Below are 57,671 nucleotides of genomic sequence, written 5' to 3' on the forward strand. Positions count from 1 at the left end.
CCGGGTTCGACCGCGGGGTCCGCCCGATCGGCGACTGGTCCACGCCGACGACCTTGTCCACGTGCTCCAGGCCGGTGACCTTGGTGTGCCGGCCGGGAACCTGGCGGGCGCCGTTGATCTGGTTCGCCATCACGGTGTGCAGGATGTCGTTGACCAGCGTCGACTTGCCCGAGCCGCTGACGCCGGTGACCGCGATGAACTGGCCCAGCGGGAACGGGACGGTCAGGTTGCGCAGGTTGTGCTCGCGGGCGCCGTGCACCACGACCTCGCGGCCCGCGGTCTGCGGACGGCGGGTGGCCGGCAACGGGATCGACTTGCGACCGGACAGGTACGCCCCGGTCGGCGACTCCTCGTTGGCGAGCAGGCCCTCGACGGTGCCGCTGTGCACGATGTGACCGCCGTGCTCACCGGCGCCCGGGCCGATGTCGACGATCCAGTCCGCGGTACGGATCGTGTCCTCGTCGTGCTCGACCACGATCAGCGTGTTGCCGAGGTTGCGCAGCCGGACCAGGGTCTCGATCAGCCGGTGGTTGTCCCGCTGGTGCAGGCCGATGGACGGTTCGTCGAGCACGTAGAGCACGCCGACCAGGCCGGAGCCGATCTGGGTGGCGAGCCGGATGCGCTGCGCCTCGCCGCCGGAGAGCGTGCCGGCGCCCCGGTCCAGCGAGAGGTAGTCCAGGCCGACGTCGACGAGGAAGCGCAGCCGGGCGTTGATCTCCTTGAGCACGCGCTCGGCGATCAGCTTCTGCCGGTCGTCGAGCTCGATCCCGGCGAGCAGCTCGGCGCACTCGCCGACGGAGAGGTTGCAGACCTCGGCGATGCTCTTGCCGGCCACCGTGACCGCCAGGACCTCGGGTTTGAGTCGCGCGCCGCCGCAGACCGAGCAGGGGACGTCGCGCATGTAGCCCTCATACTTGTCGCGCGACCAGTCGCTCTCGGTGTCGTTGTGCCGGCGCTCGATCCACTGCACCACGCCCTCGAAGCCGGTGTAGTAGGAGCGCTCCCGCCCGTACTTGTTGCGGTAGCGCACGTGCACCTGGTCCTCGGAGCCGTGCAGGATCGTCTTCTGCGCGCGGCTCGGCAGCGCCCGCCAGGGCGTGTCCAGCTTGAAGCCCTCGGCCTTGGCCAGCGCCTCCAGCAGGCGCAGGAAGTACTCCTGGGTCGTGCCGCCGGACCACGGCTGGATCGCGCCCTCGGCGAGGCTCTTCTCCTCGTCCGGGATGATCAGCTCGGGGTCGACCTCCTTCTTCGTCCCGAGGCCGGTGCACTCGGGGCAGGCGCCGTAGGGCGCGTTGAAGGAGAAGACCCGCGGCTCCAGGTCCTCGATCGCCAGCGGGTGGTCGTTCGGGCAGGCCAGGTGCTCGGAGAAGCGACGCTCGCGCTCCGGGTCGTCCTCCGGGAGGTCGACGAAGTCGAGCACGACGATGCCGTTGGCCAGGCCGAGCGTGGCCTCGACCGAGTCGGTGAGGCGCTGCTTGCTGCTCGCCTTCACGCTGAGCCGGTCGACCACCACCTCGATGGTGTGCTTCTCCTGCTTCTTCAGCTTCGGCGGCTCGGTCAGCGGATGGACCACGCCGTCGACCCGGGCGCGGGCGTAGCCCTTGGCCTGCAGCTCGGCGAAGAGCTCCAGATACTCCCCCTTGCGGCCGCGGACGACCGGGGCGAGAACCATGAACTTGGTGCCCTCGGGCATCGCCAGCACCCGGTCGACGATCTGCTGCGGGGTCTGCTTGCTGATCCGCTCGCCGCAGACCGGGCAGTGCGGGATGCCGGTGCGGGCGAAGAGCAGACGCAGGTAGTCGTAGACCTCGGTGATCGTGCCGACCGTCGAGCGGGGGTTGCGGTTCGTCGACTTCTGGTCGATCGAGACGGCCGGGGAGAGGCCCTCGATGAAGTCGACGTCCGGCTTGTCCATCTGGCCGAGGAACTGCCGCGCGTACGACGACAGGGACTCGACGTAGCGCCGCTGCCCCTCGGCGAAGATCGTGTCGAACGCGAGGCTGGACTTGCCCGAACCGGACAGACCGGTGAAGACGATCATGGCGTCACGGGGCAGGTCGAGGTTGACGTCACGCAGGTTGTGCTCGCGGGCGCCACGAATAGTCAGTCGGTCGGCCACTACTAGCCTCTCCGTACAGGTGTTTGAAAGCAGACGAGCCACTCTAGTCCGAACGTGTGTGCCAACGGCGACTAGCCACTTCCAGGGTGTGTCGCTCCCATGGCTCACGCCACGCAGACCCTAGCGAGGGGGTACGACATTTTTCGTCGGCCCAGACACAGCGCTTGTCACCTGGCGGACATTCCCGCAGAACGGACCGGGGAACCTCACTCCTGGGAGTGAGGTTCCCCGGTCCGATTCCGCGAGTGCGGTCACAGCACCCAGATGTAGACGCCACCGACCCGCTTCGGCGGCGCGTCCAGCGCGTCGGCCAGGAACGCCCGCAGCACCCGCTCGTTCTTCACGTTCGGCACCAGCACGATCACCGACGCCTTCCAGTACGCGAAGTCCTGCCGGATCCGCTGCCGATCGGCATCGGTCAGGAACGGCCGCTTCCCGCGCAGCTGAGCCTTGACGAGCAGGTCGTTGGTGTACGTGGCCGGCGCGCGCCACGACCCGGTGGTGTCCTCGGGCGGGTTGGCCGGGCCCATGAAGTAACCGCCGGGAGTGGCGTAGTCGAGGTTCGACAGGGTCGCCCAGCGCTGCCCGGTCCGCCCGTAGGTCACCTCGGGCAGCGGCACCGTCACGAGCGTCCGGCCCTCCGGCACGTACTGCTTCCAGGTCCCGGCGGAGATGAACGGCGGGATCGGCTCGTCCTGGACGACCGGCAGCGGCTTCGGGATCAGCGGGACCAGCGCGAGCGCCATGCCGATCCAGAACTTGCGGCGGCGCTCCGGCGCGTACTCCCGGATCCTGTCGGCGGCCAGCGCGAGCAGGATGCCGGCGATCGTGGCCGGGACCATCCCGAACCGGCTGACGCTCACCAGGTCGATCACCGGCAGGTGCTGGACCAGCGCGAACGGCAGCGGGATGGGGGTGCGGAAGCCGGCGAACTGCAGGGTCGGGCCGAGCGAGAAGACCAGCAGCACCAGCCCGGCGATCGAGGCGGCCCGGGCCGCCGCCGAGTGCCACAGCATCCGCATCGCCACGATGATCATGACAAGGCCGAACGGGCCGAAGAACAGGTTGTCCTCGGTCGCGCTCAGGCTCAGCCGGTTGGCGACCGGCTCGATGCCGGCCAGCGAGTCGCGGGAGAAGGTCGGCAGCGACAGCAGGTCCATGACGATGGCGTCCGGCGCGAACGGCTGGCCGTGGTAGTTGCCGCGGGCGAAGAACTGGTACCACAGCGGGTAGGCCAGCAGCGTGATCGCCAGCCCGGCGGCGACCGCCAGCCCGCCGGCGAAACGCTTGGCCACCTCGCGCGCCTCGGCCCGCCGCATGATCGCGTAGGCGATCACGAACGCCGTGAGCGTCAGCGCGATGAAGAGCAGCGTCTCCTCGTTGATGAAGATCTGCAGCACGATCAGCAGGCCGAGGATCAGGCCGCCGCGGACCGCCCGGCCCGGCTCGCGCAGCCGCAGCACCTGCCAGACGATGAACGGCACCAGGTACTGGTTGACGAAGTTCACGTGCCCGTTGGCGTGCGAGATCATCGCCGGCGCGAACCCGCACCAGGCGGCGCCGATCACCGCGGCCCACCGGTTGCGGACCAGGTGGCGGCGGAACAGCCAATACCAGGCGGCGGCGGTGCCGGCCAGGCCGAAGCTGATCAGGAAGACCACCGAGACACCGGCGCCGAAGAAGTGCGTGACGGGCGCCATCGGCAGGCTGAGCAGCAGGATCGCCGTGTTCGCCATCATGTTCACGCCGACCGGCGCGTTCAGGTGCGTCTCGTAGAACAGCGAGGCGCCGTCGAACACCACACGCTCGCCGTGCGCGAGCATGAAGAGGAAAATGCCGTGATCGTCCCGGTTACCGAACAGGACGTTGCTGTTCGGGTGAAGCCACAACCGGAGCATCACCCACCCGGCCAGGACCGCGAAGCTCAACAGCACCCAGAGGTCGAACCGCCTCCAGCCGCTGAACTCGTCTCGGACCTCGGGGACGACCGTCTCGTCCCGCTCCTGCACCTTTTCGTCCACCCCATGCACCGGGCGGATTCTGCCAGAGCGGTGCCAGCTTGTCCCAGAGCGCGGACGCCCCGCTGTCCGCATAAAACACCAGTTTCCCGTACGACGTGAGCGGGCTCACGCCGTACGCCGCATAGGTCTTGATCGTTTTGTTATTCACCAGCCCCGCGCACGCCACTCGGAAAGGTGTGGCCGCTCGGCGCCGAGGGTCGAATCCTTGCCGTGGCCCGGGTAGAAGACCGTGTCGTCGGGGAAACGGTCGAACAGCTTGCGCTCGACGTCCCCGATCAGCGACTCGAAGTTCTCCTTCACGCCGCGGGTGTTGCCGACGCCCCCGGGGAACAGGCTGTCGCCGGTGAACAGGTGCACCCGGCCCCGGCCCGGCTCCCGGTAGGCCAGGACCACCGACCCCGGGGTGTGCCCGACGACGTGGATCACCTCCAGGGTGTGCCCGGCCACCTCGATCCGGTCGCCGTCGTGCAGCTTGCGGGTCACCACCGGCAGCGGGCCGGCGTCGGCCGCGTGGACCAGCGACTCGGCGCCGGTCGCGGCCACCACCTCGGCCAGCGCGAACCAGTGGTCCTGGTGCTGGTGGGTGGTCACCACGGTCTGCAGGCCGACCTCGCCGATCAGGTCGAGCAGCACCGGGGCGTCGTTCGCGGCGTCGATCAGCAGCTGCTCGACCTCGTTGCCGAGCAGGTAGGCGTTGTTGTCCATCGGGCCGACCGACACCTTGGTCAGGGTGAGGCCGCCGCCGAGATCGCGCGTGTACTCCGGGGTTGTCACTTCCACCTCGCAGGCTGGGGGAGCTCGCCGTCGGGCGAGACGGTCAGATCGGTGCCGTCGGCGCGGCCGGCCAGCCACGCCGCGATCGACCGGGTCGGGCCGCCGATCACCGGGGCGGTCGCGCCCGGCGCACCGAGGGTGATCGAGTGATCCACCCCGGCCGGGTGCAGCACCATGGCCGGCGCCGACGCGGGCAGGTCACCGGCGATCTCGCGGAGCAGCCGCAGCGCGAACGCGTCCGACCAGTCGGCCGGGGTGTAGCCGCGACCCAGGTCGACGTGGTGCACCTCGACCTCGCGCAGCCGCGCCCACGGCACCACGGCCGCGGTCGGCACGATCGACGGATAGCGGAACGTCCAGGCGGCGGCCGGCATCGACGCGGCCGCGTCGGCGAACCGCTCGTGCGCGGCCCGCAGGTCGGCGAGCTGCTCGGCCAGTGGCCGGCCGGCGCCCGCCTCGATCGCCGCGTTGCGCGCCGCGGTGGACGCGTAGGCCGGGGTCTCCACCCCGGTCCGCGCCCAGACCAGCAGATTCGTGTACGCCTCGGCGTTGCGCGCGAGGTGGGTGAGCACATGCCCCACGGTCCACCCGGGCAGCGCGGACGGCTCGCCGATCACCGCGTCGTCCAGCGCCTGGGCGGCCCGCAGCAGATTCTCGGTGGCCTGCTCGACGTCGGTCATCAGAACCAGCGGATCGATCGTCACGGGACTGACACTAGCGCCCCGGAATTCACTTTCGCGGCGGTGAGCCGGACCGTACCGTCGGATTCCAAGACGCGCCGCCAGATCAGAACCCGCGGAGGAGGTGAGGCACGTGCTTGTCGTCGTTGTCGCGTCCCTTCACCCGGGGGCCTCCGCCCCCACTTCTCGACCGTAAAGGGTTCACCATGTCGTTCGACCTGTCCCAGCTCGGCTGGGACGAGACCTTCGCATCCTCGTTCCGTCCTTATGACCGCCCCGACACCGTCGCCGGGCGGGTCCTGCGCGCCGACCGCGGCATCAGCACGGTGCTCACCGCGGACGGCGTGACCCGCGCCGGCCTGGGCGGTAACGCGCTGCTCGAAGCCGCCCGCGACCCGTCCCGCCTACCCTGTTCCGGCGACTGGGTGGTGCTGCGCACCTGGCCCGACCGCCGGCTCACCCTCGAACTGGTGCTGCCCCGACGTACCACCCTGATCCGCCGCACCGCCGACAAGGACGCCTCCGGTCAGGTGCTCGCCGCGAACATGGACACCGTCGCGGTGGTCGAGCCGATCTTCCCCGAGCCGAACGACGCCCGCGTCGAACGGCTCCTCGCCCTCGCCTGGGAGTCCGGCGCCGATCCGGTGCTGGTGCTCACCAAGAGCGACACCACGAGAGATCCCGCGGCGGTGGCCCGGCAACTCGCCGCGCTCGCCCCGGACGTGCCGGTGATCCCGGTCAGCGTGCCGACCGGCGCCGGGCTGGACCGGCTCCGCGAACTGGTGGCGCCGGGGCGCACGCTGGCCCTGCTCGGCCGGTCCGGCGCCGGCAAGTCCACGCTCGCCAACGCCCTGGCCGGGACGGTGGTGATGCCCGTGCAGACGATCCGCGACGCGGACGGCAAAGGGCGGCACACCACGGCGTTCCGCAACCTGGTCACCGTTCCCGGCGGTGGCGGCGTGATCGACACGCCCGGCATCCGCGGGGTCGGTCTGCTCGACACCGAGTCCGGGCTGGACCGGGCGTTCGCCGACGTGACCGAACTCGCCGGGAACTGCCGCTTCGACAACTGCCGCCACGAGTCCGAGCCGGAATGCGCGGTGCAGGCCGCGCTCGCCGACGGCTCCCTCCCGCAGCGACGTCTGGTGAGCTGGCGCAAACTGCATCGCGAGGTGACGGTGGAGAGCCGGCGTCGCACGGTGCGCCTGGCCACGGCACCGCGCCGCCGCCAACGCTGAGGGTCAGAAGCCGCTTTCCCCGTACGGTGTGGGCCGCTCACGGCGGCGGGCCGCTCACGGCGTACGGGGAAATGGGGTTGATCGGAGTTGTCAAGCTTGATGCGCGCCGGATCCGGGCGATTGGCGCGCCCGGATCCGGTGTCTCCGTCGGTGTTACGAGGTCAGCCCCGGCCCTGCTTGGCGTTGGGGTTGACGTGGATGCCCGCGGCGAAGCCGGCAATGTCGGCCGGCGACCAGCCGACTCCGTCCCAGACCTGGATCTGCACGTTGATCCCGCTCGGCTGGGGCAGGTAGAGCGTGCGCCCGTCGGTGGAGCCCAGCTTCTTGACCAGGGTGCCGGTCAGGTCGCCGACCTTGAGTTTCTCGCCGGACGGCGTGCCCTGCTCGTCGACCGACTGCAGCATCACGACGACCTTGCCGACGAAGCTGTCGGGGTCGTCGTCGGCGACGTTGCCGAGCGGTTCGGCGCTGTTGCGCGGCTTGGCGCCTTTCGGGGCCAGTGTCAGTGCGGACTCGGAGATGCCCTGCACCTCCCAGCCGACCGGGACCTGGTCGATGGAGAAGCCGGCGGGCTGCTCCCCGGTGTAGGCGACCAGCGAGAAAGAGCTGGTCGTGGCCGTGCCGGCGGTCGCGGCGGGCCGGGTGCCGCCGGCCACCACGGGGGCGCTGCCGTTGCTGGGGCCGGAGGCGGTGGTGAAGGCGAAGGCCGCGGCGACGGCGGCGACCGCGAAGGCGGAGCCGGTGGCGCCCTGGAACAGCCGGCGGCGGCGCAGGGCGGAACGGCCGCGGGCCAGGTCGGCGTCGGCCTGAACAATGGTGGGTTCACCCGGCGACCCGGCGAGGTCGGCGAGATGGTCACGCAGATTTGTCATCGTCATGCTCTTTCAACGGTGGGCGAGCGAGGGGTTCTGGCCGATGACCACGCGGAGCCGGTCGAGGGCCCGGGCGGTCTGGCTCTTCACCGTTCCCTCGGAACATCCGAGGGCGTCGGCGGTGTCAGCGACGTCGAGGTCGTAGAAGTAGCGGAAGACCAGCGCCGCCCGCATCCGTGGGGGCAACTGCTTCAGGGCCGCGCGCAACCCTTCCGACGTCTCCCCGTCCCTCGCCGGTTCCGCCGCGGGCAGGTCGGGCACGTCTGCCATCGACTCCTCCCGCCGCCGCCACCAGCGCCGCCGCTCGTCGGTCAACGCGTTGACCATCACCCGGCGCAGGTAGCCATCCGGATTGTCCGCCCGCTGGAACGCCGGCCAGGCCACGTAGAGCTTGGTCAGGACCGACTGCACCAGGTCCTCCGCCAGATGGGCGTCGCCCGCCGTGAGGAGGGTGGCGGTGCGCACCAGGCCGGATCTCCGGGACACCACGAAGCGGTGGAACTGCTCGTCGCGCTCGCTTCTCACGAGTCCTCCTTCGCTGTCACACCTCCCTGACGACTCCCGTCGGCGCCGGGTTGCATGAACGCGGTGAGGATCCCGGAATAGGCCTTCACCGGCGGCGGAGCGTACTCATCCCGCTTCGACGTGCGCAATCCCAGCGTGACCAGCGACTGGACCAGCAGGGTGGCGGCGGCGACACCGTCGATGACCGGGACGCCGACGGCCGCGGACACCTCGGCGCAGAAACCGGCCATCCCGGCGCAGCCGAGCACGATCACGTCGGAGCCGTCGTGGTCCAGGGCCTGCCGGGCCAGCGCGGCGACGCGGGTCACCGCCGCCGGGTCGCTCTCCAGAGCGAGGACGGGGATGTCACACGCCCAGACACCCCGGCAGGCGCCCGCCGGGGCATGGCGAGAAGCAAGATCAAGAGCCCTTCCGCGCGTACGGGCAAGGCTCGTGACCACGCTGAACCCGCGCCCGACGAGCGTGGCCGCATGCATCGCGGCCTCGGCGATGCCCACCACCGGGCCGGCGGCGACCTCCCGGGCCGCGTCCACACCCGGGTCCCCGAAGCAGGCCACGACGTAACCGTCCACGCCGTCCCGCTCCCCCGCGGTGACCGCCGCCAGCAGCCCCGGCACCGCCAGCGCCTCGTCGTAGTGGCTCTCGATCGACGCAGGCCCCATCGTCGCGGTGACCCCTTCGACGACGACGCCCGGGCCGGCGACGGCCCGGGCGCTCGCCTCGATCAACCCGGTCATCGACGCCGTGGTGTTGGGGTTGACGACCCTGATCAGCATCAGTCCGGCTTCCGGGCCGTTCCCAGGTAGACCAGGAAGCCCAGACCGCAGCCGATGAACCAGCTGTACTGCGCGATCGTGTGCATGTGCGGCCCACCGGTCCACAGCACCGGGATCACCGCGACGACCGCACCGATCGCGGTCGCGAGGATCGCGGGCGGGTGGTAGCCCTTCCGGTAGTGGTACCGGCCCTCGGGCGACATCGTGAACATCGCGTCCACGTCGACCACCTGCCGGCGGATCAGGTAGTAGTCGGCGATCAGCACCCCGAAGAGCGGACCGATGAAGGCGCCCAGCGTCTCCAGCGTGTAGTGGATGACATCCGGGTTGTTGTAGAGGTTCCACGGCGTGATCAGCACCGAGCCGACCGCCGCGATCATGCCGCCGGCCCGCCAGGAGATGCGCTGCGGGCTGACGTTGGAGAAGTCGAACGCCGGCGAGATGAAGTTCGCGACGATGTTGATGCCGATCGTGGCGATCGTGAACGTCAGCGCGCCGAGGACGATCGCGAACGTGCTGTCGATCCGGGCCACGGTGGCCACCGGGTCGGTGATCAGCTCGCCGAAGACCGGGATGGTGAGGCTGGCCGTGACCACGGTCAGGATCGAGAACATCAGGAAGTTGACCGGGAGGCCGAGGAGGTTCCCGCGCTTCACCGCGCTGAACGACCGGCCGTACCGGGAGAAGTCCCCGAAGTTGAGCATCGGCCCGGAGAAGTAGGACACCACGAGCGCGATCGCGCCCAGCATGATCGGGATCGCGTCGAGGCCGTGATACTTCACCTCGCCCAGGTTCAGGTCGATCGCGCCCCAGCCGGCCTTCGCGATCAGGTAACCGGTGAGGGCGAACATCACCACGTAGACGGCCGGGCCGCAGAAGTCGATGAACTTGCGGATCGCCTCCATGCCGGTCCAGAACACCGCCGCCTGCAGCACCCAGAGCAGCGCGTAGGTGCACCAGCCCAGCGCCGGCAGGCCGAGGAACCCGTGCTGGTCGACGTCGGCCCACGGGGCCAGGCCCGGCCAGATCTTCAGGACGACGACGTCGAGGGCGGCCGAGGCGAGATACGTCTGGATGCCGTACCAGGCGACCGCGATCGACCCGCGGATGATCGCCGGCACGTTCGCCCCGAGCACCCCGAACGCGGCGCGGTTGATCACCGGATAGGGAACGCCGGTGACCTGGCTCGGCTTGGCCACCAGATTGCAGAAGAAGTAGACGATCGTGATGCCCACGACCAGCGAGACCAGCACCTGCCAGCTCGACAGGCCGAGCGCGAACAGGCTGCCGGCGGTCACGTACCCGCCGACGCTGTGCACGTCGGACATCCAGAACGCGAAGATGTTGTACGAACCCCACGTCTGCTTGCGCAGCGGCGCGAGGTCCTCGTTGGTCAGTCGCGGATCGTAGTCAGGTTTGATGACGCCGCTGCCGACCGGCATGCCGGCGGCTTCGACCAGGTCCTCGTGCGCCTTGCTGGAGAGCGTGTCGGCCATGCGAACACGCTAGGAACCAGGTGTTTCACGTCGATGTGCGGAACTGTATATCTTCAGTGGTCCCACTTCTGGTTGCTGTTCCCGGAAGCACTCCCAGATCTGCGCGATCACGCCGTTGGCCGCGCCGAGTCCGGGATGTCCACGCACTTGTCGGCCCAGCCGCTGGTCAGGTCGTACGAGGTGTCGTAGTCGAACTGAGACTCCGTGCTCCCACCCGTGGGCAGTGGGAAATCAGTCTCCGTCGGCGAAGAGTCCGGTGCGCTGGGGCAATGCGGAGATGAACCCTTGCAGACGGTGATGATGACCGGCGCACGCCCGCGCCAGCCCGTCCGCGTCCCGGCGCAGGAACGCGGCCAGCATCCCGGCGTGATCCGAGTGCAGCAACTCCCGCTCCGGCGCCGACAGCTGAGACATCGGGCGCAGCGGCTCGGTCATGTTCCACGCCGACTCGAGCATGTGCAGCAGGCGGCGCATCCGGCACGCGCCGATCAGCGCGAGGTGGAAACGACGGCTCTCGACGTGATAAGCCGTGCCCCCGTCGTCGGTCTCGATCGCCGCGTCCAGCGCCCGCAACGCGGCCCGGGCCAGCCGATCGTCCTCGGCGGTGGCCCGGGCGACCGCCGCACGCAGCGCCGCCGACTCCAAAGCCTCCCGGACCAGGTAGATCTCACCGAACTCACCGGCGGTCATCATCGCCACGCGGTAGCCGCCGTTCGGCCGATGATCCACGAGCCCCTCGGCGATCAGGGTCATCAGCGCCTCACGCACCGGGATCCGGCTCACCCCGAACGCCGCCGCCACCGCGTCCACCGGGATCGCGGAACCGGGCGGGACCTCGCCGTACAGGATGATCGCCCGGAGATCGTCGACGATCGCGCTCCGGACACTGCCGGCCGGGCGGTCGGCCAGACGCGCCAGCAGCACGGATCGGCGGCGAGGTCCGGGCATGTGCGGACCCTAGCCGCTCCCGGTTATCGGCAGATTTCGCGCGTACGCTGGCGGCAGAGGCTGTGATCAGCGGAGGCGCCCGTGAATCTGCGACATGACCCGTCCCGGTGGGGTTTTCCACCCCAGCAGCCACACCTGCCGTTCGACCTGCCACCGGGCGGGCCGACGTTCCCCGGCTGGCTCGAGGAGCGGCTCTTCGACCAGCGCATCGTGATGCTGCGCGGTCAGCTGACCACCGAGGCGTCGACCTCGATCTCGGCGGCGCTGCTGACCCTGGACGCGGCCGGTCAGGCACCGATCCAGCTGCACGTGGCCTGCCCCGGCGGTGACCTCAGCGCCGCCCTGGCCGTCGTCGACGTGATCGACGCGCTGGTCTCGCCGGTCCATTCCCTGGTCACCGCGGAAGCCGGCGGCGCGGCCCTGGCCGTCCTCGCCGCAGCCGACCGCCGGGCGGCGTACCGGCACGCGCGCTTCAAACTCACCGAACCTCGCGCGGCCGGCGTCACCGGCACCGCCGACGAGGTCGCGGCCGCCGCCGGTCAGCACCTGCGTGAGCTGGAAGAAGTCGTGGTCCGCCTGGCCGAGGTCACCGGCAAGCCGCGCAGCCGCGTCGAGGACGACCTCTCCGCCGGCCGTTCCCTCAGCGCCGCCGAAGCCCTCGACTACGGCCTCCTCGACGAGGTGGTAACCCCCAAGGCCCGCTGACCAGTCACCCCGGCAGCGGGCACACCGCCCCGCCGGGCCGGCCCCGGCCAACGCGCACGGTGGTGATCGGGGACGCGCCGCCGGTCGCACCACGCCCCCACCCACGCCGCCCGCAAGCATCTGCCCACACCGGCCCGTAGCGCCTCGCGCTCTTCCGGCCGGTTCTCGCCCTTGTCATTCCGCCCCTCATGACCACGGTGAGAACCAGCCGGAGGAATGGGGCGCGCTGCTGCCCGGACCACCGCGGGGCCGCGGGCTCCGAGCAGCCGGGGCTGCGCGGGTGCTCAAGTGCGTGGACGGGTTTTGTGCTCTGAGCGGGACCACCCACGGACGCCGCCCTTGCGGGCTGAGCGTTCAGGGGCGCCCCGCGCCCCTGCTCGGCCCGGAAGGGTCCCCGCGGGAGCGACGATCGGGACCACAGCGGAGACAGGCAATCGAGAATTTGATCTTGCAGAAAAAGTCGGGAGGAACGGGAACGGCCCCGAGCCGAAGCCCGGGGCCGTTCTCAGAAGCGCTGGGTCAGGACGCGACCTTGACGCCCATCGACCGCGCGGTGCCGGCCACGATCTTGATGGCGGCGTCCAGGTCGTTCGCGTTGAGGTCGGGCAGCTTGCGCTCCGCGATCTCCTTGACCTGGGTCGCGCTGAGCGTGCCCACGTTCTGGGTCAGCGGGTTCGACGCGCCGGACTGGATCCCCAGGGTCTTGCGGATGAGGAAGCTGGTCGGCGGGGTCTTGTAGGCCAGCGTGTGGCTACGGTCCTCGTAGACCGACACGATGACCGGGATGATCTCGCCCCGGTTCTTCGACGTGGCCTCGTCGTACTCCACCTTGACGGCACGCATGTTGGCACCGGTCGGGCCGAGCATCTTACCGAGGTCGACCATCGCGGCGTTACCCGCCTCAAGTGCGAGGGTTACCTCATGGGTCTTCTTCTTGGGAGGCATCGGGTAAGGCTCCTTAGGGTGAGCTGCGGGCCGAGACAAACGCAGCTCGCCAGCATCAACGACACACGACAACCCCGAGACTCTACTACTGCCGTGACTAGAGGGTCAAAACGACTGGCACGCGGGGTCTCGGGTCCGCTGACCAGTGTAGCTCGCGGCCCCGGCCGACCCGGGACCGCCCCGGATCAGTAGCTGTCGCAGAAGCAGGACGTCATCAGCGAGCGCACCGAGTCGACGTACCCGGGGTTCGGCAGTTTCTTGGTCTTCAGGTTGGCAAGCACGTCGGCCGGGCCGAACTGGTAGGCCGAGATGACCAGGTTGAGCAGGCACCACGAGCTGTGCGTCTTGCACTTGCTCGCGCTCAGGTCGAACGTCTTGTCGTTGTTGAACGCCTTCTGTGACATGTACCGCGTCAGCCAGGCCAGGTAGTTCGCGCCGGCCGTCGCGTTCTGCTGGTAGTTCGTGACGTTGTAGCTCAGCCCGAACCGGCTGTTGATCATGTCGACGGTGTCCGGCATCAGCTGCATCAGGCCCTGACCGCCGTCACAGTTGAAGACGTTGGTCTGCCAGCCGCTCTCGTGCCAGGCGATCGCCTTGACCAGCGGATAGTTCAGCTTCAGCTGCGGCGCCTCGTTGGTCCAGTAGATCTTGCCGGCCGCCGTCTTCAGCGCCGCCCTCACCTTGGACTTGGCGACCGCGGTGCCCTTGGTCGTGGAGCAGGCCGACACCTCGAAGTTGTTCGTCGGGCCGGTCGGCGTCGGCTTCGTCGTCGGCTTCTTCGACGGCGTGGTCCTCGACGGCGCCGGCGACGGGGTCGTCTCCTCCGGCTCCGGAGTCGTCTCCTCCGGCGTGGGCGACTCCTCCGCCGGGGTGGGCGCGGCCGCCACCGGCGCGGAGCCGTACGTCTTGTCGTCACCACCGCCGCCGAGCAGGCCGCAACCGGCCGTCATCATGAGCGTGGCCGCCACTGCCAGTAACCGGATCTTCATCGACGAACCTTTCCCCGTGCTCGCATCGATGACGAACGTTAACAGTGGCTGATCACTTTGCGGTGACCGGCAAATCGCCCAAACAATCCCAAGATTCCGGACTTGACCCCGTGTCACGAACGGCAACCTGAACCGGGGACAATAGAGGCATGCAGACCCGCACCGACCTCCGTAATGTCGCCATCATCGCTCACGTCGACCATGGCAAAACCACCCTGGTCGACGCCATGCTCCGACAGGGCGGTCAGTCCCACGCACGTGGAGAGATGGCCGAGCGTGCCATGGACTCCATGGACCTGGAGCGGGAAAAGGGCATCACCATTCTCGCCAAGAACACCGCGATCAGCTACCAGCCGGCCGAGGGCGACCCGGTCGTCATCAACATCATCGACACTCCCGGTCACGCCGACTTCGGCGGTGAGGTGGAGCGCGGCCTGACCATGGTCGACGGCGTGGTGCTGCTGGTCGACGCGTCCGAGGGCCCGCTGCCGCAGACCCGGTTCGTGCTGCGCAAGGCGCTGTCGGCCAAGCTCCCGATCATCCTGGTGATCAACAAGGTGGACCGGCCGGACGCGCGGATCAAGGAGGTCGTGGACGACACGTACGCGCTCTTCTTCGACCTGGACGCGGACGAGGACCAGATCGAGTTCCCGATCGTCTACGCCTGCGCCCGCGACGGCATCGCCTCGCTGAACCAGCCGGCCGACGGCGCCGTCCCGGCCGACAGCGCCGACCTGGAGCCGCTGTTCTCCACGATCCTGAACACCATCCCGGCCCCGACCTACCACGAGGACGCGCCGCTGCAGGCGCACGTCGTCAACCTGGACGCGTCGCCGTTCCTCGGCCGCCTGGCGCTCTGCCGGGTGCGCGAGGGCTGGATCCGCAAGGGCCAGACCGTCGCCTGGTGCAAGACCGACGGCACGATCGCCAACGTGCGGATCTCCGAGCTGCTGATCACCGAGGGCCTGGAGCGCAAGCCGGCCGAGAAGGCCGGCCCGGGCGACATCATGGCCGTCGCCGGCATCCCGGAGATCATGATCGGTGAGACCCTCGCCGACGCGGAGAACCCGATCCCGCTGCCGCTGATCACCGTCGACGAGCCGGCCATCTCGATGGTCATCGGCACCAACACCTCGCCGCTGGTCGGCAAGGTCAAGGGCGCCAAGGTCACCGCCCGCATGGTCAAGGACCGGCTGGACAAGGAGCTGATCGGCAACGTCTCGCTCCGCGTCCTGAACACCGACCGCCCCGACGCGTGGGAGGTCCAGGGCCGTGGTGAGCTCGCCCTCGCCATCCTGGTCGAGCAGATGCGCCGCGAGTCCTACGAGCTGACCGTCGGCAAGCCGCAGGTCGTCACCAAGGTGATCGACGGCAAGGTGCACGAGCCGGTCGAGCGCCTGACCATCGACGCCCCCGACGAGTACATGGGCGCGATCACCACGCTGCTGGCCACCCGCAAGGGCCGGATGGAGCACCTGACCAACCACGGCACCGGCTGGCTGCGGATGGAGTGGCTGGTCCCGGCCCGTGGCCTGATCGGCTTCCGGACCGAGTTCCTCACCGAGACCCGCGGCACCGGCATCATGCACCACCTCTACGAGGCGCACGAGCCGTGGTTCGGCGAGCTCCGCACCCGGCAGAACGGTTCGCTCGTGGCCGACCGCGCCGGTGCGGTCACCCCGTTCGCGATGATCAACATCCAGGAGCGCGGTCAGCTCTTCGTCGAGCCGACCACCGAGGTGTACGAGGGCATGATCGTCGGGGAGAACTCCCGCGAGGACGACATGGACGTCAACATCACCAAGGAGAAGAAGCTCACCAACATGCGCGCCGCCAGCGCGGACAACACCGAGAAGGTGATCCCGCCGCGCAAGCTGTCGCTGGAGCAGTCCCTCGAGTTCTGCCGCGAGGACGAGTGTGTCGAGGTCACGCCGACCTCGATCCGCATCCGCAAGGTCGTTCTCGACCAGAACGCTCGCGGCCGCGCCGCTGCGCGTCGCAAGCACCAGTAATCACTCGCGGTCGCTGATTCGCCCTCGCTTTCCCGGCGGGGGCGTTTCTCATTTCCCGGGTACGTCCTCGGCCGGTCCCCGGCTCGGGGCGCGTGGCCCCCGGCCCTGCTCAGGCCTCGGCCGCGCCCACTGTTCCGGCTGGTTCTGAGCGTGGTTGTTCGTGCCTCATGACCACGCTCAGAATCAGCCGGAACCTCGCGCCGCGCACACGGCCTCCCGCGCCGCGCACACGGCCTCCCGGGTCGAGAGCACAGCCTCCCGCGCCGCGCACACGGCCTTCGGCGCCGCGCGCGGTGCCGACCGGGCCGCGCGCACGGTGTTGCCCCGGATCGTGATCAACGCCGAGGAACGGGCGAGCCCGGGCGGCATGGGCCACCCGGGCTCGGTGCTGACGACGTACCGGACAAGCGGTTCTGCGGGTTTCAGCGGCCGGCGGAGACCAGTTCCCTCTTACGCTCCCGGGCGGACTTGGCCAGGCTTGCGACCGTGGCGATGCCGAGCGTGCCGAGGATCACCAGCAGCGACAACCAGATCGGGATCTCCGGCGCCCAGTGCAGGCCCTGACCTCCGTTGACGAACGGCAGGCTGTTCGTGTGCAGCGCCTCGAGGAAGAGCTTGACGCCGATGAAGGCGAGCACGACGGCGAGGCCGACGTTCAGGTAGACGAGGCGCTCCAGCAGGCCGCCGAGCAGGAAGTACAGCTGCCGCAGGCCCATCAGCGCGAAGACGTTCGCGGTGAAGACCAGGTACGGCTCCTTGGTGATCCCGAAGATGGCGGGGATCGAGTCCAGCGCGAAGATCAGGTCGGTCGTCCCGATCGCGATCATCACGATCAGCATCGGGGTGAAGAGCCGCTTGCCGGCCGCGGTGACCACCCGGAACTGCCCGTCCCCGAACGACGACGAGAGCGGCAGCGCCCGTTTCGCCCAGCGGATCAGCACGTTCTCCTTGAAGTCCTCCTCGTCGTTCTCGCCACCCTTGACCAGCGTCACAGCGGTGTACACCAGGAACGCGCCGAAGATGTAGAACACCCAGGAGAACTGCGAGATCAGCGCCGCGCCGGCAGCGATGAACGCGCCCCGCATGACCAGCGCCAGCACGATGCCGATCAGCAGCACCTTCTGCTGATAGCGCCGGGGGACCGCGAACCGGCCCATGATGATGACGAAGACGAACAGGTTGTCGACACTCAACGAGTACTCAGTGAGCCAGCCGGTGTAGAACTCACCCGCGGACCGGCCACCGGCGACGGCCCAGACCCCCACCCCGAAGAGCAGCGCAAGCCCGACGTAGAAGGCCACCCAGCCACCGGCCTCTTTCATGGTCGGCTCGTGCGGCCGCCGCCCGATGATCAACAGATCGACGGCGAGGACGGCCACCAGCGCCACCAACGTGGCGAGCCAAACCCAGGCTGAAACGTTCAACGCGAACCTCCGGCAGACACGATGCGCCGCTGCGCTCTTTGCAGAAAAAGCGCAGTGACGTGCGACTGTCGGAGGTCTCTTCCGCCGCTCACGCGACCCCCGGCCCCGGGTTCACATCGGCTGGTCAGCCAGCCGAGTGTTCCGTGTTGACGAGACCGGGGCGGGGGAATACTCCCCTCCCACACAACCATTGTTGCGCATCCACACCCCGATCGGCACACCGGGCGGCGAAGAGTGGCCCGATTCGCTGCTCAAACCACTCAGGGCGGGCATTACCGGTACGTAAGTGCGGGGCCATCCTGTCGTAACCTGTGCGCGGCCGGACAAGTGGCCCACTACCAGGGACTTCGCGATCTCGCCGACGTCGATGGAGCCGCCGTGACCGCGGCCGGGGTGCAACGACCGGAAGGCCCCGCTGCCCGTTTCACTCACGTCACCGTCGGTCGCGGGCATCCTAGTAAGCTAGCCATCTGGTGCGTATGGGACGCTTGCGGGCATGATCCTCGAAGTCACGCTAATCGACATCCTGCCCGGACGAGAGGACGACTTCGTCGCCGCTTACCAGCTCGCCCGTCCGCTGATCGCGGGCGCCGAGGGCTGCCGTGGCCTGCGGTTGAAGCGTGGCACCGACATGTCGACCCGGTTCGCGCTGCTGGTCGAGTGGGACTCCATGGAGGCGCAGGACCACAACTTCCGCCGCACCGAGCGCAACGCCCAGTGGCGGGCGTCGATCGCGGCGACGCTGGCCAAGCCGCCGCTCGCCGAATACTTCACCGACCTGCCCGCCAACGGCAGCCGGCCCGACCCCGACCACGACTTCTTCGCCGGCTGATCCACCCGGCGGCCTTCCCTCGCACGGGCGGCGGTCCCACGCCGGGCAGTCCGATCGAGCGCCCGGGCAGGACCGGGCCGGTCCCGCAGGGGCGGCGGCACCAGGCCGGCAGGTCGGATCGACGCGCCCGGGCAGGACCGGGCCGGTCCCGCAGGGGCGGCGGCACCAGGCCGGCAGGTCGGATCGACGCGCCCGAGCAGCACCGAGCCGGCCTCGCACGGACGGCGACACCACGCCGGCAGGTCGGATTCACGCGCCCGGGCAGGACCGGGCCGGCCTCGCACGGACGGCGCAACAGGGACTATCCTGGTACGTGCGGGTCCGGGAAGTGATCTGTCCGAAGTGCCGGCTCGAGGGGATCGCCGGCCGCGCTGGATATCAGAGTCGCCCCCATTTGTCCTCCCGGACCCGCACCAAACCAACCGACCCGCTCGCGGCGACGCGGCAGCCCGGCGTGAAACAGCCACCCGTCCGTGCGCAGCCCGGCCGGATCCCGCACGCAGCCGACACCGCAGCCGCCGGCCCCCGCGCACAGCCCCGCCGGACTTCCCGCGAAGTCCACGCCGCAATCCCGCCGGGCCCCGCGCACAAGTCGACGCCGCAATCCCAGCCGGGGCCCGCGCACGAGGCGACGCCGCAGCCCAGCCGGGGCCCGCGCACAAGTCGACGCCGCAATCCCAGCCGGGGCCCGCGCACGAGGCGACGGCCGCAGCCCAGCCGGCTCACCCCGCGCACGAGGCGAGCCGCCCGGCCCACGTCACCGCCGCCTCTACTTCACCCCGGCGGCGTCCATCCCCCGCAGCTCCTTCTTCAGCTCGCCGATCTCGTCCCGGATCCGGGCCGCGAGCTCGAACTGCAGCTCCCGCGCCGCCCCCAGCATCTGGTCGTTCAGATCCTGGATGAGCTGCGCCAGCTCGGCCCGGGCCATGCCTTCGCGCGCCGGCCCGGTCGCACCGCGGGCCTTGGACCGTGTCTCCGGCACGGGTGCCTTGCCCCGCGACATCTGGCGGCCGGCCCCACCCACCATGGCGTCGGTGTCCTCGGCATCGCGGTAGATGTCGTCCAGGATGTCGTGGATCTTCTTCCGGAGGGCCTGCGGCACGATTCCGTTCGCCTCGTTGTGGGCGATCTGTTTGGCGCGGCGCCGATCCGTCTCCTCGATCGCGTCCCGCATCGACGGCGTGATCTTGTCCGCATACATGTGGACCTCGCCGGACACGTTTCGCGCGGCGCGGCCGATCGTCTGGATCAGTGACCGCCCGCTGCGCAGGAAGCCTTCCTTGTCCGCGTCGAGGATCGCGACCAGTGACACCTCGGGCAGGTCGAGGCCCTCACGCAGCAGGTTGATGCCGACCAGGACGTCGTAGTCCCCCTTGCGCAGTTCCTTGAGCAGCTCGACCCGGCGCAGCGTGTCCACCTCGGAGTGCAGGTAGCGCACCCGGATCCCGTTCTCCAACAGGTAGTCGGTGAGATCCTCGGCCATCTTCTTGGTCAGCGTGGTGACCAGGACGCGCTCGTCCTTCTCGGTCCGCAGCTTGATCTCGTGCATCAGGTCGTCGATCTGGCCCTTGGTCGGTTTCACCACCACCTGCGGGTCGACCAGGCCGGTCGGGCGGATCACCTGCTCGACGAACTCGCCCTGGGTCCGCTCCATCTCCCAGTTGCCCGGGGTCGCGGAGAGGAAGACCATCTGGCCGACCCGCTCGAGGAACTCGTCCCACCGGAGCGGCCGGTTGTCGGCGGCGCTGGGCAGCCGGAAGCCGTGCTCGATCAGGATCCGTTTCCGCGAGGCGTCGCCCTCATACATCCCGCCGATCTGCGGGACCGTGACGTGCGACTCGTCGATGACCGTGACGAAATCGTCCGGGAAGTAGTCCAGCAACGTGTACGCCGGCTCGCCGGGCTGCCGGCCGTCCATGTGCATCGAGTAGTTCTCGATGCCGTTGCAGAAGCCGACCTGGCGCATCATCTCGATGTCGTAGGTCGTGCGCATCCGCAGCCGCTGTGCCTCCAGCAGCTTGCCCTGCCGCTCCAGCTCGGCGAGCCGCTCGCCCAGCTCGGCCTCGATGTCGCGGATCGCCCGCTCCATCCGCTCCGGGCCGGCCACGTAGTGCGTGGCCGGGAAGATGATCAGCTCGTCGACCTCGCGGACCACCTCGCCGGTGAGCGGGTGCAGGTAGTAGAGCTTCTCCACCTCGTCGCCGAAGAGCTCGACCCGGACGGCCAGCTCCTCGTAGGCCGGGATGATCTCCAGCGTGTCGCCGCGGACCCGGAACGTGCCGCGCTGGAAGGCGACGTCGTTCCGCGCATATTGAATGTCGACCAGGCGGCGCAGCAGCTTGTCACGGTCGATCTCGCCGCCGACCTTCACCTTGACCGCGCGCTCGATGTACTCCTGCGGGGTGCCCAGGCCGTAGATCGCGCTGACCGTGGCCACGACGATCGTGTCGCGCCTGGTCAGCAGCGACATGGTGGCCGAGTGCCGCAGCCGCTCGACCTCCTCGTTGACCGACGAGTCCTTCTCGATGTAGGTGTCGGTCTGGGCGATATACGCCTCGGGCTGGTAGTAGTCGTAGTAACTGACGAAGTATTCGACGGCGTTGTTCGGCAGCAGCTCGCGGAACTCCTTGGCGAGCTGGGCGCAGAGCGTCTTGTTCGGCGCAAGGACCAGCGCGGGCCGTTGCAACCGCTCGATCAGCCAGGCCGTGGTCGCGCTCTTACCGGTGCCGGTGGCGCCGAGCAGCACGGTGTGCCGGTCGCCGGCACGGACGCGCCGCTCCAGCTCGTCGATCGCCGCGGGCTGGTCACCGGCCGGCTTGTAGTCACTGATGACCTCGAAGCGGCCGTCGAGTCGTGGGATGTCGAGCGCCATGCCCACCACCGTACGTCGGGGGTATGACAAGTTCCGGCAACGCCATCCACGGCCTGACCGGGTCCCGTGCCGATGGTGCACATTCGGCCGCGCCCAGCGCCATTGTCGGGTCTGACCGCGCCGCCTACCCTGGCGGGGTAGGCCGCTCGCGGCGGCCGGCGTGCGCGGTCCGGGCCACCCAACGGTCCAGCCGCGCCGCATCGCGGTCGATGCGCCCCGGCTTCCGGCGAGCGCACCCGCTGGCCGCCGCGAGCGCCTTTGACCCTGAGCGCCGGCCGGAGAGCCGCCGCCCCGTGGTCAGGACTCCGGTGGCTGCCAGCCGGTGGCGAGGGCCCAGTCGTCGGCCGCCCGTGCCTCCTCGTCGAACCACGGCTCCTTGGCCGCGGCATACTCCGCCCGGCCCGCGAAGCGCAACGCCAGTTCCGCCTTCGCCGCCGCATACGCGTCCCGCGCCGCCGGCACCGCCCGCAAGTGGTCCCGCATGAGCAGGGCGAACCGCCACCCCGGGGACCCGGCGACCCGGACGTGCAGGATCACCGGCCGTTCCGGGTCGGCCGAGCCGTGCAGCCGTTTCGGCCAGGTCACCCCGGACAGGCCGCGCGCGTTGTCCGCCCACTCCCCCGCCCGCGCCGGGAAACCGGCGGCCGCGAGGCGCTCGGCGAGGGCGTCGGCCGCGGCCAGCGTCCGTACCGTCAGCATGAGGTCGATGATGTCCTTGGCGGGCAGGCCAGGGACGGCTGTCGATCCGATGTGATGCACCACGACCGGCCCGAGGTGGTGACGGATCCGGCCGATCAGGCGCTCGGCGGCCCGCGGCCACTCCGGGTCGGGCGGGACGATGCGCAGCTCCGGGTCCTTGCGGGCGGCGGTGCGCAGGCGCACGTTGCGCTCGAAGTCGATCAGTCGGTCCCGCCACAGCGCGTCGACGCGGGCGTGCAGCGCGGCGAGGTCGTCCTCATTGGGCAGGATCACGTCGGCGGCGGCCCGGCGGGTGGCGTCGTCGGCCTGCGCGCTGATCCGGGCCGCGGCCTCGGCCGGCGACATGCCACGGTCACGGACGAGACGTTGCGTCCGCACCTCACTGTCCGCCGTGACGACGATCACCAGGTGGTACGTCGGAGTCAGCCCCGTCTCCACCAGCAGCGGCACGTCGTTGACGACGATCGCATCCGGCGGCGCGGCCTTGACCAGCTCGGCGGTGCGTGCCCGGACCCGCGGGTGGATGATCCGCTCCAGCGTGCGGCGGGCCGCCTCGTCGCCGAAGACCTTCGCTCCCAGCGCCGGCCGGTCCAGCGCGCCTTCCGGGGTGAGCACCTCCGGCCCGAACGCGGCCACGATCTCGGCGAGCCCGTCGGTGCCCGGCTCGACGACCTCACGGGCCAGCCGGTCCGCGTCGATGATCACCGCACCGCGCTCGGCCAGTCGTGCCGAGACGGCGCTCTTGCCCGCGCCGATGCCACCCGTGAGACCGACCATCAGCATGCGATCAGTATCCCGGCCCAGCCCCCGGACTGCGTGCCCCGCACGGGTCACGACTTGGCGAACCCCCGGGCGGAAAAGCGGAAAGACCGCCCCGGCCGGAGCCGGGACGGTCTTTCTCAGGAACTGCTCACCGGAGCAACCGGACGGGTCAGCTCTTGCCGCCGGCCAGCTTCTCGCGCAGGGCGGCGAGAGCCTCGTCGGTGGCCAGGGTGCCCGCGGGCTCCTCGGCGGAGCGCGCCGGGGCCGACGAGCTCGAGGTGGTCGACGACGAGGTGGTCACGCCACCGGCCGGAGCCGGGTTGAGCGCAGCCTCGGCGTCGGCGTCGCGGGACGCCTGCACCTGCTTGGTGTGGGCCTCCCAGCGCTCGCGGGCGTCGGCGTACTGCTTCTCCCACGTCTCGCGCTGCTTCTCGAAGCCCTCGAGCCACTCGCCCGTCTCCGGGTCGAAGCCCTCCGGGTAGATGTAGTTGCCCTCGGCGTCGTACGTCGCGGCCATGCCGTAGAGGGTCGGGTCGAAGTGCTCCTCGCCCTCGACGAAGCCCTCGTTGGCCTGCTTGAGCGACAGCGAGATCCGGCGGCGCTCCAGGTCGATGTCGATGACCTTGACGAGGACGTCGGAACCGACCTGGACGACCTGCTCGGGCAGCTCGACGTGACGCTCGGCCAGCTCGGAGATGTGCACCAGGCCCTCGATGCCGTCGTCCACGCGGACGAACGCACCGAACGGAACCAGCTTGGTGACCTTGCCCGGCACGATCTGGTTGATCGCGTGGGTCCGGGCGAACTGACGCCACGGGTCTTCCTGGGTCGCCTTCAGCGACAGCGAGACGCGCTCGCGGTCCAGGTCGACGTCCAGCACCTCAACCTCGACCTCCTGGCCGACCTCGACGACCTCGGAGGGGTGGTCGATGTGCTTCCAGGAGAGCTCGGAGACGTGCACCAGGCCGTCCACACCGCCCAGGTCGACGAACGCGCCGAAGTTGACGATGGAGGACACGACGCCCTTGCGGACCTGGCCCTTCTGCAGCTTGTTGAGGAACTCGGTGCGAACCTCGGACTGCGTCTGCTCGAGCCAGGCGCGGCGGGACAGGACCACGTTGTTGCGGTTCTTGTCCAGCTCGATGATCTTCGCCTCGAGCTCACGGCCGACGTACGGCTGGAGGTCGCGGACGCGCCGCATCTCGACCAGGGAGGCCGGCAGGAAGCCACGGAGGCCGATGTCCAGGATGAGACCACCCTTGACGACCTCGATGACCGAGCCGCGGACGACACCGTCCTCTTCCTTGATCTTCTCGATGGTGCCCCAAGCCCGCTCGTACTGAGCGCGCTTCTTCGAGAGGATCAGACGGCCTTCCTTGTCCTCCTTGGTGAGGACGAGGGCTTCGATGTGGTCACCGACCGACACCACTTCCGCGGGGTCCACGTCGTGCTTGATCGACAACTCGCGCGAGGGGATGACGCCCTCGGTCTTGTAGCCGATGTCGAGCAGGACCTCGTCCCGATCGACCTTGACGACGGTGCCTTCGACAATGTCGCCGTCGTTGAAGTACTTGATGGTCTCGTCGATGGCTGCGAGGAAAGCTTCCTCAGAGCCGAGGTCGTCGACGGTGACACGGTTGGCGCTCGAGGTGGCCTCGATGCTGCTCGTCATGTGGACAGTTGCTCCGAACGGATGGATTCGTGGTGTCTCCCGCGCTCGGCGGAACTGCCGCCGGAAGCGGCACGAACGAGACGAGAGACTCAACCCATGGAGCAGTTGATCATTGCCAGTCGATCATGCCGGGACCGGCGACCACGGAACCTGCTCCCTGCCGAGGTACACGTTCCGCGAGCGCATCGACTAGCTTACCGTGCGCATTACCACAGGTTGCAAGCCCTCCTGAGGACCGCGGCACATTGTTCGGGCAGAACCCGTCAGCATGCCCGTTATGAGCCGAATCAGGACGGTCGCCGCGCCTGCCGTACCGTGGTCGGGTGACTGAGATTCCCCCGCCCGGCCGAGATTTCGAGGATGAGGCACGCCACGCCAACCGGTCCTGGTGGGATGCGGATGCCGACGACTATCAGGACGAGCACGGGGCCTTCCTCGGCGACGTGGACTTCGTCTGGTGCCCGGAGCGGGTGCGAGAGGCCGACGCGGGACTGCTCGGCGACGTACGCGGGAGAAAGATCCTGGAACTCGGCGCCGGAGCCGCGGCCGGAGCCCGGTGGTTGCGCGTGCAGGGCGCGAAGCCGATCGCCATGGACCTCTCCGCAGGGATGCTGAAGCACGCGGCCGACGCGGCGGCCCGCAGCCGGGTGAGCGTCCCGCTGGTCCAGGCGGACGCGCTGGCGCTGCCCTTCCGGGCGGCGTCGTTCGACATCGTGTGCACCGCGTTCGGCGCGATCCCGTTCGTGGCCGACTCGGCGGCGGCGATGCGCGAGGTGGCCCGGGTGCTGCGCCCCGGCGGCAGCTGGGTGTTCTCGGTCACGCACCCGATGCGGTGGATCTTCTGGGACGAGCCCGGTGAGGACGGGCTCGTCGCGCGGAACTCGTATTTCAACCGCTCGCCCTACGTGGAGCGCGACGACCAGGGGCAGATGACCTACCTGGAGCAGCACCGGACACTCGGCGACCGGATCCGCGAGCTGGTCGCGGCCGGTTTCGTGCTGCGGGACCTGGTCGAGCCGGAATGGCCGGAGGGCCACGAGGAGATCTGGGGGCAGTGGAGCCCGCTGCGCGGCCGCCTCTTCCCCGGCACCGCGATCTTCGTCTGCGACCTGCCCGCCTGACCCGGATCTCCCCGGCGCACGGAAAGCGACCTGCCCGCCCGACCCGCGTCTCGCCCGCGCACGGAAAGCAGCCCGCCCGGCCGACCCGGGTCTCGCCCGCGCACGGAAAGCAGCCCGCCCGACTGGCCTGCGGTTTCCCTCGCCAACCGGCGGGTAAGTGCCGGATATGACCGAGAAGGACCTGAAAAAGGGCGACGACGTCACCTGGCGGAGCCACGGCGAGACCGTCCACGGCACCGTCGAGCAGAAGATCACCAAGCGCACCGAGGCGGCCGGCCGGACCGTGGCCGCGTCGAAGGACGACCCGCAGTACCGGGTGCGCAGTGACAAGAGCGGCCGCGACGCCGTCCACAAGGCGGGGGCGTTGAAGCGTGACTGACGTGTACGCCGACTTCCGCGAGGCGGTCAACATGAGCCCGGCCGACCTGCGCACGTGGCTCGGCAGTGACGAGTCGCGGGAGGTCGGGCAGAAGGCGTCGACCGGCGCCGAGTCGGTCGGCCACGACTCCGGCCGGAAGATCATCCGGCTGCTGGAGAAGAAGAGGTCCTCGCTCACCGAGGCGGACGAGGATCACATGCGCAAGGTCGTCGGCTACGTGCACCGCCACCTCGCCCAGCGCCCGGAAGGCGACGTCACCGACACGAAGTGGCGCTGGTCCCTGATGAACTGGGGTCACGACCCGCTGAAGGACTAAGCCGTGTGCAGCAGACCGGCGAGCAGGATCAGGGTCGCGGGGACCGCGCGGTAGTAGACCCAGGTGCCGCGACGATCGCTGTCGACCAGGCCGGCCTCGCGCAGGATCCGCAGATGGTGCGAGATCGTCGGCCCGGTCAGGTGGAACGCGCTGCTCAGGTCACAGACGCAGATCTCGCCGCCGGGCGCCGAGGCGATCATCGAGAGCAGCCGGAGCCGGACCGGATCGCCGAGCGCCTTGAACATCGTGGCGAACGTCGTCGCGTTGGCGGCCCCGAGTGGTGCGACGCCGAGCCCGAACTCGGCCTCCGGCACCGTGACCAGCCGGACTTCCTCGGGATGATCCACCGGCGGGATCACGGTCGGTTCCATCGGCATCGATCGGCTCGACATCGGTCCAGCCTCCCAGATCCGGGCAAACCGCGTTGTCCCCGGGGTGCCCGAAAGAGCGTCGGGCACCCCGGGGAGGTCGGCGATCACCCGTCAGTGGTCGGCGCCGTTCCAGTCCCGCCCGGTGCCGACGGAGACCTCCAGCGGGACGGCCAGCGCCATGGCGCCGCCCATCTCCCGGCGGACGAGCTCCTCCAGCGTTTCCCGCTCCCCCGGCGCGACCTCGAACACCAGCTCGTCGTGGACCTGCAGGAGCATGCGGGAGCCGAGCCCCGACTCGCGTAGCGCCCGGTCCACGTTCAGCATCGCGATCTTGATGATGTCCGCGGCGGAGCCCTGGATCGGCGCGTTCAGGGCCATCCGCTGGGCCATGTCGCGCCGCTGCCGGTTGTCGCTGCTGAGGTCGGGCAGGTAACGGCGGCGGCCGAGGATGGTGGCGGTGTACCCGTCCTTGCCGGCCTGGGCGACGACGGACTGCAGGTAGTCGCGGACGCCGCCGAACCGCTGGAAGTACTCCTCCATCAGGGCCTTGGCCTCGTCGTTGCCGATGGTGAGCTGGTTCGACAGGCCGTAACTGCTCAACCCGTACGCCAGGCCGTAGTTCATGGCTTTGATCTTGCGCCGCTGGTCGGGCGTGACGTCGCCGAGCTCCACGTGGAAGACCGAGGAGGCGGTGGCCGCGTGGAAGTCGGCGCCCGAGTTGAACGCCGCGATCAGCGCCTCGTCCTCCGACAGGTGCGCCATGATCCGCATCTCGATCTGGCTGTAGTCGGCGGTCATCAGCTGCTCGAACCCGCTGCCGACGATGAACGCGCGACGGATCCGCCGGCCCTCCTCGGTACGGATCGGAATGTTCTGCAGGTTCGGGTCGGTCGACGAGAGCCGGCCGGTGGCGGCGACCGTCTGGTTGAACGTGGTGTGGATGCGGCCGTCGTCGGAGACCGACTTGAGCAGGCCGTCCACCGTCGACTTGAGCTTGGCCATGTCCCGGTAGCGCAGGAGGTGGGCGAGCAGCGGGTCCTCGGTCTTGGCGAACAGGTCCTGCAGCGCGTCCGCGTCCGTCGTGTAGCCGGACTTGATCTTCTTGGTCTTCGGCAGGTTCCGCTCGACGAAGAGGATCTCCTGCAGCTGCTTGGGTGAGCCGAGGTTGAACTCGCGGCCGTGCACCTCGTACGCCGCCTGCTGGGCCGCTTTCACCTCGGCGGCGAACCGGGACTCCAGCTCCGACAGGTAGTCGGTGTCGGCGGCGATGCCCTCGCTCTCCATCTCGGCGAGCACCACCGAGAGCGGCTGCTCCACCTCGGCCAGCAGGCGCTGCGACTCACCGCCGTCACGGGACAGCTCGGCGGTGAGCACGTCGGCCAGGTCGAGGGTGGCCCGGGCGCGCAGCATCACGCCTTCCTCGGCCGCGGTGTCCTCCGGCTCGTCGCCGAACGAGAGCGCCAGCTGGCCGTTGTCGGCGACCGGGGCGTCGACCTTCAGCTCGCGCTTGAGGTAGCGCAGGGCGAGGTCGGTCAGGTCGTACGCCCTCTGGTCGGGCTTGGCCAGGTAGGCCGCCATGGCGGTGTCGACGGTGACGCCGGCCAGCTGCCAGCCGTGCGCGCGGAAGGCCAGCAACGCCGGCTTCGCGTCGTGGATCACCTTGGGCCGGGCCGGGTCGGCGAGCCACGCGGCGACCGCACCCTCGTCGCTCTCGTCCAGCGCGGCCGGGTCGAACCAGGCCGCCGGGCCGCTGCCGGTGGCCACCGCGATGCCGGTGACCTGGCCCGTGCCGCGGCCGAAGCTGCCGGTGACGGCCACGCCGACCGGGGCCGCGGCGGCGTGCTCGGTGAGCCAGCCGGCGACCTGACCGGCCCGCAGCACCTGCCCGGCCAGGTCGAAGCCGGCCTCGGCCTCGGGCTCGACCGCGTCCAGGTACGAGTAGAGCCGGTCCCGCAGCACCCGGAACTCCAGCGCGTCGAAGATCTGGTGCACCGCCTCGCGGTCCCACCCGTGCCAGCGCACGTCCTCCGGGCGCAGCGGCAGCTCCAGGTCGCACACCAGGCGGTTGAGGTCGTAGTTGCGCATCACCTCGGCCAGGTTGGCGCGCAGGCTCTCGCCGGCCTTGCCCTTGATCTTGTCGGCGTTGGCGATCACGCCGTCCAGCCCGCCGTACTCGTTGATCCACTTGGCCGCGGTCTTGTCACCGACGCCGGGCACGCCGATCAGGTTGTCGCTGCTCTCGCCGACCAGGGCGGCCTTGTCCCGATAGCGCGCCGGGGGGACGAAATACTTCTCCTCGATCGCGGCGGGGGTCATCCGGCGGACGTCGGAGACACCGCGCCCCGGGTAGAGGATGGTGACGTGGTCGGTGGCGAGCTGGAACGCGTCCCGGTCACCGGAGGAGATCAGCACCTCCATGCCGGCCTCGCGGGCCTGCGTGGCGAGGGTGGCGATGACGTCGTCGGCCTCGTAGTTCTCCTTCTCCACCACCGGGATGCGGAGCGCCTCCAGGACCTCCTTGATCAGGCTGACCTGGCCCTGGAAGGGTGCGGGGGTCTCGGCGCGACCGGCTTTGTACTCCGCGTACTTCTCGGTGCGGAACGACTTCCGGGAGAGGTCGAAGGCGACGACGATGTGCGTCGGCTTCTCGTCGCGCAGCATGTTGATGAACATCGACGTGAAACCGAACACCGCGTTGGTCGCCTGCCCGGTCACGGTGGAGAAGTTCTCCACGGGCAGCGCGTGATAGGCCCGGTAGGCCAGCGAATGGCCGTCGAGCAGCAGCAGGCGGGGGGTCGTCACGTCGTCGCTCACGTCCAGGAACTCTAGACCGCGGGTACGACACGAATACGGACCGCCCCGCCCGCTTCACAGCACTTTGCTCAGGAATGCCTTGGTACGTTCTTGCTGCGGATTCGTGATGACCTCGGCCGGTGGCCCCTTCTCCACGACGACCCCGCCGTCCATGAAGACCACCTCGTCGGCCACCTCGCGGGCGAAGCCGATCTCGTGGGTCACCACGATCATCGTCATCCCGTCCCGGGCCAGGCCCTTCATCACCTCGAGGACCTCGCCGACCAGCTCGGGGTCGAGGGCGCTGGTCGGCTCGTCGAAGAGCATCACCTTGGGGCGCATGGCCAGGGCCCGCGCGATCGCCACCCGCTGCTGCTGACCGCCGGAGAGCTGACCGGGATAGTTCCCCACCTTCTCGCCGAGGCCGACCCGTTCCAGGAGGGCGAGGGCACGATCGCGTACCTCCGCCTTGTTCTCCTTCTTGACCCGGGCCGGCGCCTCCATGACGTTGTCGAGGACCGTCATGTGCGGGAAGAGGTTGAACCGCTGGAACACCATGCCGATCGCCTGCCGCTGCTTGGCGACGTCGCGCTCGCTGAGCTCGTGCAGCTTGCCGCCGCGCTCGCGGTAACCGACCAGCTCACCGTCGACCAGGATCCGGCCGGCGTTGAGTTTCTCCAGGTGGTTGATGCAGCGCAGGAGCGTCGACTTGCCCGAGCCGGACGGGCCGAGCACGCAGCTCACCCCGCCCTGCGGCACGGTCAGGTCGACGCCCTTGAGCACTTCGAGCGAGCCGAAGGACTTGTGGACGTTCTCCGCCTTCACCATCTCGGTCATGTGGTGATCCGCCCGCCCTGTTCGACCTGGATGTCGCGGAGCCGCTGACGGGCCTTGCCGGCCACGCCGTACCCCTTGCTGAAGTGCCGCTCGACGAAGAACTGGACGATCATCAGGACGCTGCAGATGATCAGATACCAGATCAGGGCGGCGACGAGGCAGGGCAGCACCACGAAGGTCCGGGCCTCGACCTGTTGCAGCTGGAAGAAGAGCTCGCCGGTGACCGGCACGTACGCCACCAGCGAGGTGTCCTTGACCATCGCGATGACCTCGTTGCCGGTCGGCGGCACGATCACCCGCATCGCCTGCGGCAGCACGATCCGGCGCAGCACCTGGCCGCGGGACATGCCCAGGGCCACGGCGGCCTCACCCTGCCCGCTGTCGATCGACTGGATGCCGGCCCGGACGATCTCGGCCATGTACGCCGCCTCGGAGAGCCCGAGCGCGATCATGCCGGCCACGAACCCGGCGAGCAGGTCGGTCGACTTGATGCTGAAGATCTGGCCGTCGAAGTTGTCGATCCCGAACAGCCGGCCGATCTGTTCGTCGAACGGCAGCCCGAAGCCGATCCGGGTCCACAGGATGTTCAGGTTGCCGAAGATCACCGCGAGCACGAGCCGCGGCACCGCCCGGAAGAACCAGGTGTAGACCCAGGCGACCGAGGAGAGCACCTTGTTCGGCGACAGCCGCATGATCGCGACGACGATGCCCAGCCCGACGCCGATCAGCATCGAGAAGACCGTCAGCAGGATCGTCCCGCGCAGGCCCTCGAGGACCGGCTCGGTGAACATCACGCCGCGCTTGCCCGGCGCGTACGACGAGAAGATGAACGACCAGCGGAAGCCGGCGTTCGTGAAGATCAGGTGCAGGAACATCGCGACGAGCACCGCGAGGACGGCGATCGCCACCCACCTGCCGGGGTGCCGGACGGGCACGGCCTTGATGGCCTCGGGCCGGGCCCGTCCGGTCTCGATCGGCTGTGTCATGCCGCGGGGTTGACCTCGGGCGTGGTGATCGCGCCGGCGGTGACACCCCACTTGTCGAGGATCGTCTTGTACGTGCCGTCGGCGATCAGGGCCTTGACCGCGTCGGCGATCACGGTGGCGAACTCGGTCTGGTTCTTGCCGACGGCGTACCCGTACGGCGCCGAGTCGTAGATGTCGCCGAGCAGGGCGAGCTGGCCGCTGGTCTGCTTCACCGCGTACGCCGCGATCGGGGAGTCGGCCAGCATCGCGTCGTCCTTACCGGTCACGACGGCGTTGGTCGCGTCCGACTGGGCCTGGTACTGGTCGACGGTGATCGCCGCCTTGCCGGCGTCGGTGCACTTACCCGACCGGACCTTGATGTCGTCGGCCTGCACGGTCGCGGTCTGCACGGCGACCTTCTTGCCGCAGGCGTCGTCCGGGCTCAGGGCCGAGCCGGCCTTCGCGGCCCACTGGGTGCCGGCCGAGAAGTAGGAGATCATGTTGACCTCCTTCTCCCGGTCCGCGTTGATCGTGAACGAGGAGACGCCGACCGTGTACTTCCCGCTGCCGACGCCCGGGATGATGCTGTCGAACTTGGCGGTCTGCCACTCGGTCTTCAGACCCAGTTTCTGGCCGACCGCGTTGAACAGGTCCACGTCGAAGCCGACGATGCTCTTGCCGTCGGTGTCGATGAACTCGTTCGGCGCGTAGGTCGAGTCGGTGCCGATGACCAGCTTGCCGGCCGACTTGATGTCGGCCGGGACCTTGTCGGCGAGGTTGGTGTCCGCGGCGGCGGTCGGCACCGTCGCGGAGCCGGTCGACGTGTCGTCGGACTCCGAACCGCATGCGGTCGCGGACAGCGTGAGAGCTGCCGCGGCGGCCAGACCGAGGATCGCCCGGCCGGGGTGGCTGCGGATCATGATGACTCCTAGATGAGGTTCAGGGGTGTTACGGCTGGACAGAACGTGCCGTGCTCATCTTGCCCCCGACCCATCTGTCTGACTGATGGGTAAGGTTACGACTACGCAACTGTCCTGTTGCAGCGACGGTTTGCACCTAGTGCAGCGGACTCCGGCTCATTAAGTTGCCTCCCATCAGCAACATGGCAGTGGGGCGTCACCCCGCCACCACCGCAGCTGGACAAAGGAGAATTGATGATCCGCCGCAACTTCGCATGGCGCAGCGTCGCCGTGCTTGGTGCCGCTTCCCTTGCCCTGGGCGCGTGCTCTAACGACAGCAAGGAGCCAGCTGCCGGTTCCTCTTCCGCCGCCACCACCTCGGCCGGTGGCGACGGTGTGCTGAAGATCGGCACCCTGCTGCCGCAGACCGGTTCGCTCGCGTTCCTCGGCCCGCCGGAGATCGCCGGCGTCAAGCTCGCCGTCAAGGACATCAACGCGGCCGGCGGCGTCCTGGGCAAGGACGTCGTGGAGAGCGACACCGACTCCGGTGACACCTCCACCGACATCGCCAGCCAGTCGGTCAACAAGCTGCTCGCCGAGAAGGCCGACGTCATCATCGGCGCCGCCTCGTCCTCGGTCTCCCTCTCCGTGATCGACAAGATCACCGGTGCGGGCGTCGTCCAGATCTCGCCGGCGAACACGTCGGACCAGTTCACGACGTACAACGACAAGGGCCTCTACTTCCGGACCGCGCCGCCGGACCAGCTGCAGGGCCGCGTCCTCGGTGACCTGATCGTCGCCGACGGCAACGCCAAGGTCGGCCTGCTGGTCATGCAGGACGCGTACGGTACCGGGCTGGCCAAGTCGGCCCGCGCCGCGATCGAGTCCGGTGGCGGCCAGGTCGCCGCCGAGGAGGTCTACGACCCGAAGGCGGCCGACTTCTCCGCCGAGGTCGGCAAGATCAAGGCTGCGAACCCGGACGCGATCGTCATGATCGGCTTCGACGAGACCAAGAAGATCGTCCCCAAGCTGGTCGAGGCCGGCCTGACCTCGAAGACCAAGAAGTGGTACTTCGTCGACGGCAACCTGTCGAACTACGGCAAGGAGTTCCCGAACGGGACCTTCGAGGGCGCGAAGGGCACCACGCCGGGCGCCAAGGCGAGCGACGACTTCAAGAAGCAGCTGCTGGGCGTCGACCCGTCGCTGAAGGACTACACCTACGGCGCCGAGTCCTACGACGCGACGATCCTGACGGCGCTCGCCGCCACCGCCGCGAAGAGCGACGCCCCCGCTGACTACTCGAAGAAGCTCGCCGAGGTCAGCAAGGGTGGCGAGAAGTGCACCACCTTCAAGGACTGCAAGGCCCTGCTCGACGCCGGCAAGGACATCGACTACGACGGCAACAGCGGCCCGATCGAGTTCAACGACGCCGGTGACCCGGCCGAGGCCACCATCGGCATCTACCAGTACGGTCCCGACAACACCTACAAGAACGTCGCCTACCAGACCGGCAAGATCAGCTGACCTGGTGACACCAGACGAGGGCCCGGCCGCCTAGGCCGGGCCCTCGCCCTTTTCCCCGAAGATCGAACCCATGCTCCGGTACGGCCTGAGAACCCCGCAGAAGCACGGTCCCGTCCGGAGCCTGGGGCCGCGACGTGAGCGGCGGTCCGGGCCGACCAGCGACCGTCCGGGCGGACCTGGTGGCCCGCGACGTGATCCCGGGTCCGGCCGGCACCGCGACTCATGTTCCCGGCTGGTTGCCACCGTGGTTGTGCGTGCCTCATGACCACGGTGACAACCAGCCGGGACCGGGGGCGCGCCGCGGGCCGGACCACGGATCAGCTCGCGGCCCCGAGCCCGGGACTGCGACCGTGCGGTCGACGGGCTTCTCCGGACGTACGGGAAAAGGGCCGGCAGTTGCGCGAAGCGCGGAAATGCAGTGGCCCCGGACCACGCGGGTCCGGGGCCACAGGGAAAGCGGTCAGGCGCGGGCGAGCGTGCCCAAGTAGAGCTCGATCACCTTCGGGTCGTGCATGAGGTCGCGGCCGGAGGCCGTGTAGGCGTTGCGGCCCTGGTCGAGGACGTAGCCGCGGTCGCAGATCTGCAGGCAGCGGCGGGCGTTCTGCTCGACCATGATCACCGTGACGCCGGTCTCGTTGATCTGCTTGGTGCGGAAGAAGACCTCGTCCTGCATGGCCGGCGAGAGGCCCGCCGACGGCTCGTCGAGCAGCAGCACGCTGGGCTCCATCATCAGGGCCCGGCCCATCGCCACCATCTGCCGCTCACCGCCGGAGAGCGAGCCCGCGCGCTGCTTGCGGCGCTGACCCAGGGCGGGGAAGAGCCCGGCGACGAAGTCGAAGCGCTCCTTGAAGCGCTTCGGGGCCAGGAAGACGCCCATCTCGAGGTTCTCTTCGATGGTCAGGTTGCCGAAGACGTTGTTGGTCTGCGGGACGAAACCGATCCCCTTGGCGACCAGCTTGTTCGCCTTCAGGTTGGTGATCTTGTCGCCGCGCAGGGTGACGTCGCCGGACCGGATGCTGACCAGGCCGAACAGGGCCTTGAGCAGGGTCGACTTGCCGGCGCCGTTGGGGCCGATGATGCCGACCAGCTCGCCCTGCTGGGCGTAGAGGTCACAACCGTTGAGAATGTTGACGCCGGGCAGGTAACCGGCGGTCACGTCGTCGACCCGGACCAGGGCGCCCTCGGCGGCCGCCAGGTGCTCGGAGCGGTCGTCGACCTTGTTGGTGGACTCGTCACTCATCGGCGGTCGCCGCCTTCCCGTCAGCGGGGACCTCGTCGGAGGTCTCGGAGACCTCTTCGGCGACGGCCTCCGGGTCGTGCTGGGTGCCGTCGTGGTGGGCGCCCAGGTACGCGTCGATCACCCGCGGGTCGGCCATCACGGTGTCCGGCGTGCCCTCGGCGATGACCTGGCCCTGGCCCATCACGATCACCCAGTCGCTGATGTCGCGGACCATGTCCATGTCGTGCTCGACGAACAGGACGGTCATCCCGTCCTCGCGCAGGCTCTTGACGTGCCCGAGCAGGGACTGGGTCAGCGCCGGGTTCACGCCGGCCATCGGCTCGTCCAGCATGACCATGTCGGGCTGGACCATCAGCGCCCGGGCCATCTCCAGGAGCTTGCGCTGGCCGCCGGAGAGGCTGCCGGCGAAGTCCTCGCGCTTGGCGTCGAGCTTGAACCGGGCGAGCAGTTCGTCGGCCCGCTCGGTGATCTCCTTCTCCTGACCGGCCCAGATCCCGGGGATCAGGGACTGCCAGAACTTCTCGCCCTTCTGACCGGTGCCGCCGAGCCGCATGTTGTCGATCACCGAGAGCCGGGACAGCGCCTTGGTGAGCTGGAACGTGCGGACCATGCCCTGGCGGGCGACCTTGTGGGCGGCCACGCCGGCGAGCGGCTTGCCGTTGAACTCCCACTTGCCCTCGTCGGGCCGGTCGAAGCCGGTGAGCAGATTGAAGAAGGTGGTCTTGCCGGCGCCGTTCGGGCCGATCAGCGCGGTGATCGCGCCCCGCTGGATCTCGACGTGGTTCACGTTGACCGCGGTGAGACCGCCGAAGCGGCGCACGACCGAGTCGGCGACCAGGATCGGGTCCTTCTTCTTGGCGCCCGGCTCGTGCGGGACGTCCTTGAGCGCTTCGGCCGCCCGGGCGACGCCGGGCAGCACGGTGGTGTCATCGGCCATCGAGCATGACCTCCTTCTTGTCACCGAAGATGCCCTGCGGACGGAAGATCAGCAAGAGCACCAGGCCGAGGCCGACCAGGATGTAGCCGACCGCACCGGCCTGGATCGGGTCCATGAACCAGGTGGGGATGTACCCCTCGCGGATCGCGGACGGCAGCAGCGCGTTGATGAAGGCCAGCAGCACCCAGAAGATCATCGAGCCGACGACCGGGCCGAACACGCGGGCGGCGCCACCCAGGATGACGATCGTGTACATGTAGAACGTGAACTCGGTGCCGTAGGTGTCCGGCTGCACGGCCGCCCGGCTCAGGGCGAAGACGAAGCCGCCCAGCGAGCCCAGCACGCCGCCGAGGATCAGCGACTGCATCTTGTAGGACACGACGTTCTTACCGAGGCTGCGAACGGCGTCCTCGTCCTCACGGATGGCCTTGATGACCCGGCCCCACGGGCTGCGCATCGCCAGGAAGACGATCAGCAGCGAGATCGCGATGAGGATCCAGCCGACCGTCATCACCCACAGCTCGCGGCTGTCGAAGCTGACGACACCGATCTCGAGACCCTTGCTGTACGGGTTCATCGCGTAGAAGTCGTCGGAGAACCGCTGGAGACCGTCCGAGCCACCGGTCCACTCGCTCAGCGTGACCGAGCGGAACAGCAGGCGGACGATCTCGGCCGCCGCAATGGTGACGATGGCCAGGTAGTCGGCGCGCAGCCGCAGCGTCGGGATGCCCAGCAGCAGCGCCAGGACGACCGCGCCGGCCAGGCCGATCAGGATGCCGAGCCAGAACGGCAGGTCGAAGGTGGAAACGGTCATGGCCAGGCCGTAGGCGGCCACGCCGAGGAACGCCGACTGCCCGAAGTTCAGCAGGCCGGTGTAACCGAAATGTACGTTCAGGCCGATCGCGGCCAGCGCGTACGCGATCATGGTGGCGTTGAGCAGCGACTCCAGCGAAACGCCGAAGATTACGTCCCAGTTCATCTGTCCCCCCTCAGCCGATCCGCTCGCGGCGGCCCAGGATGCCCTGTGGCCGGAACAGGATGATCACGATCAGCACCACCAGGGCGCCGACATTCTTGAGCTCGGTCGGGATCCACAGCGTGGAGAGCTGGGTGGCCAGACCGACCACGAGGCTGCCGACCAGGGCGCCGAACGCCGTGCCGAGGCCGCCCAGGGTGACCGCGGCGAACACCAGCAGCAGGACCTGGAAGCCCATCTGATAGTTCACGCCCTGGAACAGGGCCAGCATGACACCGCTGAGCGCGGCCAGCGCACCACCGATCGTCCAGACCAGGCGGATGATCGCGTCGACGCTGATGCCGGAGGCCGCGGCGAGCGCCGGGTTGGTCGACACCGCGCGGGTGGCCTTGCCCAGGCGGGTCTTGGTCAGCGCCAGCGACACCGCGACCAGGACGACGATCGCCACGACGTCCATGACCAGATTCTTCGGGGCGACCGCGATCGGGCCGAGGTCCATGCCGGGCTGCGCCACGTACTCCGCGTACTGCCGGGTGTCACCACCGAAGATGTACAGGTAGACGTAACGGAGCACCAGCGCGACACCGATCGAGATGATCATCATTCCGATCAGGCCGGTGCGGCGGTTGCGCAGCCAGCCCCAGAACACCCGGTCCTGGAACCAGCCGAAGGCGCCACCGAGCACCACCGCCAGGACCGCCGAGATGACCAGCGGCACGTGCCACCACACGTTGAACACGAAGCAGCCGAGCGCACCGAAGGTGATCAGCTCGCCGTGCGCGAAGTTGGTGAGGCCCATGGTCCCGAAGATCAGCGACAGGCCGAGCGCCGCGAGCGCGATGATCAACCCGAAGTGAATGCCGGTGTAGACGAGGTCGGCCACCCGGTCGAACTGCGACGGGCCCTCACTCTCGGCCGAGCTGCCGCCCGGCGCGGCTGCGGCACCCAGCGGGAACAGCACGTTCCGCGCGGCGCCCTCGAAGACGGTCAAGGTCAGGCTCGGGCGACCGTTCGTGACGGTCACTCCCGGCGGGAGCGTCGTGGTGTCCAGGTCGACCTTGTAGGTACCAGGGCCCTTGACCGCGACGGACCACTTGCCGTCCGCGGCCGAAGTCGCCTTACCGGCCGAAGTGCCGCTCTCGTCGGAAACGTTGATGACGACGCCGGCCACTGGTTGGCCCCCGTTGTTCAACGTGCCTTGCAAAGACTCACCGGCGGCCAGTGCGCTCGTGGCGCCCAGCCCCAGGGACGTCAAGACAAATCCGAGAACGGCCGTGAAGATGATCACGGCTCTACGCAACGATGCTCCTCGTGTTTAGCAGCAGAAATCCCCGCCAGCGATGTCGCGAAGACTGGCGGGGATCATAGCTTCAGAGACGAGTCACACAGACGGCCGTAACAAAGCCGTTACTGAGCCTCAACTTACGGTCAAGGGCCAATATCTGAACGGTGGCTACTCAGCGGCCGGAGTCTCACCCTCGGATTCCTTGAGGATCCGGTCCGCCACCTCGCGCATCGTCATCCGGTGATCCATCGCGGTGCGCTGGATCCACTTGAACGCCTGCGGCTCGGTCATCGCATACTTCGTCATCAGCTCGCCCTTGGCGCGCTCGACCGACTTGCGGGTCTCCAGACGGTCGGTCAGCCCGGCCACCTCGGACTCCAGCGCGGCGATCTCCGAGTAGCGCGACAGCGCGATCTCGATCGCCGGCACCAGATCCGACTTCTGGAACGGCTTCACCAGGTAGGCCATCGCGCCCGCGGCCCGGGCACGCTCGACCAGATCCCGCTGGCTGAACGCGGTGAGGATGACGACCGGGGCGATGCGCCCACCGGCGATCCGCTCGGCCGCGGCCAGCCCGTCCATGATCGGCATCTTGATGTCCAGGATCACCAGGTCCGGCTTCAGCTCCTCGGCCAGCCGGACGGCGGTCTCGCCGTCACCGGCCTCACCGACGACGTCGTAGCCCTCCTCGACGAGCATCTCGGCGAGATCCAGCCGGATCAGGGCCTCGTCCTCGGCGATGAGCACCCGCCTGCGCTCGGCACCAGCCTGCGTGTCGGCCACGGAACCTCTTCTCCCCACCTCTTCGTCGCGACACCCCGGTATCTGGGTGTCACCCTCCTCAGCGTAGTAGGTAGGCTGTCTCTCGCTGAGGTTGGCATCACCGCTTCCAACGGTGCGGCCATCCGTCCTGTCCTCGTAGACCAACCGGCAGAGTCGATGGACTCAAAATCCATTCAGTGTGGGTTCGAATCCCACCGAGGACACCACAAGTATCACCCCGCGGGCACTTCTGGCGAGTGTGCCATTCACCGTTGACCATGTGGTGACACGGCACACACGCGCCGGAAACATTCACCCACGTCAGCGGTGATCTCTGCGGTGCCGCCGCACCACGCGGGGCGGCGCCTCCGGTGGTGCGGAGAAAAAGCATCAGGACATTTTGCGGTACGACCATTACGGCGTACTGAAAAAGGGTCTCATAATCACTGAGCTAGCGCGGCATGCCCTTCTGGCCCTTGCTTCACTGCGGTGCAGTCGGTCATGCCGGGAGAAGCGGGCAATCTCGGCGTTCACCCGGTCGCCCCCTCCCCCGGGTGCTGTCATGTCATGGACAGCATCAGCGGGAGGCCTCATGTTGTGGTCCGGTTCGTCACCACTGACCGCCACGCGCGGGGGCATGTGGGGATTCCTGATGTTCGCCGCCGCCGCATGGCTGGCCATCGGCTGGAGCGTGCTGCGTCTGGAGCCGGCCGGGATCGCCGCCGTCGCCGGGCCGATCGTGCTGTTCGGCGCGGTCTGCGAGGGCCTGCGCGCGCTCGCCGGGACGAGGACCTGGTGGCTGAACACCACTCTGGCCGCACTCTTCGCCGCGACCGGGTCGGCCATGCTGCTCAGCGACGACGCCGGATGGACCACCACCGCGTCGCTGATCGGGTGGTACCTGCTGGTGCGCGGCGCCGTGGATGTCGCTGTCGGCATGATGACACGCGGCGCGGACCGGGTGTGGAGCCTGATCGTCACGGTCGGGGTGGTGGAGACCGCACTCGGCTTCACCGCCGCCGGCCCGCTCGCCCGCAGCGCCGAGGCGGTCGTGATGATCCTGGGCGGGCTGGGCGTGCTGCGCGCGGTCGCGGACCTGGTCACCGCCCTGCGGCTGCGGGAGATCGCGACCAAGGGCCACGACGTGCTGGAACTGCCGCCGGAACGGGCCACCGGACTGGCCGGCTACACCGCGGGGCACGCCGACTTCGAGACCCGCAAGCCGGCCCGGCACCGGGCGCGGGACGTGAGCGCGTCGACCCCGGCCGGTGGGCCGGCGCCGGTGGGCGAGTCGTTCCACGACCGGGTGGTGCGGACCACCGCGGATCTGGACGCGATGCTGGCCCAGGCCGGGATCACCGGGCCCCGGCCGGGCGCCGCACCCGCACCGCACGCCGACGAGCTGCCACCGGTGCCGGACAGCCCGGAAGGCATCGAGGGAACCCCGGCCGGAAACGCCGCCAAGCCGGATCGACCGGCGGGCGGTCACTAGAAAGTCCTGTCCCCGGCTCCGCCGGTGATGGATCCGACACACGGCCAGTCGCCGGGCCGGGATCCACCACCGGCGGAGCCTCAGGACTTCCCGACACTCCAGGCGCCTCGGAGAGGCATCCGTCAGGCTTTCTCAGGCGCCGACGCGGCGCAACAGGCCCTCCTGGACGGCGCTGGCGATGTGCCGGCCGTCCCGGGTGAACATCCGCCCGCTGGCCAGGCCACGGGCGCGGCCCGCGGACGGGCTGGCACTGTCGTAGAGGAACCACTCGTCGGCCCGGAAATCCCGGTGGAACCAGAGCGCGTGGTCCAGGCTGGCGCCGACGACACCGCCCGGGCCCCACACCTCACCGTGGTAGGACAGCACCGCGTCCAGCAGCGACAGGTCCGAGGCGTAGGTCAGCGCGCACGCGTGGATCAGCGGATCGTCGGGCAGCTTGCCGTCGATGCGCATCCACACCCGCTGCTGCGGCTCGGCGTCCCGGTCACCGGGCGGCACCCAGCCGGGCTGCCCCAGGTACCGCACGTCGACCGCCTGCGGACTGGCGTTGAAGACGCTGCGACGGCTCGGGTACTTCGCGACCCAGTCCCGCATGGTGGGGACGTCCTCCGGGGCGGGCACGCCCTCGGGCGCCGGCTCGTGGTGATCCAGACCCTCCTCGAGGACCTGGAACGACGCCGACATGAAGAAGATCGTCTTGCCGTGCTGTTTCGCGGTGGAACGGCGTACCGAGAAAGATCTTCCGTCCCTGATGGTCTCCACGTGGAACGTGATCGGCTCGGTCGGATCGCCTGGGCGGACGAAATAGCCGTGCAGCGAATGAACCGTGCGGGCCGGATCGACGGTCCGGCCCGCGGCGACCAGCGCCTGCCCGGCGACCTGGCCGCCGAACACGCGCTGGGCACCGGTCTGCGGGCTGTCACCGGTGAAGGTGGCCGCGTCGACCTGCCGGAGATCCAGGATCTCCAGCAGCTGGTCGACGGCGGCCTGGCCCTGCAGGGGCTGCGTCATACGTCGGCGGGGTCCACGAGCGCGCCGAGCTGGTGGACGCGCAGCGTGTTGGTGGAGCCCGGCGCGTTCGGCGGGGAGCCGGCCACGACGACCACGTAGTCGCCGGGCTTGGCCAGGCCGAGACCCAGCACGTTCGCGTCGACCTGACGGAACATGTCGTCGGTGTGCTCGACGAAGTCGGTCAGGAACGTCTCCACACCCCAGCTCAGCGCCAGCGTGTTGCGCACCTCGGCGACCGGGGTGAACGCGTAGAGCGGCAGGTCGACGTGCAGGCGCGCGAGGCGGCGCACGGTGTCACCGGTCTGCGAGAACGCGACCAGCGCCTTGGCCCCGATGTTGCGGGCGATCTGCGCGGCGGCGATGGTCAGCGCGCCACCGTGGGTCTTCGGGTCGTGCTGCAGCTGCGGGACGCCCAGCTGGCCGCCCTCGGTCGTGGCGACGATCTTGGCCATCGTGCTGACCGTGAGGACCGGGTACTTACCGACGCTGGTCTCACCCGAGAGCATGACCGCGTCGGCGCCGTCGAGCACCGCGTTCGCCACGTCGGAGGCCTCGGCCCGGGTCGGGCGCGAGTTCTCGATCATGGAGTCGAGCATCTGGGTGGCGACGATGACCGGCTTCGCGTTCTCCCGGCAGAGCTGCACGGCGCGCTTCTGCACCAGCGGGACCTGGTCCAGCGGGAGCTCGACGCCCAGGTCACCACGGGCGACCATGACCCCGTCGAAGGCCAGCACGATCGCCTCGAGGTGATCGACCGCCTCCGGCTTCTCCACCTTGGCGATCACCGGGACGCGGCGGCCCTCCTCGTCCATCACCTTGTGGACGAGCTTGATGTCCTCCGGCGAGCGGACGAACGAGAGCGCGACCAGGTCGACGCCCAGCCTGAGGGCGAAGCGCAGGTCCTCCTCGTCCTTGTCGCTCATCGCCGGGACGCTGACCGCGACGTTCGGCAGCGAGACACCCTTGTTGTTGCTGACCGGGCCACCCTCGGTGACCAGGCACTGGATGTCCTTGCCGTCGGCGACCCCGATCACCTCGACCGCGACCTTGCCGTCGTCGATCAGGAGCCGGTCACCGCCCTTGACCTCGAGCGGCAGCGGCGTGTAGGTGCAGGAGACCCGTTCCTTGGTGCCGAGGATGTCGTCGCTGGTGATGACCACGCGGTCACCGGTCTCCCAGCGGTGCGGCCCGTCGGCGAACTTGCCGAGCCGGATCTTCGGACCCTGGAGGTCGGCCAGGATGGCGACCGGACGGTCGGCCTGCTCCGCGGCGGAGCGGACCAGCTCGTACATCTCCCGGTGGTTCTCCCGGGTGTCGTGGCTGAAGTTCATCCGGGCCACGTTCATGCCCGCTTCCACCAGGCCGAGCATGCGCTCCGGCGACTTGGTGGCGGGGCCCATCGTGCAGACGATCTTTACGCGGCGTGTCACGGCCATCAGGCTAGTCCTTCTCCTGGGGCGGCTCGGCGGCCGACCCCCGTCCTCGGCATGAACTGCGGGTGTCGACGGCGAGGTCAACCCGGGAAGTCACGGGTTCGCTGCGTCGTCCGCGGGCTTCAGCGACCGCCGGGTCAGCTTAACGGTCCCGCCTGGGCGCCCGTCAGCACATGCCACAACCCTGCTCGAGCAGCACAAACAGAACCCCTCACCCGATCGGGTGAGGGGTTCTGGTGTCAATCGAGAGCACCACGCATTTCGCCCGTCGATGACCGGAGTGCCGAAAAACAACCAGCGAAGCGCAGCTGTTTTCCGGTGCTCCGGTCATCGACCTCAAGGGGCGAAATGCCCGCCGAGCGGAGCGAGGCCATTACACAGCGAGGCCATTACACAGCGAGGGGCTGCTGGTCGGAACGGACGGGTGCGGGCAGTTCGCCCGCGGCGCCGAGGTAGTCGTGGATCGCGGCCGCGGCGGACCGGCCCTCGGCAATCGCCCACACGATCAGGGACGCGCCCTTGTGCATGTCACCGGCCACGAACACGCCTTCGGAGGACGTCTGCCAGTCACTGTCCGCGTCCAGGACGTTCCGCCGGTTGCGGGTCAGCCCGAACTGCGACAGCAGCGGCTGGTCCTCGGTGCCCTCGAAGCCGATCGCCAGCAGCACCAGGTCGGCGCGCAGCTCGCGCTCCGAACCGGGCACGACGGTGACCGTCCGGACGCCGTCGACCCGCTGCACCGTCACGTCGGCGAGCCGGATCGCGACCAGGTTGCCCTCGCCGTCACCGACGAACTCCTGCACGGCCACGCCGAAGACGCGGTCGCCGCCCTCCTCGTGCGCGGCGTAGTTGCGCAGGATCATCGGCCAGGTCGGCCACGGGTCCTTGATGCCGGTCCGGGCCTCGGGCGGCAGCGGGTACTGGTCGAGCTGGGTCACCGAGGCGGCGCCCTGGCGGTGCGCGACGCCGAGGCAGTCGGCCCCGGTGTCGCCGCCGCCGATGATGATCACGTGCTTGCCCTTGGCGTCGATCGGCGTGCTGTCCTGCAGGCCGGCGACGATCCGGTTGGCCGGGACCAGGTGGTCCATCGCCAGGTGCACGCCCTTCAGGTGGCGGCCCGGGGTCTCCGGCGTGTCCCGGCCGGCCAGCGCACCGGCGGCCAGCAGCACCGCGTCGAACCGCTCGCGCAGGTCGTCGGCGGTGATGTCGACGCCCACGTTCACGCCGGTCTGGAACTCGACACCCTCGGCCGACATCTGCGCTAGCCGCTCGTCGATGACGTGCTTCTCGATCTTGAAGTCGGGGATGCCGTACCGCAGCAGGCCCCCGATCCGGTCGTCGCGCTCGTAGACCGTGACCGCGTGACCGGCCCGGGCCAGCTGCTGGGCCGCGGCCAGACCGGCCGGGCCGGAACCGATCACCGCGACCGACTTGCCCGAGGCGACCGGCGCCGGCTGCGGGACCAGGCCCCGCTCGAACGCGTGGTTCGCGATCTCCACCTCGACCTGCTTGATCGTCACCGGGTCGTCCCCGATGCCGAGCACGCAGGCCGCCTCGCACGGCGCCGGGCAGAGCCGCCCGGTGAACTCCGGGAAGTTGTTGGTGGCGTGCAGCGACTCGATCGCCGACTCCCAGTTCCCGGTCCGGACCAGGTCGTTCCAGTCCGGGATCCGGTTGCCGAGCGGGCAGCCGTCGTGGCAGAACGGGACACCGCAGTCCATGCACCGGGTGGCCTGGTCACGGATGAGTTCCTCGCCCGCGGGCGGGTAGACCTCACGCCAGTCCATCAGGCGCAGCGGGACCGGCCGCCGCTCGGGCAGCTGCCGCTCGTACCGGAGGAAACCGTTCGGATCAGGCACTGGTGACCCCCATGACCGCCTCGTCCACGTTGCGACCGGCGGCTTCGGCGGTCCTGATCAGCTCCATCACACGCTTGTAGTCGCGCGGCACCACCGCGGTGAACCGCTCGACCGCGGCCGGCCAGTCCTTGAGCAGGCGCTCGGCGACGGCCGAATCGGTCTCCGCGTGGTGCTTCTCGACGAGCGAGCGCAGCGTGTCGCGCTCGGAGTCGGTGAGCGGCGCCAGGTCGACCAGCTCCGGGTTGACCAGGTCCTGGTCGAGGTCGAGCACGAACGCCTTGCCGCCGCTCATGCCGGCCGCGAAGTTGCGCCCGGTCGGGCCGAGCACCACGACCGTGCCACCGGTCATGTACTCGCAGCCGTGGTCGCCCACGCCCTCGACGACGGCCGCGCCACCCGAGTTGCGGACCGCGAAGCGCTCGCCGACCCGCCCGCGCAGGAACAGCTCGCCGGCGGTCGCGCCGTACAGGATGGTGTTGCCGGCGATGGTGTTCTCCTCCGCCGTGAACGGGGCGTCCTCGGCCGGGCGCACGATGATCCGGCCACCGGAGAGACCCTTGGCGACGTAGTCGTTGGTGTCGCCGATCAGCCGCAGCGTGACACCGCGGGGCAGGAACGCGCCGAACGACTGGCCACCGGTGCCACGCAGGGTGAACTCGATGGTGTCGTCGGGCAGGCCGTTGCCGCCGTACCGCCGGGACACCTCGCCGCCCAGCATCGCGCCGACACTGCGCTGGTCGTTGCGGGTGACCACTTCGGCCCGCACCTTCGTGCCCTTGATCAGGGCCGGCTGGGCCAGCGCGATCAGTTCGTTGTCGAGGGCCTTCTCCAGGCCGTGGTCCTGCGCGACGACGCCGCGACGGGCCGCGCCCTCGGGCAGCTCGGGCACGTAGAGGACCGGCGCCAGATCCAGGCCCTGGGCCTTCCAGTGGTCGATCGCCTCGACCACGTTGAGGATCTCGGCGTGGCCGATCGCCTCCTCGATGCTCCGGAAGCCCAGCTCGGCCAGGATCTCCCGGACCTCCTCGGCCAGGAACAGGAAGAAGTTCTCGACGAACTCGGGCTTGCCGGTGAAGCGCTCGCGCAGCACCGGGTTCTGCGTGGCGATGCCGACCGGGCAGGTGTCCAGGTGGCAGACGCGCATCATGACGCAGCCGGAGACGATCAGCGGCGCGGTCGCGAAGCCGAACTCCTCGGCGCCGAGCAGGGCCGCGATCACCACGTCCCGCCCGGTCTTGAGCTGGCCGTCGACCTGCACGGTGACCCGGTCCCGCAGCTTGTTGAGCAGCAGCGTCTGCTGCGCCTCGGCCAGGCCCAGCTCCCACGGGGTGCCGGCGTGCTTGAGCGAGTTCAGCGGGGACGCGCCGGTGCCGCCGTCGTGGCCGGAGATCAGGATGACGTCGGCCTTCAGCTTGGCCACACCGGCCGCGACCGTGCCCACGCCGATCTCGGAGACCAGCTTGACGTGCACCCGGGAGGCCGGGTTGACCATCTTCAGGTCGTGGACCAGCTGCGCCAGGTCCTCGATCGAGTAGATGTCGTGGTGCGGCGGCGGGGAGATCAGGCCGACGCCCGGGGTGGCGTGCCGGGTCTTGGCGACCCACGGCCACACCTTGTTGCCGGGCAGCTGGCCACCCTCGCCGGGCTTCGCGCCCTGCGCCATCTTGATCTGCAGGTCGTCCGCGTTGACCAGGTATTCACTGGTCACGCCGAACCGGCCGGAGGCGATCTGCTTGATCGCGGAACGGCGCTCCGGGTCGTAGAGGCGCTCGACGTCCTCGCCGCCCTCACCGGTGTTCGACTTGGCGCCGAGCCGGTTCATGGCGATCGCGAGGGTCTCGTGCGACTCGGCCGAGATCGAGCCGTAGCTCATCGCGCCGGTGGAGAACCGCTTGACGATCTCGGCGGCCGGCTCGACCTCGCTGATGTCGATCGACGGCCGGTCGGCCTCGAAGCGGAACAGGCCACGGAGGTGCCCGGCCTGCGCCGACAGCTCGTTGACCTTGCCGGTGTACTTGCGGAAGACGTCGTACTGCTTGCTGCGGGTCGCGTGCTGCAGCAGGAAGACGGTCTCCGGGTTGAACAGGTGGATCTCGCCCTCGCGGCGCCACTGGTACTCGCCGCCGACCTCGAGCCGGCGGTGCGCCCGCTCGGCCGGGTTCGCCGGGTACGCCTTCTCGTGGCGCGCCTTCACCTCGGCGTGGATCTCGGCGAGACCGACGCCGCCGATCCGGCCCGACGTGCCCGCGAAGTACCGCTGGAGCAGCTTGTTGTCCAGGCCGACGGCCTCGAACACCTGCGCGCCGCAGTACGAGGACACCGTCGAGATGCCCATCTTCGACATGATCTTCAGGACGCCCTTGCCGAGCGCCTTGACGTAGTTGCGCACCGCCTTGCGCGGGTCGATGCCGGTCAGCACGCCGGTGGCGATCAGGTCGTCGACCGACTCGAACGCCAGGTACGGGTTGACCGCCGCCGCGCCGAAACCGATCAGTACCGCCGCGTGGTGCACCTCGCGGCAGTCACCGGACTCGACGACCAGCGCCACCTGGGTACGGGTCTGCTCGCGCACCAGGTGCTGGTGGACCGCGGCGGTGAGCAGCAGCGACGGGATCGGCGCCAGGTCCGCGTTGGAGTCGCGGTCGGAGAGCACCAGGATCCGGACGCCGTCCTCGATCGCCTCGGAGACGTGCCGGCAGATCTGGGTCAGACGGGCCTTGATGCCGGCCGCACCGTCGCGCAGCGGGTAGAGCCCGGAGACCCGGACCGCCTTGAAACCGGGCAGGTCGCCGTCGTCGTCGATGGAGAGGAGCTTGGCCAGCTCGTCGTTGTCGATGATCGGGTACGGCATGGCGATCTGACGACAGCTCGCCGGCCCCGGGTCGAGCAGGTTGCCCTCGGGCCCGATCGTCATCGAGAGGCTGGTGACCAGCTCCTCCCGGATGGCGTCCAGCGGCGGGTTGGTGACCTGCGCGAACAGCTGGTGGAAGTAGTCGAAGAGCAGCCGCGGGCGGCTCGACAGCGGGGAGATCGGGGTGTCCGTGCCCATCGAGCCGAGCGGTTCCGCCCCGCTGCGCGCCATCGGGCCGACCAGGATCTTCAGCTCCTCCTCGGAGTAGCCGAAGACCTGCTGCCGGCGCAGCACCGAGTCGTGTGTGTAGATCACGTGCTCGCGCGGGGGCAGGTCGGCGAGCTCGATCAGGCCGGCGTGCAGCCACTCCGCGTACGGCTGGGCGGCGGCCAGCTCGGCCTTGATCTCCGCGTCGTGGGCGATCCGCCCGGCCGCGGTGTCGACCAGGAACATCTTGCCGGGCTGCAGGCGGCCCTTGGCGACCACGTCGGCCGGGTCGAGGTCGATCACGCCGGCCTCGGAGCCGAGCACGACCAGCCCGTCCTTCGTGTGCCACCAGCGGCCCGGGCGCAGGCCGTTGCGGTCGAGGACCGCGCCGATCTGGGTGCCGTCGGTGAACGCGACCGCGGCGGGACCGTCCCACGGCTCCATCAGGCTGGCGTGGAAGCGGTAGAAGGCACGACGCGCCGGGTCCATGCCCGGGTCGTTCTCCCACGCCTCGGGGATCATCATCAGCACGGCGTGCGGCAGGCTGCGGCCGGACAGGTGCAGCAGCTCCAGCACCTCGTCGAAGCTGGCCGAGTCGGACGCCTCCGGCGAGTTGATCGGGAAGAGCCGCTTGATGTTGCCGGGCAGGTTCTTCGTGGCCAGCAGCGCCTCGCGGGCGGCCATCCAGTTCTTGTTGCCACGGATGGTGTTGATCTCGCCGTTGTGGGCGATCAGCCGGTACGGGTGAGCCAGCGGCCACGACGGGAACGTGTTCGTCGAGAAGCGGGAGTGCACCAGCGCGATCGCCGACGAGACGCGCTCGTCGGACAGCTCCGGGAAGAACTCCGGCAGCTGCTCGGGCGTGAGCATGCCCTTGTACGTGATGGTCCGCGCGGAGAGCGAGGGGAAGTAGGCCGGGACGCCCCGCTGGGACGTCTCCCGCTCCGCCTGCTTGCGGATGCAGAACGCCACCCGGTCCAGCTCGATGCCGGCCAGCGGCTCACCGGCCTTGCCGGCGGGCGAGTCGACGAGCCGGTGCGCGGCGATGAAGACCTGGCGGATCGCCGGGCGCGCGTCCTCGGCGGTCGCGCCGAGACCGGCCGGGTTCACCGGGACGTCGCGCCAGCCGAGCAGGTCGCCGCCCTCGACGAGCGCGTACTTCTCGAAGACCTTGATCGCGCGGGCGGCCTCGGCGGGGTCGGTCGGCAGGAACACCAGACCGGTCGCGTAACGGCCCGCCTCGGGCAGGTCGAAATCAGTCACCGCGCGGTAGTACTCGTCCGGGATCTGGATCATGATCCCGGCACCGTCGCCGGTGTTCTGCTCGGCGCCACGGGCGCCCCGGTGGTCCAGGCGGATGAGCGCCGACAGGCCCTTGGCCACCACGTCGTGGCTTCGACGGCCATGAATGTCAGCAACAAAGGCCACGCCGCAGGCGTCACGCTCGAACGCCGGGTCGTACAACCCCTGGGGATGCGGATATGCCACCGGGCCTCCTGTCGTCTCTGGTGTTTCAGATCAAGGTCGGGACGACGTCGGCCCTGCAAAGTCTCTTGAGTCTACGTTAAGAGACACTGATCTCCGCCAGGTACGGATTGATCACACCTGGCCCCGCGAACACGGGTTCGTGTGGACGAACTGAATAGCACAGCCGTACCGGGGACCGGTAGTCTCGCGCGATGGCACGAGCGGATTCTGACCACTTCGACCGGCTCGAACAGTTCTACGACGCTTTGCCCCGGCCCTGGGCCCGGATCGAGGAGATCGGTTCCCTGGTGCTCTTCGTCCGCGAGGGCGAGGGCTGGCCCTACTATGCACGACCCCGCATAGGTTCGCCCACCCCGTCCGCGGCCGACCTGATCACGTGCCGGGCGCGGCAGCGCGAGCTGGGCGTGCCGGAGGCGTTCGAGTGGGTCCACGAGACCACGCCGGACCTGCTCGCGGTGGCCCGCTCGGCCGGCCTCGACGTGCTGCTCGCGCCGCTGCTCAGCCTCGATCCACAGGCCCTCGTGCCGGACCTGCCGGTGCCCGGCGCGACGATCCGGCGGCTCGACCCGGCCGCCCCCGGGTTCGCCGCCGACCTGGCCGCCTCGCGGGCCGTGGCGCGGCTCGCGTTCGCCGCCCCGGCCTACCGCTCACCCCTCGAAGTGGCCGAGAAAACGCTGGTCATCGAGGGTTCCGGGCCGTCCGAGCGGGACGCCGCGGCGGAGCACCCGATGACCGCCGAGGCGGCCGCGAGCATCGGCCGGATGCTGGACGGCGGTGACTACGAGACCGTCGTCGTCGAGTCGCCGGAGGAAGGCATCGTCGCCACCGGCACCAGCCAGCGCGTCGGCGACGTGGCCGAGATCGCCGGGGTGGCGACCCTCCCGTCGGCGCGCGGGCGCGGCTACGCCTCGCAGCTCACCGCGTCGCTCGCCCGTGGCCTGCTGGCCCGCGGCGCGCACCTGATCTTCCTGTCGGCCGGCGACGACGACGTGGCCCGCCTCTACACCAAGGTCGGCTTCCGCCGGATCGGCACCGCCTGCATCGCCGGGCCGGCCGCCCTCCCGTTGTGACGCGAGGTCCCGCGACTCGCTCACACTTCCCATCATGTGGTACGTCGTAAGCACCGTGCCCGGTTCTGCCCGTTACCGAGACCGCGCGTGGGCGGTTCCGCCCGAGCACCCGGGCGCGGCACTCCCCCGGTATCCAGCGGGTGAACCAGCCGTGAAGAACCCCACCCGTCCCAAGATCCGGTCACACCCCGAAACCCCGCGAGGTCCGCGGGGGCGAGCCGGCCGCGCGCGTCACCGTTCCGGCTGGCCCTCACCGTGGTCACCAGGCACCGACGACCACGGTGAGAACCAGCCGGAACCTGCGACCGCGTCGCGGGCTCAGCCCCGGGCGACCTCGCGCCCGCACGCAACCGGGTCGTGCCGCCCGGGAACGGGCGGCTCACCGACGTACCCCCGCAAGGGTTTTCAATCGGGTGGGGACCAGTCGGAGACCGGGTCGAGGCTGCGGCCGAGGATCCGCGGGCGCATGTGGTTGAGCGCCGCGTCGCGGGCGCGGAGGGCGAGCCGGCCGCGGGCCTGGACCACCGCGGACATCCGCCGGTTCTGCCGGACGACCGTGGCCGTGCGCGGCTGGCGCAACCGGGTGTAACCCTCGATCGCCCGGGTCAGGTCGTCACCGGGTTCGGCGCCGGCGACCAGCGAGCGCAGCGTCGCCGCGTCCTCGAAGGCGAGGCACGCGCCCTGCCCGAGGTGGTGCGGCATGGCGTGCGCGGCGTCGCCGACGAGCACGACACCGCCGGGGCCGGAGGGGAACGTGTACGTCCGCGGCAGCGGCCGCAGCTCGCGCACGCCCTGCGGGACGAGTTCCTCGGGGCGGGTCAGCGACAGCAGTTCACCGACCGGCTCGTGCCAGCCCGCGAACCAGCGTTGGAGCAGCGCGAGCTGGGTGGCGGCGGGTTCGGGGCGGGGCGCGCCGGCCGCGGTCGCGACCCAGTAGATGCCGCCTTTGCCGGCGGCGTGCGCGCCGAGCGGGATGGCGACGAAGCGGTAGCCCGCGCCGAGCGTCTCCCCACCGAGTTCCTGCCCCGCGGCGAGCCGCGGGACCCGGTAGCCGGGGATGACGGCCTGCCACGCGGCGAACCCGGAACCGACCGCGACCGCCTCGGGGGCCAGCGCCGCCCGGACCCGGCTGTCGATGCCGTCCGCGGCGACCAGCAGGTCGGCCTCGATCAGGCTGCGGCCGTCGCCGACCGCGGGGCGTTCCCGGCGGCCGGTGCGGACCGTGGTCACCTCGAAGCCGGTGCGGATCTCGGTGTCGCCGAGGCCCGCGACCAGTGCGTCGTAGAGGTCTTCGAGGTGGGCGACGGCCGGGGCCGGCCCGGAAGCGCCGGCGCGGGAGCGGGGCGGGACGAGCCACTGCCCGTCGGGGCGGCGCACCCCGCCGTCGGGCAGGAGGGACGTGCTGGCCGACCAGGCGCCGTCGGGGTCGAGTGACTCCAGCGCGCGACGGCCGTTGGGCCAGAGGACGACCGCGGTGGGTGGGGCGGCGATCCGCTCGGCGCGCTCCAGGAGCGTCACCCGCCACCCGGTGCGGGCCAGCGCGCCGGCCGTGGCCAGACCGGCCATTCCCGCGCCCACCACCACGGCCGTACGCATGCCGGACTCAGCGATCGCCGGCGGAGTTGTCAGCAGACTCGCTCGTCACCGGCTCGGCCGCGACCTCGGCCTCGCCGGCTTCGGTGGTGACCGTGCCGGTCTTCTGGTACTCGAGGAACTCCTCCTCGGTGACCACCCGGTACGACGTCGGCACCGTCGACGTCGTGGTCCCGGCCTCGACGTCGACCGCGGACACGTCCGACCCCTCGGCGACCGGCTCGGCCACGTCGGCGGGGATCACGTAGTCCCGCGGGCCGCGCTTGACCACGAAGTAGATCGCCGCGCCGAGGAACACCACGATCGAGACGAACACGTTGACCCGGATGCCGAAGAAGTGGTTGGCCTCGTCGGTGCGCAGCATCTCGATCCAGCAACGGCCGGCCGTGTACGCCATCACGTACAGCGCGAACGCCCGGCCCTTGCCGAACTTGAACCGGCGGTCGAGCAGCCAGACCAGGCCACCGACGCCGACGTCCCAGATCGCCTCGTAGAGGAAGGTGGGGTGGTAGAGGTCGGGCAGGGTCAGCGGCTCACCGTCGACGGTCGTGGCGTGGCCGGGGTTGCCGGTGTCCATCGTGTGCACCTGCAGACCCCAGGGCAGCGTGGTGACCTTGCCGTAGAGCTCGTTGTTGAACCAGTTGCCGAACCGGCCGATGGCCTGCGCGATCGGCAGCGCCGGGGCGAGCGAGTCGGCGAAGATGCTCAGCGGCAGGCCCATCTGCCGGGCGGCGATCCACGCGCCGAGCGCGCCACCGGCCACGGCACCCCAGATGCCGAGGCCGCCCTCCCAGATGTACAGCGCCTTGACCGGGTCGCCCCCGGAGCCGAAGTAGTCCTGCGGGGAGGTGATCAGGTGGTAGATCCGGGCGCCGACGATGCCGAACGGCACCGCCCAGACCACCAGGTCCAGCGACGCCCAGGGCGCCACCCCGCGGTGACGCAGCCGCTGCTCCATGAGCAGGGTGGCGACGACCATGCCGGCGATGATGCAGAGCGCGTAGGCCCGGATCGGGAGCGGGCCCAGGTGCCACACCGACGTGGTGGGACTGGGGATGAGGGCGTAGTTCACGGGTGCACACGCTACCGTCGCCGGGCCACCACGCAATGCCCAGGGAGGTCCCGATTCAGGGCCAGAGGAGTTCTTTCACCCAGGATTCAGCGGAACGCCGGTAACGCAGCCGCGGATGCCGCCGGGAAGCCGGTTCGCCCTGCCAGAACTCGACGGCGGTGGGCACGACGGCATAGACCGCATGGCTGTCCGGGACGAAGTCAGGGTCCTCGGCGAGCAGCCGATCGGCTTCCTGCAGCGCGAGCGTGATATCCGACTTCTCGGCTATGACATCACTTTGCACGCTACTGAGGGACGCCGTCCGGGACACCGGCGAGCGAGACAGGAAATCCTCGGCCGAGGCGGCCAGACCAAGATCAAAGACTTTCCCGCGTACGCGGACCTGCCGCCCCTGCTCGGGCCAGTAGAACCCGAGCGCGGCGCTGGGGCACGCCGTCAGCTGGCGGCCCTTGGCGCTGCGGCGGTCGGTCGCGAAATGCCACCCCCGGTCGTCGACGTCACGGAGCAGCAGAACACGTACGTCAGGAAGCCCTTGCTCGTCGACCGTGGCCAGGTTCATCGCGTGCGGCTCGCGCACGCCCGCCCCGACCGCCTCGCCGAACCAGCGCAGGAACAGCTCGCGCGGCTCGGCCGGGGTCCGGTCGGGGTCGAACCGGGCCAGCTCGCCGGTCATGGCCGGGAGGGTACGTAACAACCAGCTGATACTCATCAGCGGCGGCGCACACCCTCCGCCAGCTCGGAACTGAGCGAGCGCAGGCCGGTCAGGCCGGTGGCCCGGTCGGGGGCCTCCAGCACGCAGCGGATCAGCGCACTGCCGACGATCACCCCGTCGGCGAACGCGGCCACCTCGGCGGCCTGGTCGCCGTTGCCGACGCCGAGCCCGACGCCGATCGGCATCTCCGGGTCGGCGGCCCGGATGCGGGCGACCAGCTCGGGCGCCTGGGAGGAGACCGAGGTGCGAGCGCCGGTGACGCCCATCAGCGCGGTGGCGTAGACGAAGCCCCGGCAGTTCTCCAGGGTCATCGCGATGCGCTCGTCGGTCGAGCTCGGCGCGACCAGGAACGTCCGGTCGATCCTGTGCCTGTCCGACGCGGCGATCCACTCGCCGGCCTCGTCCGGGATGAGGTCGGGCGTGATCAGCCCGGTGGCCCCGGCGGCGGCGAGGTCACGGGCGAACGCGTCCACGCCGTACCTCTCGACGGGGTTCCAGTAGGTCATCAGGACGACCGTGGCGCCGGCCGACGCCACCGCCTCGATGATCTTCAGGGTGTCCCGGGTCCGGACGCCGTTCGCCAGCGCGATGTCACTGGCCTTCTGGATCACCGGGCCGTCCATCACCGGGTCCGAGTACGGCAGCTCGACCTCGATCACGTCGCAGCCGGCCTCGTGCATCGCGATCATCGACTCGATGCTGCGCTCGACCGTCGGGAAACCGGCCGGCATGCAGCCGATCAGCACCGCGCGGTTCTCGCTCTTCGCCTTGGCGAACGTGTCCGCTATTCCACGATTGTGCATTCTGTTTTCCGCCGCGGGGCCAGCAGGGCTCACGTGTTCTCCCCGGGGACTACCGCCTCGACCGGGTCGAGGATGCCGAAGTACGCGCCCGCGGTGTGCACGTCCTTGTCACCACGGCCGGACAGGTTGATCACGATGGTCGGGGTGCGGCCCAGCTCCTCGCGCAGCCGCGGGGCGATCTTCGCGGCGCCCGCGAGAGCGTGCGAGCTCTCGATCGCCGGGATGATCCCCTCGGTCCGGCAGAGCAGCTGGAACGCCGCCATCGCCTCGTCGTCGGTGACCGGCTCGTACGTGGCCCGGCCGCTGTCGTGCAGCCAGGCGTGCTCCGGTCCGACACCCGGGTAGTCCAGGCCGGCCGAGATCGAGTGCGACTCGATGGTCTGCCCGTCCTCGTCCTGCAGCAGGTAGGTCCGGTTGCCGTGCAGCACGCCGATCGAGCCACCGGTGATCGACGCCGCGTGCCGGCCGGTCTCGACACCGGCGCCACCGGCCTCGAAGCCGTACAGCCGCACGCCGGAGTCGGGGACGAACGCGTGGAAGATGCCGATCGCGTTGGAGCCGCCGCCGACACAGGCCACGACCGCGTCCGGCAGCCGGCCGATCTGGTCCAGCGACTGCTGCCGGGCCTCGACGCCGATGCCGCTCACGAAGTCGCGGACGATCTCCGGGAACGGGTGCGGGCCGGCGGCCGTACCGAGCAGGTAGTGGGTGGTCTCGACGGTGGAGACCCAGTCACGCAGCGCCTCGTTCAGCGCGTCCTTCAGGGTCCGCGACCCGTTGGTGACCGGCACGACCGTGGCGCCGAGCATCCGCATCCGGGCCACGTTCAGCGCCTGGCGCTCGGTGTCGGTCTCGCCCATGTAGACCACGCACTCGAGGTCGAGCAGGGCGGCCGCGGTCGCGCTGGCCACGCCGTGCTGGCCGGCCCCGGTCTCGGCGATCACCCGGGGCTTGCCCATCCGCTTGGCCAGCAGGGCCTGGCCGAGCACGTTGCGCACCTTGTGGGCGCCGGTGTGGTTCAGGTCCTCGCGCTTGAGCCAGATGTCGGCGCCGAGCTTGGCCGAGAGCCGCTTGGCCGGGTACAGCAGCGACGGGGTCCCGGCGTAGTTCAGGAGCAGGTCCTGGAACTCTTGGTTGAAGGCGTCATCCTGCTTCGCCGACCGGTAGGCGGCTTCCAGCTCGTCCAGCGCCTTGATCAGCGCCTCGGGAACGAATCGGCCGCCATACTTACCGAAATGGCCGGCCAGATCGGGCAAGACCGTCATCGCACGGGCCTCGGCGTCGCCGGGTGGTTACCGGCGTTGACCAGCTCGGCCACCGCGTCCCGCGGCGACTTCTGGGTCACCAGGCCCTCGCCCACCAGCACCGCGTCGGCACCGGCCGAGGCGTAACGGATCAGGTCGTGCGGGCCGCGGACGCCGGACTCGGCGATCTTCACCACGTTGTTCGGCAGGCCGGGCGCGATGCGCTCGAAAACTGACCGGTCCACCTCGAGGGTCCGCAGGTCACGGGCGTTCACGCCGATGACCTTCGCGTTCGCCTCCAGCGCCCGGTCCGCCTCCTCCTCGTTGTGCACTTCGACGAGGGCGGTCATGCCCAGCGACTCGATCCGCTCCAGGAGGCCGACCAGTGCGTTCTGCTCCAGCGCCGCGACGATCAGCAGCACCAGGTCCGCGCCGTGCGCCCGGGCCTCGTGCACCTGGTAGCTGGAGACCACGAAGTCCTTGCGGAGCACCGGCACCTTGACCGCGGCACGGACCGCGACCAGGTCGTCCAGCGAGCCGCCGAACCACCGGCCCTCGGTGAGCACGCTGATGCACCGGGCGCCGCCGGCCGCATACTCCCCGGCCAGCTCGGCCGGGTCCGGGATGTCGGCGATCGCGCCCTTGGACGGTGACGACCGCTTCACCTCGGCGATCACCGCCACGCCGGGCTTGCGCAGGGCCGCGTAGGCGTCGATCGCCGGAGGCGCGGCCGCGGCGAGTTTCCGCACCTGCTCCAGCGACGTCGCCGCCTGGCGAGCCGCCACGTCCTCGCGCACACCGGCGAGGATCTCCTCGAGTACGTTCTGCGGCCGCGCGGGTCCGCCACGATCGGATGTCACGTAATGACTCCCCTCTCCGGGTGTCTTCGGCCCGATGCTAGGCGTCGCGACCGGTCCCCGGCCTCCCGGGGTATGGCGCGCCTCACGAGTTGGACTGGGGCATAATGCCAGGCTGCCCGCCCCGCATGTCACTTCGCTCACATCGAGCGAATCGCATACGAGCCGCTGTGCTGGGACACCTCCCCCGAACGGCCGACACCACCTTGCGTTGACAGGCGTGTCACGGAGCGGAAATACGACTCCGGCATCCTGTCCCTCAGGCAGACTTGTCGACGGCGCCGACGGTGCCGCCACCCGGACTTTGATGCGGAGTCGCCCCATGGCCACTGACCAGACCCCTCAGACACCCGGATTCGCCGAGGTCTCCCGGAGCCTCGTCGCCATTGCCGCCGAGGTCGTGACCGGCGTGCAGCGGGCGGTGGTGGGGCCCGCCAACATGCGCACCGCGCAGGACAACGCGCGGCTGGCGATCGAGGCCGACCGGGCCCGCGCCGCGGCCCGCGCCGAGACCAGCCGGGCGGTGGCCGCGATCGTCGCCACCAGCCCCCGGCGGACCGTTGCGGCCGGCCGTCGCCGGGCGCGCGCGGTGGCCGCCACAGTTCGCTGACTCTGACAAAAAGACCTCAGGCCGTGGGGTCGTCCCCGCGGTCGAGCGCGTCCCACGCGGCGCGGTTGTCGGCCGGCTCCAGATCGGAGCTCTCCCGGCGTACCACGGCGGGGGCGGGCGTCCGTTCGTACCGCGCGGACATGGCCGCCCAGAGGTGACCGTGCCGCGCGGCAAGAAAGCCGCCGGCCGCGACGGCCGCGCCCCCCACCACACACGCGACCGGCCAGAACGCGGCACCGGCCCCGGCCTCACCGGCGTCCAGGCCGATCCGGGCGATCAGCGCGCCCGCCGCGATCCCCAGCCCGGCCAGCAGCAGCACGCCGCCCAGGACCCGCCGGGCCACTCCCTTGGTGGCGAGCAGCGCCCCGGCCCCGGCCAGCGCGACGACGGCCAGGCCGACCAGCCAGGGCTGCTCGTCGGCGCCGGTGCGCACGGTCGTCAGGTCGGTCAGGCCGGTGCGGTGCTCCACGGTCGACGACCACGTTCGGGTGACGGCGTAAAGGGTCAGGCCGGCCCCGGCGAGACAACCGAGGACCGCCCCCAGGTGCGAACGCCGATGGTTTCCGCTCATCGAGCCGCTCGCAGCGTCTCCGCGGCGGCGAT

General features: G+C 69.8%; 48 protein-coding genes and 1 tRNA gene (2 of these 49 running past the window's edge). 12 read left to right on the forward strand and 37 right to left on the reverse strand.

Annotated features, from left to right (window positions below; translation table 11 throughout):
• The 4 genes from uvrA to ACH442_RS01275 form a co-directional block, all read right to left on the reverse strand.
• A protein-coding gene (gene uvrA / locus ACH442_RS01260) for an excinuclease ABC subunit UvrA (RefSeq protein ID WP_396120543.1) crosses the window boundary here: on the reverse strand, positions 1-2,119 show its 5' portion. Its footprint begins 848 nt before the window's first position; the window shows 2,119 of its 2,967 coding nt (coding positions 1-2,119); the start codon lies at positions 2,117-2,119; its stop codon lies off the left edge, out of view.
• 251 nt (positions 2,120-2,370) lie between these two features.
• Positions 2,371-4,149 carry a hypothetical protein gene (locus tag ACH442_RS01265; protein WP_396120544.1) on the reverse strand — a complete coding sequence of 593 codons (1,779 nt, stop codon included), beginning with the start codon at positions 4,147-4,149 and terminating at the stop codon, positions 2,371-2,373.
• A gap of 135 nt (positions 4,150-4,284) precedes the next feature.
• Positions 4,285-4,845 carry an MBL fold metallo-hydrolase gene (locus ACH442_RS01270; protein ID WP_396121012.1) on the reverse strand — a complete coding sequence of 187 codons (561 nt, stop codon included), beginning with the start codon at positions 4,843-4,845 and terminating at the stop codon, positions 4,285-4,287.
• 65 nt (positions 4,846-4,910) lie between these two features.
• Positions 4,911-5,618, reverse strand: a complete 708-nt coding sequence (locus ACH442_RS01275; protein ID WP_396120545.1) for a maleylpyruvate isomerase family mycothiol-dependent enzyme — start codon at positions 5,616-5,618, stop codon at positions 4,911-4,913.
• Positions 5,619-5,800: 182 nt separating this feature from the next.
• Here ACH442_RS01275 and rsgA point away from each other — a divergent pair, with 182 nt between their 5' ends.
• Positions 5,801-6,832: a ribosome small subunit-dependent GTPase A gene (gene rsgA, locus ACH442_RS01280; protein ID WP_396120546.1), complete on the forward strand. Its 1,032-nt coding sequence runs from the start codon at positions 5,801-5,803 to the stop codon at positions 6,830-6,832.
• A 161-nt stretch (positions 6,833-6,993) separates the two neighbouring features.
• On the opposite strand, the gene ACH442_RS01285 is transcribed toward rsgA, so the two are convergent.
• The 5 genes from ACH442_RS01285 to ACH442_RS01305 all read right to left on the reverse strand — a co-directional run bounded on the left by ACH442_RS01285 (position 6,994) and on the right by ACH442_RS01305 (position 11,449).
• A complete protein-coding gene (locus ACH442_RS01285; protein ID WP_396120547.1) occupies positions 6,994-7,704 on the reverse strand; it encodes a hypothetical protein in 711 nt (236 codons plus the stop codon).
• A 12-nt stretch (positions 7,705-7,716) separates the two neighbouring features.
• Positions 7,717-8,229: a SigE family RNA polymerase sigma factor gene (locus tag ACH442_RS01290; protein WP_396120548.1), complete on the reverse strand. Its 513-nt coding sequence runs from the start codon at positions 8,227-8,229 to the stop codon at positions 7,717-7,719.
• Complete coding sequence (locus ACH442_RS01295; RefSeq protein WP_396120549.1) at positions 8,226-9,005, reverse strand: aspartate/glutamate racemase family protein; 780 nt, start codon at positions 9,003-9,005, stop codon at positions 8,226-8,228. Before ACH442_RS01295 ends, ACH442_RS01290 begins: the two co-directional genes overlap by 4 nt.
• The gene (locus ACH442_RS01300; protein ID WP_396120550.1) at positions 9,005-10,501 is read right to left on the reverse strand and encodes an NCS1 family nucleobase:cation symporter-1; all 1,497 of its coding nucleotides are present in this window, start codon (positions 10,499-10,501) and stop codon (positions 9,005-9,007) included. The genes ACH442_RS01295 and ACH442_RS01300 overlap by 1 nt, the downstream gene beginning before the upstream one ends.
• A 231-nt stretch (positions 10,502-10,732) precedes the next feature.
• Positions 10,733-11,449 (reverse strand): GntR family transcriptional regulator, encoded by a 717-nt coding sequence (locus ACH442_RS01305; RefSeq protein ID WP_396120551.1) that lies wholly within the window; start codon positions 11,447-11,449, stop codon positions 10,733-10,735.
• Between the two features lie 81 nt (positions 11,450-11,530).
• Between ACH442_RS01305 and ACH442_RS01310 the strand changes: the two genes are divergently transcribed.
• Positions 11,531-12,154, forward strand: a complete 624-nt coding sequence (locus ACH442_RS01310; RefSeq protein WP_396120552.1) for an ATP-dependent Clp protease proteolytic subunit — start codon at positions 11,531-11,533, stop codon at positions 12,152-12,154.
• A 519-nt stretch (positions 12,155-12,673) separates the two neighbouring features.
• On the opposite strand, the gene ACH442_RS01315 is transcribed toward ACH442_RS01310, so the two are convergent.
• Complete coding sequence (locus ACH442_RS01315; RefSeq protein ID WP_396120553.1) at positions 12,674-13,099, reverse strand: uL11 family ribosomal protein; 426 nt, start codon at positions 13,097-13,099, stop codon at positions 12,674-12,676.
• A gap of 185 nt (positions 13,100-13,284) precedes the next feature.
• Entirely contained in the window at positions 13,285-14,088 is an 804-nt protein-coding gene (locus ACH442_RS01320; RefSeq protein ID WP_396120554.1) for a transglycosylase SLT domain-containing protein, read from the reverse strand.
• A gap of 149 nt (positions 14,089-14,237) precedes the next feature.
• On the opposite strand from ACH442_RS01320, the gene typA reads away from it, so the two are divergent.
• A complete protein-coding gene (gene typA / locus ACH442_RS01325) occupies positions 14,238-16,100 on the forward strand; it encodes a translational GTPase TypA (RefSeq protein WP_396120555.1) in 1,863 nt (620 codons plus the stop codon).
• Between the two features lie 422 nt (positions 16,101-16,522).
• On the opposite strand, the gene ACH442_RS01330 is transcribed toward typA, so the two are convergent.
• A complete protein-coding gene (locus ACH442_RS01330; protein WP_396120556.1) occupies positions 16,523-17,524 on the reverse strand; it encodes a TerC family protein in 1,002 nt (333 codons plus the stop codon).
• 496 nt (positions 17,525-18,020) lie between these two features.
• Between ACH442_RS01330 and ACH442_RS01335 the strand changes: the two genes are divergently transcribed.
• Positions 18,021-18,356: an antibiotic biosynthesis monooxygenase family protein gene (locus ACH442_RS01335; protein ID WP_396120557.1), complete on the forward strand. Its 336-nt coding sequence runs from the start codon at positions 18,021-18,023 to the stop codon at positions 18,354-18,356.
• 769 nt (positions 18,357-19,125) lie between these two features.
• Here ACH442_RS01335 and uvrB read toward each other — a convergent pair.
• From uvrB to rpsA, 3 genes are all read right to left on the reverse strand, one after another.
• Positions 19,126-21,228, reverse strand: coding sequence for an excinuclease ABC subunit UvrB (gene uvrB, locus ACH442_RS01340; RefSeq protein WP_396120558.1), 2,103 nt, complete (start codon positions 21,226-21,228; stop codon positions 19,126-19,128).
• Between the two features lie 297 nt (positions 21,229-21,525).
• Positions 21,526-22,710, reverse strand: coding sequence for a dephospho-CoA kinase (gene coaE, locus ACH442_RS01345; RefSeq protein ID WP_396120559.1), 1,185 nt, complete (start codon positions 22,708-22,710; stop codon positions 21,526-21,528).
• Between the two features lie 148 nt (positions 22,711-22,858).
• Positions 22,859-24,361 carry a 30S ribosomal protein S1 gene (gene rpsA, locus ACH442_RS01350; RefSeq protein WP_189335795.1) on the reverse strand — a complete coding sequence of 501 codons (1,503 nt, stop codon included), beginning with the start codon at positions 24,359-24,361 and terminating at the stop codon, positions 22,859-22,861.
• Between the two features lie 305 nt (positions 24,362-24,666).
• Between rpsA and ACH442_RS01355 the strand changes: the two genes are divergently transcribed.
• The 3 genes from ACH442_RS01355 (at position 24,667) to ACH442_RS01365 (ending at position 26,177) form a co-directional block, all read left to right on the forward strand.
• Entirely contained in the window at positions 24,667-25,482 is an 816-nt protein-coding gene (locus ACH442_RS01355; protein WP_396121013.1) for a class I SAM-dependent methyltransferase, read from the forward strand.
• A gap of 166 nt (positions 25,483-25,648) precedes the next feature.
• Entirely contained in the window at positions 25,649-25,861 is a 213-nt protein-coding gene (locus tag ACH442_RS01360) for a DUF2945 domain-containing protein (protein WP_396120560.1), read from the forward strand.
• Positions 25,854-26,177, forward strand: a complete 324-nt coding sequence (locus tag ACH442_RS01365) for a DUF3140 domain-containing protein (RefSeq protein WP_396120561.1) — start codon at positions 25,854-25,856, stop codon at positions 26,175-26,177. The genes ACH442_RS01360 and ACH442_RS01365 overlap by 8 nt, the downstream gene beginning before the upstream one ends.
• On the opposite strand, the gene ACH442_RS01370 is transcribed toward ACH442_RS01365, so the two are convergent.
• The 5 genes from ACH442_RS01370 to ACH442_RS01390 form a co-directional block, all read right to left on the reverse strand.
• Positions 26,174-26,569, reverse strand: coding sequence for an ArsR/SmtB family transcription factor (locus ACH442_RS01370; protein WP_396120562.1), 396 nt, complete (start codon positions 26,567-26,569; stop codon positions 26,174-26,176). The genes ACH442_RS01365 and ACH442_RS01370 overlap by 4 nt on opposite strands.
• A 90-nt stretch (positions 26,570-26,659) precedes the next feature.
• Positions 26,660-29,362: a DNA polymerase I gene (gene polA / locus ACH442_RS01375; protein ID WP_396120563.1), complete on the reverse strand. Its 2,703-nt coding sequence runs from the start codon at positions 29,360-29,362 to the stop codon at positions 26,660-26,662.
• 54 nt (positions 29,363-29,416) lie between these two features.
• Positions 29,417-30,178, reverse strand: a complete 762-nt coding sequence (locus ACH442_RS01380; RefSeq protein ID WP_396120564.1) for an amino acid ABC transporter ATP-binding protein — start codon at positions 30,176-30,178, stop codon at positions 29,417-29,419.
• A complete protein-coding gene (locus tag ACH442_RS01385) occupies positions 30,175-31,164 on the reverse strand; it encodes an amino acid ABC transporter permease (RefSeq protein ID WP_396120565.1) in 990 nt (329 codons plus the stop codon). Before ACH442_RS01385 ends, ACH442_RS01380 begins: the two co-directional genes overlap by 4 nt.
• Positions 31,161-32,063, reverse strand: a complete 903-nt coding sequence (locus tag ACH442_RS01390) for an ABC transporter substrate-binding protein (protein ID WP_396120566.1) — start codon at positions 32,061-32,063, stop codon at positions 31,161-31,163. The genes ACH442_RS01385 and ACH442_RS01390 overlap by 4 nt, the downstream gene beginning before the upstream one ends.
• A 234-nt stretch (positions 32,064-32,297) precedes the next feature.
• Between ACH442_RS01390 and ACH442_RS01395 the strand changes: the two genes are divergently transcribed.
• A complete protein-coding gene (locus ACH442_RS01395) occupies positions 32,298-33,566 on the forward strand; it encodes an ABC transporter substrate-binding protein (protein ID WP_396120567.1) in 1,269 nt (422 codons plus the stop codon).
• A 460-nt stretch (positions 33,567-34,026) separates the two neighbouring features.
• Here the strand turns inward: ACH442_RS01395 and ACH442_RS01400 are convergent, their stop codons facing one another.
• The 5 genes from ACH442_RS01400 to ACH442_RS01420 form a co-directional block, all read right to left on the reverse strand.
• A complete protein-coding gene (locus ACH442_RS01400; protein ID WP_396120568.1) occupies positions 34,027-34,806 on the reverse strand; it encodes an ABC transporter ATP-binding protein in 780 nt (259 codons plus the stop codon).
• The gene (locus ACH442_RS01405) at positions 34,799-35,743 is read right to left on the reverse strand and encodes an ABC transporter ATP-binding protein (protein WP_396120569.1); all 945 of its coding nucleotides are present in this window, start codon (positions 35,741-35,743) and stop codon (positions 34,799-34,801) included. Before ACH442_RS01405 ends, ACH442_RS01400 begins: the two co-directional genes overlap by 8 nt.
• Positions 35,733-36,722 (reverse strand): branched-chain amino acid ABC transporter permease, encoded by a 990-nt coding sequence (locus ACH442_RS01410; RefSeq protein ID WP_396120570.1) that lies wholly within the window; start codon positions 36,720-36,722, stop codon positions 35,733-35,735. The genes ACH442_RS01405 and ACH442_RS01410 overlap by 11 nt, the downstream gene beginning before the upstream one ends.
• Before the next feature lie 10 nt (positions 36,723-36,732).
• The gene (locus ACH442_RS01415; RefSeq protein ID WP_396120571.1) at positions 36,733-38,019 is read right to left on the reverse strand and encodes a branched-chain amino acid ABC transporter permease; all 1,287 of its coding nucleotides are present in this window, start codon (positions 38,017-38,019) and stop codon (positions 36,733-36,735) included.
• Between the two features lie 153 nt (positions 38,020-38,172).
• On the reverse strand, positions 38,173-38,787 hold the full coding sequence (locus ACH442_RS01420; protein ID WP_203738802.1) for an ANTAR domain-containing response regulator: 615 nt from the start codon (positions 38,785-38,787) through the stop codon (positions 38,173-38,175).
• 129 nt (positions 38,788-38,916) lie between these two features.
• Between ACH442_RS01420 and ACH442_RS01425 the strand changes: the two genes are divergently transcribed.
• Together ACH442_RS01425 and ACH442_RS01430 are read left to right on the forward strand one after the other, a co-directional pair.
• Positions 38,917-38,993: transfer RNA gene (locus ACH442_RS01425), tRNA-Leu, on the forward strand.
• Between the two features lie 365 nt (positions 38,994-39,358).
• Entirely contained in the window at positions 39,359-40,258 is a 900-nt protein-coding gene (locus ACH442_RS01430; protein WP_396120572.1) for a hypothetical protein, read from the forward strand.
• Positions 40,259-40,390: 132 nt separating this feature from the next.
• Here the strand turns inward: ACH442_RS01430 and ACH442_RS01435 are convergent, their stop codons facing one another.
• The 4 genes from ACH442_RS01435 to gltB all read right to left on the reverse strand — a co-directional run bounded on the left by ACH442_RS01435 (position 40,391) and on the right by gltB (position 49,107).
• Positions 40,391-41,269: an acyl-CoA thioesterase gene (locus tag ACH442_RS01435; RefSeq protein WP_396120573.1), complete on the reverse strand. Its 879-nt coding sequence runs from the start codon at positions 41,267-41,269 to the stop codon at positions 40,391-40,393.
• Positions 41,266-42,705, reverse strand: a complete 1,440-nt coding sequence (pyk, locus tag ACH442_RS01440; RefSeq protein WP_396120574.1) for a pyruvate kinase — start codon at positions 42,703-42,705, stop codon at positions 41,266-41,268. The genes ACH442_RS01435 and pyk overlap by 4 nt, the downstream gene beginning before the upstream one ends.
• A gap of 386 nt (positions 42,706-43,091) precedes the next feature.
• Positions 43,092-44,561, reverse strand: a complete 1,470-nt coding sequence (locus ACH442_RS01445) for a glutamate synthase subunit beta (RefSeq protein WP_396120575.1) — start codon at positions 44,559-44,561, stop codon at positions 43,092-43,094.
• On the reverse strand, positions 44,554-49,107 hold the full coding sequence (gene gltB, locus ACH442_RS01450) for a glutamate synthase large subunit (RefSeq protein WP_396120576.1): 4,554 nt from the start codon (positions 49,105-49,107) through the stop codon (positions 44,554-44,556). Before gltB ends, ACH442_RS01445 begins: the two co-directional genes overlap by 8 nt.
• A gap of 191 nt (positions 49,108-49,298) precedes the next feature.
• On the opposite strand from gltB, the gene ACH442_RS01455 reads away from it, so the two are divergent.
• Positions 49,299-50,177 carry a GNAT family N-acetyltransferase gene (locus ACH442_RS01455; RefSeq protein ID WP_396120577.1) on the forward strand — a complete coding sequence of 293 codons (879 nt, stop codon included), beginning with the start codon at positions 49,299-49,301 and terminating at the stop codon, positions 50,175-50,177.
• A 405-nt stretch (positions 50,178-50,582) separates the two neighbouring features.
• Here the strand turns inward: ACH442_RS01455 and ACH442_RS01460 are convergent, their stop codons facing one another.
• From ACH442_RS01460 to trpC, 6 genes are read right to left on the reverse strand one after another with little or no spacing between them, the layout of a single operon-like run.
• A complete protein-coding gene (locus ACH442_RS01460) occupies positions 50,583-51,773 on the reverse strand; it encodes an FAD-dependent oxidoreductase (protein ID WP_396120578.1) in 1,191 nt (396 codons plus the stop codon).
• Between the two features lie 7 nt (positions 51,774-51,780).
• The gene (gene lgt / locus ACH442_RS01465; protein ID WP_396120579.1) at positions 51,781-52,842 is read right to left on the reverse strand and encodes a prolipoprotein diacylglyceryl transferase; all 1,062 of its coding nucleotides are present in this window, start codon (positions 52,840-52,842) and stop codon (positions 51,781-51,783) included.
• Between the two features lie 55 nt (positions 52,843-52,897).
• On the reverse strand, positions 52,898-53,515 hold the full coding sequence (locus tag ACH442_RS01470) for a pyridoxal 5'-phosphate synthase (protein WP_396120580.1): 618 nt from the start codon (positions 53,513-53,515) through the stop codon (positions 52,898-52,900).
• 35 nt (positions 53,516-53,550) lie between these two features.
• Entirely contained in the window at positions 53,551-54,357 is an 807-nt protein-coding gene (trpA, locus tag ACH442_RS01475) for a tryptophan synthase subunit alpha (RefSeq protein WP_396120581.1), read from the reverse strand.
• 29 nt (positions 54,358-54,386) lie between these two features.
• Positions 54,387-55,622, reverse strand: coding sequence for a tryptophan synthase subunit beta (gene trpB / locus ACH442_RS01480; RefSeq protein WP_396120582.1), 1,236 nt, complete (start codon positions 55,620-55,622; stop codon positions 54,387-54,389).
• Positions 55,619-56,461, reverse strand: coding sequence for an indole-3-glycerol phosphate synthase TrpC (gene trpC / locus ACH442_RS01485; RefSeq protein WP_396120583.1), 843 nt, complete (start codon positions 56,459-56,461; stop codon positions 55,619-55,621). The genes trpB and trpC overlap by 4 nt, the downstream gene beginning before the upstream one ends.
• A gap of 319 nt (positions 56,462-56,780) precedes the next feature.
• Here trpC and ACH442_RS01490 point away from each other — a divergent pair, with 319 nt between their 5' ends.
• Positions 56,781-57,068 carry a hypothetical protein gene (locus tag ACH442_RS01490; protein WP_396120584.1) on the forward strand — a complete coding sequence of 96 codons (288 nt, stop codon included), beginning with the start codon at positions 56,781-56,783 and terminating at the stop codon, positions 57,066-57,068.
• A 16-nt stretch (positions 57,069-57,084) separates the two neighbouring features.
• Here the strand turns inward: ACH442_RS01490 and ACH442_RS01495 are convergent, their stop codons facing one another.
• Positions 57,085-57,639 (reverse strand): Trp biosynthesis-associated membrane protein, encoded by a 555-nt coding sequence (locus tag ACH442_RS01495; RefSeq protein WP_396120585.1) that lies wholly within the window; start codon positions 57,637-57,639, stop codon positions 57,085-57,087.
• On the reverse strand, positions 57,636-57,671 hold the 3' portion of the coding sequence (locus ACH442_RS01500; protein ID WP_396120586.1) for an anthranilate synthase component I. It continues 1,470 nt past the right edge of the window; 36 of the gene's 1,506 nt are visible here — the last part of the coding sequence; the start codon falls outside the window, past its right edge — the gene reads right to left on this strand; the stop codon is at positions 57,636-57,638. Before ACH442_RS01500 ends, ACH442_RS01495 begins: the two co-directional genes overlap by 4 nt.

The sequence above is a fragment of the Actinoplanes sp. NPDC020271 genome, assembly GCF_044388125.1.
In the GTDB taxonomy this organism is placed as follows: domain Bacteria; phylum Actinomycetota; class Actinomycetes; order Mycobacteriales; family Micromonosporaceae; genus Actinoplanes.

Coding starts and splice junctions, on each gene's coding strand:
- ACH442_RS01300 (WP_396120550.1), bottom strand. CDS start 10,501: ATGGCCGACACGCTCTCCAGCAAGGCGCACGAGGACCTGGTCGAAGCC.
- ACH442_RS01270 (WP_396121012.1), bottom strand. CDS start 4,845: ATGGACAACAACGCCTACCTGCTCGGCAACGAGGTCGAGCAGCTGCTG.
- ACH442_RS01295 (WP_396120549.1), bottom strand. CDS start 9,005: ATGCTGATCAGGGTCGTCAACCCCAACACCACGGCGTCGATGACCGGG.
- ACH442_RS01305 (WP_396120551.1), bottom strand. CDS start 11,449: ATGCCCGGACCTCGCCGCCGATCCGTGCTGCTGGCGCGTCTGGCCGAC.
- ACH442_RS01495 (WP_396120585.1), bottom strand. CDS start 57,639: ATGAGCGGAAACCATCGGCGTTCGCACCTGGGGGCGGTCCTCGGTTGT.
- ACH442_RS01455 (WP_396120577.1), top strand. CDS start 49,299: ATGGCACGAGCGGATTCTGACCACTTCGACCGGCTCGAACAGTTCTAC.
- trpB (WP_396120582.1), bottom strand. CDS start 55,622: ATGACGGTCTTGCCCGATCTGGCCGGCCATTTCGGTAAGTATGGCGGC.
- ACH442_RS01390 (WP_396120566.1), bottom strand. CDS start 32,063: ATGATCCGCAGCCACCCCGGCCGGGCGATCCTCGGTCTGGCCGCCGCG.
- ACH442_RS01470 (WP_396120580.1), bottom strand. CDS start 53,515: ATGACCGGCGAGCTGGCCCGGTTCGACCCCGACCGGACCCCGGCCGAG.
- ACH442_RS01335 (WP_396120557.1), top strand. CDS start 18,021: ATGATCCTCGAAGTCACGCTAATCGACATCCTGCCCGGACGAGAGGAC.
- ACH442_RS01460 (WP_396120578.1), bottom strand. CDS start 51,773: ATGCGTACGGCCGTGGTGGTGGGCGCGGGAATGGCCGGTCTGGCCACG.
- coaE (WP_396120559.1), bottom strand. CDS start 22,710: ATGCTGATGGTCGGTCTCACGGGTGGCATCGGCGCGGGCAAGAGCGCC.
- ACH442_RS01385 (WP_396120565.1), bottom strand. CDS start 31,164: ATGACACAGCCGATCGAGACCGGACGGGCCCGGCCCGAGGCCATCAAG.
- rpsA (WP_189335795.1), bottom strand. CDS start 24,361: ATGACGAGCAGCATCGAGGCCACCTCGAGCGCCAACCGTGTCACCGTC.
- ACH442_RS01315 (WP_396120553.1), bottom strand. CDS start 13,099: ATGCCTCCCAAGAAGAAGACCCATGAGGTAACCCTCGCACTTGAGGCG.
- uvrB (WP_396120558.1), bottom strand. CDS start 21,228: ATGGCGCTCGACATCCCACGACTCGACGGCCGCTTCGAGGTCATCAGT.
- ACH442_RS01380 (WP_396120564.1), bottom strand. CDS start 30,178: ATGACCGAGATGGTGAAGGCGGAGAACGTCCACAAGTCCTTCGGCTCG.
- ACH442_RS01370 (WP_396120562.1), bottom strand. CDS start 26,569: ATGTCGAGCCGATCGATGCCGATGGAACCGACCGTGATCCCGCCGGTG.
- ACH442_RS01430 (WP_396120572.1), top strand. CDS start 39,359: ATGTTGTGGTCCGGTTCGTCACCACTGACCGCCACGCGCGGGGGCATG.
- trpA (WP_396120581.1), bottom strand. CDS start 54,357: ATGCACAATCGTGGAATAGCGGACACGTTCGCCAAGGCGAAGAGCGAG.
- typA (WP_396120555.1), top strand. CDS start 14,238: ATGCAGACCCGCACCGACCTCCGTAATGTCGCCATCATCGCTCACGTC.
- rsgA (WP_396120546.1), top strand. CDS start 5,801: ATGTCGTTCGACCTGTCCCAGCTCGGCTGGGACGAGACCTTCGCATCC.
- ACH442_RS01435 (WP_396120573.1), bottom strand. CDS start 41,269: ATGACGCAGCCCCTGCAGGGCCAGGCCGCCGTCGACCAGCTGCTGGAG.
- ACH442_RS01490 (WP_396120584.1), top strand. CDS start 56,781: ATGGCCACTGACCAGACCCCTCAGACACCCGGATTCGCCGAGGTCTCC.
- ACH442_RS01405 (WP_396120569.1), bottom strand. CDS start 35,743: ATGGCCGATGACACCACCGTGCTGCCCGGCGTCGCCCGGGCGGCCGAA.
- ACH442_RS01410 (WP_396120570.1), bottom strand. CDS start 36,722: ATGAACTGGGACGTAATCTTCGGCGTTTCGCTGGAGTCGCTGCTCAAC.
- ACH442_RS01285 (WP_396120547.1), bottom strand. CDS start 7,704: ATGACAAATCTGCGTGACCATCTCGCCGACCTCGCCGGGTCGCCGGGT.
- ACH442_RS01400 (WP_396120568.1), bottom strand. CDS start 34,806: ATGAGTGACGAGTCCACCAACAAGGTCGACGACCGCTCCGAGCACCTG.
- ACH442_RS01320 (WP_396120554.1), bottom strand. CDS start 14,088: ATGAAGATCCGGTTACTGGCAGTGGCGGCCACGCTCATGATGACGGCC.
- ACH442_RS01360 (WP_396120560.1), top strand. CDS start 25,649: ATGACCGAGAAGGACCTGAAAAAGGGCGACGACGTCACCTGGCGGAGC.
- ACH442_RS01395 (WP_396120567.1), top strand. CDS start 32,298: ATGATCCGCCGCAACTTCGCATGGCGCAGCGTCGCCGTGCTTGGTGCC.
- pyk (WP_396120574.1), bottom strand. CDS start 42,705: ATGGCCGTGACACGCCGCGTAAAGATCGTCTGCACGATGGGCCCCGCC.